Below are 55,017 nucleotides of genomic sequence, written 5' to 3'. Positions count from 1 at the left end.
CTGCATCCCGTGCTTGCGCTCGATCACATCCGGGGCGCAGGTGTAGAGGGTGCAGAAGGGCTCAAGCCAGGCAAATTTCATGTCTTCCTTGAGGTCCTTCATGTCCTGTTCCTTGCCGTTCTTCTGCTCGAAGATCTCCGGGTCTTTCACCCCGGCCAGCACCTTGTCACCCAGGCGTTTCAACGCGCCGTTGTTTTCCTGGCGCAGGTCCACACCGTTCACCAGGGCAAAACTGGCGATCATCGCCAGCGGCGGCAGGGCGTAGTTGTGGTACGACAGGGCTCGTTGCTGACGCTTCAATTCGTTCGGCAGGAAGCCTTGGGCATCCACCTGGTTGGCGCCGACCTTGTATTCCTTCACGGCCCAGTCAAACAGGTCGCGGCGGTTCACGGCGACGGAGGTCGCCATCACCGACCAGGCAGCCCAGTAGGAGTGGTTGTTGGTTTTATCCAGCGGCAGGTTGTCCCAGTCGCTCACCACCTGGTCGGCCATTTTGCTGAACCAGGCTTCGATCAACTGCGACTCCTGCTGGTGGTTGGCCAGCGGATGAGAGTCGGAGAACTTCAGGCGCACATAGGCCGACGCCATGCTGCCCAGTGCCCATTTGCGCATGGACTTGCCGGTGTGGTTGAAGTCCTTGGACATCAATGCATCGGCCTTGGCCCAGCTCGTGAGCCAGTTCAGCGTGCATTCCAGCTGCTCCGGACGACCGTCGCGCATGAATTGCATCACGCGTTTACTGGTGTCTTTTTCCAGCTTGGTGATGTCGGCGGTGCTGTCGCGAAAGGCTTTTTCGGACTGCACATTCAGGGTGGAACGAGCCTTGTCCGAACCTTCGTACTTGCTGCGAAATTGCAGCGAGCCGGTGTACGGCGCCGGCATGGCGTCGCAGTCATTCTTGAAGTCGCCGGTCTTGAATGCTTCCACCGGGGCGAAATAACCCTGGGGCGGACGCAGTGGTGCGGCGGCGTTGACTTGGCCGGCAAACATCGCCAGGCCCAGTAGCGTTGGAATCAATAACTTCTGCATAAGTAACCTCATTGCCCCGTTGAAGCAGTCTGTTGACCACCGGCGGGGAATACGTTGCGTGTGCAAATTTTCGCTTCGACTTTCTGCGCGGCCTGGCCCGCTTCAGGGCCCTGCACTTCCACGGCCAGCAGGTTTTGCGTGGCCCAGTCTTCATCGGTGCGCAGTTCAAAGGCGAAACGCCCGTCTGTATCGGATGTTTCGGGTTTCTCGATCTTGATGTCCTCGTGGCGCCCGTTCATGTACCAGAGGGTGGCTTGCAGGGTTTTCACCGATGGGTCGGCGAAGCGGATGTCGACCTGGTGACTGCTGTTGCGCAGGTCTTTGTTCGAACTGTTCACCAGCAATTCGTTCTTGCCGGGTTTCAGCGTGGTGCTGGCGCTCATCTGGGCGGTCTTGCCTTCACAGCCGTTGTCCAGCAGCGACATCATCTGGCGGTAGATGGTCTCCTGGTCCAGGCGATACAGCGGCGAGAATTCCCAGATCAGGATCTTCGGCGGGGTCTTCTGGAATTCTTCGCTGCCCAGGTACTGGATCATCGAGCCTTCCAGGCCACCACCGGGGAAGGCGACGTTAAGGATGTCGGCACCGATTTCCTGTTCCAGGAAGCCGGCGAAATTGTAGTTCTTGCCACTGTGGCTGGTACCCACGAGGGTGATCTGCGGGTTGCCGGAATCACCGAACAGGTCGCCGTCTGCCGCCTCGCCCTTGGGCTCGGTGGTGAACTGGTCCATGTACTGGATCGCGTAGCTGTGGCCTGCTGGCGGGTCAGCGCCTTGGCGCTCACGCCAAAGTGATGCCGCGCCGCCGCTTCGGCGCCGAACACGCCTTCATCCCACTCCACGCTGTTGAGGTACACCTCAAGAATTCGCTGCTTGGGCCAGAGAATCTCGATCAGCCCGGTAAACCAGGCTTCCAGGCCCTTGCGGAAATAGCTGCGGCCGGTCCATAAAAACAGGTTCTTCGATACCTGCTGGCTCAAGGTGCTGGCGCCGCGAATCGAACCGCCGCGCTCGTTATGCAGCAACGCCGCCTGGATCGCGTCGAAATCAAAACCCCAATGTTGCGGGAAGCGCTGGTCTTCGCCCGCCATCACCGCCACTTTCAGTTCGTCGGAGATCTGATCCCACGGCACCCACGTGCGCTGTACGTCAATCGGCTCGCCGTCGACCCAGGACTCGACCTTGCGCTCAACCATCAGCGCAGTGCCCGGTGGTGGCACGAAACGGAACAGCAGCACCAGCAGCACGCTGCCGATGGCAAACCACTTGAGGGCTTTGAGAAAACGCTTGAAGAGGAGACGCAGCATAGAGATGGCTTGGCCGAACCCGTTGAGCGGGCCATTATACAGACCCTGCCCCCTGAGTCTGACTGGAGTTCCTCATGTTGCGTGGCTTTCTGATGCTGGCTGCCTTTTTCGGTTTCACCGGCGTCGCCCTGGGTGCGTTTGCCGCCCACGGCCTGAAAAACCGCCTGAGCGCCGAGTACCTGGCGATTTTCCACACCGGCGTGACCTACCAGTTGGTGCACACCCTGGCGCTGTTCGGCGTGGCACTGTTGGCGGCGCACATTCCGGGCAGGCTGGTGACGTGGGCGGGGGTGTCCTTTGCCGTGGGCATCCTGCTGTTCTCCGGCAGCCTGTATGTGCTGACCATGACCGGCATCAGCAAGCTCGGCATCATCACCCCGTTTGGTGGCCTGGCGTTCCTGCTGGGCTGGTTCTTCCTCGGTTTGGCGGCGTGGCGTCTACAGGCTGCCTGACCAAGGGGCTTGGGCCAGCAACGCCAATCACGCTAGAATGCTGGCCCCTAAAAACGATGGCGGCCCGTGGCATGCGCATTCAGTTGAACGGCGAACCCTTTGAACTGCCCGACGGTGAAACCGTTGCGGCCCTGCTGACCCGTCTGGACTTGACCGGACGCCGCGTCGCAGTGGAGCTCAACCAGGATATCGTCCCGCGTAGCCAGCACGTCGAGACCGCGCTCACCGAGGGTGACCAGGTCGAAGTGGTCCACGCCATCGGCGGCGGCTAGCCGTCCGGCGCTCCAGGGCGCCAACCCGCATTCTGCAGAACCTCACCCCAACTCGAGGATTTCCCATGAGCATCGTTCGTAGCGACAAGCCTTTCGTCCTGGCCGGTCGTACCTTCCAGTCGCGTCTGCTGGTCGGCACCGGCAAGTACCGCGACATGGAAGAAACCCGCCTGGCCATCGAAGCCTCGGGCGCCGAGATCGTTACCTTCGCCGTACGCCGCACCAACCTCGGCCAGATCGAGGGCGAGCCGAACCTGCTCGAAGTGCTGTCGCCGGATCGCTACACCTTCCTGCCGAACACCGCCGGTTGCTACGACGCCATCGAAGCCGTGCGCACCTGCCGCCTGGCCCGTGAGCTGCTCGACGGCCACAACCTGGTGAAGCTGGAAGTGCTGGCCGACCAGAAAACCCTGTTCCCCAACGTGATCGAAACCCTCAAGGCCGCCGAAACCCTGGTCAAGGAAGGCTTCGACGTGATGGTCTACACCAGTGATGACCCGATCATTGCCCGCCAACTGGCCGAAATCGGCTGCATCGCGGTGATGCCGCTGGCCGGTCTGATCGGTTCCGGCCTGGGTATCTGCAATCCGTACAACCTGCAGATCATCCTTGAAGAAGCCAGGATCCCGGTGCTGGTGGATGCGGGCGTGGGCACTGCCTCCGACGCCACCATCGCCATGGAACTGGGTTGCGATGCGGTGCTGATGAACTCGGCCATCGCCCATGCGCAGCAGCCGGTCCTGATGGCTGAAGCCATGAACCACGCAATTGTCGCCGGCCGCCTGGCGTACCTCGCCGGGCGCATGCCGAAAAAACTTTACGCCAGCGCCTCCTCGCCGCTGGATGGTCTGATCAAGTAAGAGCCATTGATGACTGAATCAAACGAAACGCCGAACACCCTGGAAGAAGGCGACGAGTCCAAGCACCGCCGCATCAAGAGTTTTGTGATGCGCGCCGGTCGCATGACCGAGGGCCAGCAAAAGGGCCTGGAGCAGGGCACGCCGCTGTTCGTCCTGCCGCTGGCAGACGCGCCGGTGGATTACGACCAGGTGTTTGGCCGCTCGGCACCACGCTCCCTGGAGATTGGCTTCGGCATGGGCCATTCCCTGCTGGAAATGGCCGCGGCTTCGCCGGAGCAGGATTTTATCGGGGTTGAAGTACACCGTCCGGGTGTTGGCGCGCTGCTGAACGGCGTGCTGACTCAGGGCCTGACCAACCTGCGGGTCTACGACTGCGATGCGATCGAAGTGCTCAACCGCTGCATCGCCGACAACAGCCTCGACCGCCTGATGCTGTTCTTCCCGGACCCCTGGCACAAGAGCCGCCACCACAAGCGCCGTATCGTCCAGGCTTCCTTCGCGGAACTGGTGCGCAGCAAGCTGAAAGTGGGCGGCATCCTGCACATGGCCACCGACTGGGAACCGTATGCCGAGTACATGCTGGAAGTGATGAACGTCGCCCCTGGCTACCGCAACCTGGCGGAAGACGGCAAATGCGTCCCGCGCCCGGCCGAGCGGCCGATCACCAAGTTCGAACGTCGCGGCGAGCGACTCGGGCATGGGGTTTGGGATTTGAAGTTCGAGAAAGTGGACTGATAAGTCCCAGGCTTGAAATGCAGTAAAAAATGTGGGAGCGGGCTTGCTCGCGAATGCGGTAGATCAGTCGACATTTACGCTGACTGACACACCGCATTCGCGAGCAAGCCCGCTCCCACATTTGTTTTGTGCCGCGCTTAAGGTCAGCGGCGATCCGCCACCACCCCAATCAACACCAGCACCACCAACAACACCGGCGCCAGGCTGTAGTTGTTGAACTGGCTCAACCCGCGAACAATCCACGGCGTGGCATAGATCAGTGCTGCACCGCTGCCGATCATGCACACCAGCGCCATCAGCGGCACGCGCAGCGCACCCGCGATGCTGCCCAGCCGTGCTTCGACCCAGCCCTTGATGTCGGCGCCAAACAGCACCAGCAGGCAGCCTACCAACGCCAGGGAGATTTCCGACAGGTTGCTACGGCTCCAGCGGGATACGGTGGCGAGCAGGTCGAGTACCAGATCCATTTGATTTCCTTAAGAGCAATCAGCTCAAAAACTTCTGCAGCAGGTCATTGAGAAAGAGTTGCCCGCGGTCGGTGGCCGCCAGGCGTGACGGTTCGACCTGCATCAGGCCACTTTGTTCTGCCTCGCGGCGAGCTTCATCGAGGCTGGCCAGTTCGAGGCCGGTACGCTCGGCGTAAAGCCTGGCTTCGACGCCGTCGGTGAGGCGCAGGGCGTTCATCAGGAACTCGAACGGTAACTCTTCGTTGGTCAGTTCTTTCGCGCCGGCCTGGTAGTTTTTCGCCGGGTTGAGGTAGTCCTTCGGCGCCCGGGTTTTCCAGGTGCGCACGATGCGCCCATCCGGATGGCTGAGCTTGCCGTGGGCGCCGGCACCGATGCCGATAAAGTCGCCAAAGCTCCAGTAATTCAGGTTATGCCGCGCCGGCCGGCCCGGTTGGGCGTAGGCCGAGACTTCGTACTGGGCGTAACCGTGTTCGGCGAGCAACGCCTGGCCGGCTTCCTGGATGTCCCACAGGGTGTCGTCTTCCGGCAGCACGGGCGGCTGGTTCCAGAACACGGTGTTGGGTTCCAGGGTCAGTTGATACCAGGACAGATGCGTGGGCTTTAGGGCAATGGCCTGGCGCAGGTCGCCCAGGGCGTCCTCCAGGGACTGATCGGGCAAACCGTGCATCAAGTCCAGGTTGAAGTTGTCGAACCCGGCCTGGCGCGCCATGCCGGCGGCACGCACGGCTTCGTCACCGTTGTGGATGCGGCCCAGGGCTTCGAGTTTTTCCTGCTGGAAACTCTGGATGCCAATCGACAGCCGATTGATCCCCAGCTTGCGGTACGCCACGAACTTCTCTTGCTCGAAGGTACCGGGGTTGGCTTCCAGGGTGATCTCGATATCGCCGGCAAACGGGATGCGCGCTTCCACGCCCTTGAGCAACCGGCCTAGCGCAGCAGCGCTGAACAGGCTTGGGGTGCCGCCGCCGAAAAAGATCGAACTCAGCTCACGGCCATACACCGCGTGCAGGTCCTGATCGAGGTCGGCCAGCAACGCGTCGACGTACTCTTCCTCCGGCAGCACCTTGCTGGCGGTGTGGGAGTTGAAGTCGCAATAGGGGCATTTGCGCACACACCACGGGATGTGGATATACAGCGCCAGGGGCGGCAGGTGAGGCAGGGCCGCCCGAGGTGTTTGCGCGCCACCGAGAATCAGTGGCTGCGCGGAGGTGTTCTGAGTCATTTCAGGCCCAGACGCTGGCGCAGCAAATCCATTGCGCGGGCGCGGTGGCTGATCTGGTTCTTGTCGGCCGGGCTCAGTTCGGCACTGGAGACGTTGCGCTCCGGCACCCAGAACAGCGGGTCGTAGCCAAAGCCGTGCTCGCCGCTGGCCGCGTGCAGGATGCGCCCGTGCCACAGGCCTTCACAGAGGATCGGTAATGGATCATCGGCGTGACGCACCAGGGCAAGCACGCAGACGAACTGCGCGCCGCGCATCGCGTCGGGCACGTCCTTGAGGGCGTCCAGCAGCTTGGCGTTGTTGGCCGCGTCGCCTTTACCGTCGGCGTAACGTGCCGAGTAGATGCCAGGCGCGCCGCCCAGGAAGTCCACGGCCAGGCCCGAATCGTCAGCCAGTGCCGGCAGGCCGGAAATACGCGCGGCGTTGCGGGCCTTGAGGATGGCGTTCTCGACAAACGACAGGCCGGTCTCTTCCGGCTCTACCTGGCTGAACTCGCCAATCGAGCGCAGTTGCACCGAGTCGCCGAGCATGGCCTGGAGTTCTTTGAGCTTGCCGGCGTTATGGCTGGCCAGTACGAGTTGAGTAAGGTTCATCATTGCGCCGGAAACAGTTCCTGGTTGAAACTGAAACCGTGGGCTTTGCCACCGGTTTCAACGTTGATGGTGAAAATCTTGGTTTCCTGCTGCGGCACCGGGTACTGGGCGACGTAAAGCGTAGAACCTTTCTGGGTGATTTTCTTGAACGTCAGCATCTCGCTCTTGCCGCCCAGATCCTTGATTGTGCCGGTAACGGTGGCGTCTATCGATTCGACGCCCTTGTTTACGAACACATTGATCATGCCCAGCTCTTTGCTGCGTACGATCCCGGCTTCCTGAGCCATTTCCGGCGTCAGGAAGCTGGTGGTCAGGGTGTTGTAGTGCACCGTGATATCGCCGAATTCTTTCTGACGATTACCATCGATAACATCCGCCGCCATAGCGCTGACGCTCAGGCACGCGGTGAGTAGAAAAACAGCCAGGCGACTCATGATCGTCCTCCTTGAAAATGGTTAGACGGCAATCTGGTGGTCCGTCAGGCCCGGGCTGCTGACCCGGTAGATCCCGATCTCACCCAGCAGGTTGGGCCATAGCTTACTCGCCCAGCCGTGACGATGCTGTTGATCGACGGCAAGGCGGTTGATGACTTTGGCTTCGCGCTCGCCGCACAGCGCTTCGAAGTCTTCAAAGGTGCAGAAGTGGATGTTGGGCGTGTTGTACCAGGTGTACGGCAGGAAGTCCGACACCGGCATGCGGCCCTTGGTGGCCAGGTACCAGCGGCAGCGCCAGTGGCCGAAATTGGGGAAAGTAATGATGCACTGGCGGCCGACGCGCAACATTTCGTCGAGGATCCGGTCCGGGTAGTGCACGGCTTGCAGGGCCTGGGTCATGACCACGATGTCGAAGCTGTTGCTGGCAAAGTTGCCGAGGCCCTTGTCCAGGTCCTGCTCGATCACGTTGATGCCCTTGGCCACGCACTGGGCGATGTTGTCCGGGTCGTTTTCCAGGCCATAGCCGGTGACTTGCTTGTTGTCGCGCAGCCAGCTCAGCAGTTCGCCATCGCCGCAACCGAGGTCGAGCACGCGGCTGCCGGCGGGGATCCAGTCTTGGATGATTTCCAGGTCGGCTCTCATGGCGTTCTCACAGTGCTATTCGATTCATGTAGTTGCTGAAGGCCTGCAGGTAGCGCGGGATCGGGATCAGAAAGGCGTCGTGGCCTTGCGGTGCGTCGATCTCCAGGTAGCAGACGTCTTTCTTGGCGGCCATCAGCGCATCCACCAATTCCCGCGAGCGGGCCGGGGAGAAGCGCCAGTCGGTGGTGAACGACATCACGCAGAACTTGGCGGTGGCCGCCTCGAAGGTGCGCGCCAGGTCATCGTCGAAATTCGCCGCCGGGTCGAAGTAGTCCAGGGCCTTGGTCATTAGCAGGTAGGTGTTGGCGTCGAAACGCCCGGAAAACTCCTCGCCCTGATAACGCAGGTAGCTCTCGACCTGGAATTCGACGCTGTGGAAGTCGTAGTTGAGCTTTTCGCTCTTGAGGCCACGGCCGAATTTCTCGCCCATGGAGTCATCCGACAGGTAGGTGATGTGCCCGACCATGCGCGCGAGCATCAGCCCGCGCTTGGGGATCACGCCCGCTTCCTGGAACGAACCGCCGTGGAACTCGGGGTCGGTGAGGATCGCCTGGCGCGCCACTTCGTTGAAGGCGATGTTCTGCGCCGACAGCTTGGGGGCCGAGGCGATGGCCAGGCAATGGCGCACGCGGTCCGGGTAGGTGATGGTCCATTGCAGGGCCTGCATGCCGCCCAGGCTGCCGCCGATCACGGCGGCCCATTGGGCGATGCCCAGAACGTCGGCCAGGCGCGCCTGGCTGTGCACCCAGTCTTCCACGGTCAGCACCGGGAAATCGGCGCCAAACGGCTTGCCGGTTTCCGGGTTGAGGCTGCTGGGGCCGGTGGAGCCGTTGCAGCCGCCGAGGTTGTTCAGGCTGACCACGAAGAACTTGTTGGTGTCGATGGGCTTGCCGGGGCCGATGCAGCTGTCCCACCAGCCGGGCTTGCGCTCGTCCATGCTGTGGAAACCCGCAGCGTGGTGGTGGCCGGACAGGGCGTGGCAGATCAGCACGGCGTTGCTGGCCGTAGCGTTCAGTTGGCCGTAGGTTTCATAGATCAGGTCGTAGGCGGGCAGCGAACGGCCGCAGGCCAGGGCCAGCGGTTCGCTGAAGTGCGCCACTTGGGGCACGACCAGTCCAACAGAATCGGGGGGGAAGGCAGTTGGCATCGACCCTGCTCTCGTTTAAATGAGGCGTAAGTCTAAAGACCGCTGCACCCAGCGGCAAGCAAAGGCCTGCGGCTGGTGTTTTTAAGGCTTTTTGTGGCGAGGAAGCTTGCTCCCGCTGGAGCGCGAAGCGGTCCCGGTCCGGTTGCCGCGATTTTGCATATGCAACGCGGTCGGCCGTTTTGGGGCTGCTGCGCAGCCCAGCGGGAGCAAGCTCCCTCGCCACATTGTCGTCAGATCAGACCGAACAGTTCTTTGGGCATGAATGCATAGAACGCCAAACGTGGAATCACCCAGCTTTGCAGCAACTGGATCGCGATAAACGCGAAGATCGGCGAGATGTCCAGGCCACCCAGGTTAGGTACCAGGCGACGGAACGGTGCCAGCACCGGCTCAGTGATCTGTGCCACCAGTTCGGCACCCGGGCTGCGGCTGCCCGGAGCGACCCAGGACAGGATCACGCTGATGATCATCGACCAGAAAATGATCTTCAGGAACAGCGAGAAGATCCCGATCAAGGCCCACGGCAGCAACAGCAGCGTGGTGGCCTGATAGCCATTGAGCAGCAGGATGACCGCGAACAGCAGGATCTGCAGCAGCAGCGCCAATACCAGCGACGACATGTCCAGGCCGAACAGGCTCGGGATCACCCGGCGCAGAGGCTTGAGCAGCGGCTGCGTGGCCTTTACCACGAACTGGCACAGCGGGTTGTAGAAGTTCGCCCGCACCAGTTGCAGGATAAAACGCATCAGCACGATCAGCAGGTACAGGCTGCCCAGGGTCTGGATGATGAAAATGGCAGCGTCATTGATTCCGAGCATGTTTGATTCCTATGTAGGGGACGACTATTTGCCCAGCTGCTCGGCCATTTCGGCCGAACGATGTGCTGCGGCACCCAGTGCTTTTTCCACCAGGGCTTCAAAGCCCCCGGCCTGGAACGATTCGATTGCCGCCTGGGTCGTGCCGCCCGGCGAGGTCACGCGACGGCGCAACTCGGCCGCGTCGACATCGCTGGTCACGGCCATCTGCGCGGCGCCCAGTGCGGTCTGCTCGGCCAGTTGCTCGGCGACTTCCTGCGGCAGGCCGAGTTTCACGCCAGCGGCGGTCATGGCCTCGATCAGCAGGAAGAAATACGCCGGGCCACTGCCGGAGACGGCGGTGACGGCGTCCAGTTGCTGCTCTTGTTCCAGCCACACGGCGAGACCTACGGCGGACAGCAGCTCTTGTGCCTGGTCGCGCTGTTGGGCAGTGACTTCGGATGTGGCGTACAAGCCGCTCACGCCCTTGCGCAGCAGCGCCGGGGTGTTGGGCATGCAACGCACAATCGGCTGGGCGCCGAGCCAGTGGGTCATGCTGGCGCAAGTGATGCCGGCGGCGATGGACACCACCAGTTGATGGGGCTTGAGGCTTGGGCGCAGGCTTTCGCACACGGCTTTCATGGCTTGTGGCTTGACCGCCAGCACTACCACGTCCACGCCTTCAATCGCTTCTGCGTTGTCGGCGAAGGTGTCGATGCCGTGCTCGGCGCTGACGCGGGAGCGGGTGTCGGCGCCCGGGTCGCTGGCGCGAATCTGTTGTGCTTCCAGGCCCTTGGCCCGCAGGCCGCCGATCAGGCTGGCCGCCATGTTGCCGGCGCCGATAAAGGCAATACGCGTGTTGCTCATGACAGGTCCTTACTCAGATGGAAGTCAGCCATTTCACGGCTGGCCATAGTCGCGGGCACCAAACAGGGCGGTACCGATCCGCACCCAGGTGGCCCCTTGGGCGATGGCCGACTCAAGGTCATGGCTCATGCCCATGGAAAGTGTGTCGAGCCCCAGGTCGAGGCTCGCTTGCAGGTCGCGCACGGTGGCGAAGGCTGCGTCTTGCTCTGCACGGTCGTCGGTCGGCTCGGGAATCGCCATCAGGCCGCGCAGCTTCAGGCGCGGCAGGGCGCTGATGGCTTCGGCCAGGGCGGGCAGGTCGGCGGGTGTACAGCCGGACTTGCTGGCTTCGCCACTGACGTTGACCTGGATGCAGATATTCAGCGGCGGCAGGTCAGCCGGGCGTTGTTCGGACAGGCGTTGTGCGATTTTCAGGCGGTCCACGGAATGCACCCAGGCGAAATTCTCGGCGATCGCACGAGTCTTGTTCGATTGAATGGGGCCGATGAAGTGCCAACTCAAGGGCAGGTCGGTTAATTCGGCCTGTTTGCCCAGGGCTTCCTGCAGATAGTTCTCGCCAAAGTCACGCATCCCGGCGGCATAGGCTTCGCGCACGGCCTGTGCGGGTTTGGTCTTGCTCACGGCCAGCAGGTGCACGCTGCCTGCGTCGCGCTGCGCGGCCTCGGCGGCTGCCCGGATCCGCTCGGAAACCAGGCCGATGTTGTCTGCTATGGTCGACATTCAAGTTGCGCCCGTGGATATGGAGTCCGCGGCATTCTACTGGAAATGGAAAGCCCTATGGATATCACTGAACTGCTGGCCGCCGGCGTACGCCTGCGGGCCTCCGACCTGCATCTGTCGGCGGGGTTGGCGCCGATGCTGCGAGTGGATGGCGAGGTCTGGCCACTCGATTGGCCTGTACTTGCGCCGGTGCAAGTGGCGGCGTTGCTCAGCCCTTTGCTGAACAATCACCAGCAAAAGGATTTCGAAACATCTCTTGAAACGGATTTTGCCTTCGAGTTGCCCGAGGTGGCGCGGTTTCGGGTGAATGTGTTCCAGCAGCACCGGGGCATGGGCGCGGTGTTTCGTACCATCCCCTCAACGGTGCAGAGCCTGGAACACCTGGGGTTGGGCGAGGTGTTCCGGCGCATCGCAGACTTGCCCCGGGGGCTGGTGCTGGTCACCGGGCCGACCGGTTCCGGCAAGTCCACCACCCTGGCAGCGATGATCGACTACCTCAACACCCATCGTCGCCAGCACATCCTCACCCTTGAAGACCCGATCGAGTTTATCCACCAACCGAAAAATGCCCTGATCAACCAGCGACAGGTGCATCGCGATACCCACAGTTTCTCGGCGGCCCTGCGTTCGGCATTGCGGGAGGACCCGGATGTGATCCTGGTTGGCGAATTGCGAGACCTGGAAACCATTCGGCTCGCGCTGACGGCGGCGGAAACCGGGCACCTGGTGTTTGGCACGTTGCACACCACGTCGGCGGCTAAAACCGTGGACCGGGTGGTGGATGTGTTTCCGGCGGGGGAAAAGACCATGGTCCGCTCGATGCTCTCGGAGTCATTGCAGGCGGTGGTGTCCCAGGTGCTGGTGAAGAAGGTCGGCGGCGGGCGGGTGGCGGCTCACGAAATCATGCTCGGCACACCGGCGATTCGTAATTTGATCCGCGAGGACAAGGTGGCGCAGATGTATTCGGCGATCCAGACGGGTGGGGCGCTGGGGATGACGACGCTGGACATGAGTTTGAAGGCGTTGGTCAGCCAGGGGCTGATCAGCCGGGAACATGCCCGGGAGAAGGCGAGGGTGCCTGGGGATATTTAAGGTCGCGTGGGCGATGAAAAACTAATGTGGGAGCGGGCTTGCTCGCGAATGCGGTGTATCAGTCAAGCATGTATCGACTGACACTCCGCATTCGCGAGCAAGCCCGCTCCCACACAAGCCTGCTCTCACATCAGCCTGATATCAGCGCTGCACAATCCGCAGGTTGTTCTGCTCTTTAGGCAGGACACGCTTGGCAATCACGTAGTTCTTGTCCCAGAACGGCTTCTTCAGCGTATCGATGCTCACGGACTTGCCACGACGCGGTGCGTGGATGAAACGGTCGTTGCCCAGGTAGATGGCAACGTGGTTCACCTGGCGGCTCTTCAGTTTGAAGAACAGCAGGTCACCCGGTTTCAAATCCTTGCGCTCAACTTTCAGCCCGTGGCCGGCGGCCATGGCGTTGGAAGTGCGCGGCAAATCCACGGCTTTTACGTCGTTAAACGCATATTTCACCAAGCCGCTGCAGTCGAACCCTTTACTTGGGCTGCTGCCGCCCCAACGATAAGGAGTACCGAGCACGTTGACGGCACGGCTGAGGACGTTGCTGCTTTGCTTGGTGTTGACGGCCATCAGCCCTGGCGCCGCATTACCGTGGGCCTTGCTCAGTTGAGTCGGGCGCTTCACGGTCAGCTTTACCGATTTGGCGGAGCTGGTGGTGGCGTGAACTTTAGGGGTGAAACCGTTAACGTTGGGAAGTCGTTGCTCACGATTGGTGGCGTGGGCGGCCAGTGGCATTAATAGGCAAATGGTTAGCCATGTCTTGAAAAATGGTCGCATTAGGCGTGGCTCTTTTTGGTTTGCGCGCAACTTTATAACAGCTTTTTGTGTCGTGCTAAGGCCGTTTGTCGACTGAACCCTGGGGTCAAATTCAGGAAAACCGTGACGAATTGCCGCGATTGTCCTACACAAGTCAGGCGGTATAAGGCTTTGAGGGAAGCGAAGATACCATTTGCCGCATGTCGGGCGCCCGTAAAAAAGTCACAAAGAAACCAGAAATATTTATCTATCGAGGCTAAAGAGGTACTCCATGAACACCTATCGACAGGATGTTTCGCAACAAGACACCCACAGCAAGGTGATCGGCTACCTGCTTTGGATTTTCGGTTTTACCGGTGCTCACCGCTTTTATTACGGCAAGCCGGTGACCGGGACGATCTGGTTTTTCACCTTCGGTTTGTTCGGGATTGGCTGGTTGATCGACTTGTTCCTGATTCCGGCAATGGACCGCGAAGCGGACCTGCGATTTACCGCCGGGCCGATCGAGTACAACGTGGCCTGGATTCTGTTGGCGTTCCTGGGTGTGTTCGGTTTGCACCGCATGTATCAGGGCAAATGGATCAGCGGGATCATTTACCTGCTGACCGGGGGCTTGTTCCTGATCGGGGTGCTGTATGACTTCTGGACGCTGAATACGCAGATTTCGATCCGCAATGCCGAGCGCAACGGCGGCCGTTAAGATTTGTGAAGATCCAAATGTGGGAGCGGGCTTGCTCGCGAATGCGATGTGTCAGTCGACATCTCTATTGACTGACCCACCGCTTTCGCGAGCAAGCCCGCTCCCACATTTACCGTGCCCACTCCGGATTGGATTTAAGCCTGGTAGCTGATCCGCCCATCCACCAAGGTGTAACGCACAGTCGCCGGCAGGCTATGGCCGATGAATGGGCAGTTTTCACCCTTGGACAGCCAGTGTTCCCCGGCAATCGTGGAGCTGGCCGGATCAAACAGCACCAGGTCCGCCGCCGAGCCCACCGCCAGCTTGCCCGCCGGCAGGCGCAGCGCCTCGGCAGGGCCCGCACTGAGACGCGCCAGCAGGGTCGGCAGGTCCAGCAAACCATCTTCCACCAACGTCATTGCCAGCGGCAGCAACAGCTCGACGCTGCTGATGCCTGGCTCCGTCGCGCCGAACGGCGCCAGCTTGGCATCCCGCTCGTGGGGCTGGTGATGGCTGGAGATCGCCGAAACCACCCCGGACTTCACCGCCGCCCGCAAACCGTCACGGTCAGCGCGGGTACGCAGTGGCGGCTGCACGTGATACAGGCTGGAGAAGTCGATCAGCGCCTCATCCGTCAGAATCAGCTGATACAGCGCCACATCCGCCGTCACCGGCAATCCGCGGGCTTGTGCCTGAGCGATCAGGGCCACGCCGCGAGCGCTGGTCAGCTGGCTGAAGTGCGCGCGTACGCCGCTTTGTTCCACCAGCAGCAGGTCGCGGGCCAGGGCCACGGTCTCGGCGGTTTCCGGGATGCCCGGCAGGCCGAGGAAGCTCGCGGTGGCGCCTTCGTGGGCCAGGCCGCCTTCGGCCAGGTCACGGTCCTGGGAGTGGAAAATCACGGTCAGGTCGAAAGTCGCCGCATATTCCAGCGCACGGCACAGGGTGCGGGTGCTGCGAAAGCTCTCCAGGCCGTTGCCGAAGGCCACGCAGCCTGCGTCGCGCAGGGCGATCAGCTCGGCCAGTTGTTCGCCGTCCAGGCCTTTGCTCAGGGCGCCGATGGGGAACACTTTGCAGTTGCCGGCTTCGCGGGCGCGGTCGAGGATCAGTTCGGTCACCGCCGAGGTGTCCAGCACCGGTTTGGTGTGGGGCGGGCAGCACAGGCTGGTCACGCCACCGGCAGCGGCGGCGCGGGTTTCGCTGGTGATGTTGCCCTTGCGGCTGTAGCCCGGCTCACGCAGGGCGACGTTCAGGTCAACCAGGCCAGGCGCGGCGATCAGGCCTTTGGCGTCGATAGTTTCGCTGGCGCTGAAGCCTGCGGGTGCGGCGCCGATGGCAATGATCTTGCCGGCTTCCAGGTGCAGATCGGTGACTTGATCCAGGCCGCTGGCCGGATCGATGACTCGGGCGCCGAGAATGCTGAGCTTCACTGGGCGTTCTCCTGCTCGAATTGACGTTGCGCGGTTTGCCCGCTCATGGCCATGGACAACACCGCCATGCGGATGGCGATGCCGTACGTGACCTGGTTGAGAATCACCGACTGCGCGCCATCGGCCACCGCCGACTCAATCTCCACGCCACGGTTGATTGGCCCCGGGTGCATCACGATGGCGTCCGGCTTGGCGCCGGCCAGGCGTGCGGTGGTCAGGCCGAACAGGCGATAGAACTCGCCTTCGCTCGGCAGCAGGCCGCCCGCCATACGCTCGCGCTGCAAGCGCAGCATGATCACCACGTCCACATCCTTCAGGCCTTCGGCCATGTCGGTGTAGACCTTCACGCCGTACTGCTCGATACCGATCGGCAGCAGGGTCTTGGGGGCGATCACGCGGATGTCCGGGCAACCCAGGGTTTTCAGGGCCAGCATGTTCGAGCGTGCAACCCGCGAGTGCAGGATGTCGCCGACAATGGCCACCGAGAGGTTTTCAAAGCTGCCCTTGTGCCGCCGGATGGTCAGCATGTCGAGCATGCCCTGGGTCGGGTGGGCGTGACGGCCGTCGCCGCCGTTGATGATCGCCACATTCGGGCACACGTGCTCGGCGATGAAGTGCGCAGCACCGGAATCGCCGTGGCGCACCACGAACATGTCGGCGGCCATGGCTTCCAGGTTGCGCAGGGTGTCGAGCAGGGTTTCGCCCTTGCTCGCCGACGAGGTGGACACGTTCAGCGTGATCACGTCAGCCGACAGGCGTTGGGCCGCCAGTTCAAAGGTGGTGCGGGTGCGGGTCGAGTTCTCGAAGAACACGTTGCAGATGGTCTTGCCGCGCAGCAACGGGACTTTCTTCACCGCCCGGCCGCCGACTTCGAGAAACGAGTCGGCCGTGTCGAGGATTTCGGTGAGCAGTTCGCGGGGCAAGCCGTCGAGGGACAGGAAGTGTTGCAGCTGGCCCTGAGCATTGAGCTGCAGCGGGCGCTTGGCATCTAGAGGCGTCATCGCGGGGACTCTTTACAAGGCGGTTTAAAGGGCAAGGTCTTGCAGTTCGAGTTCGAGCGGCGTGGGACCGGACAATTTTACCCGCTGGTGGGCTTCCAGGGACAGGGTGGCGCCGACCACGTCCGGGCTGATCGGCAATTCGCCGGCATCCAGGTCCAGCAAACAGACCAGGGTCACGCTGGCCGGGCGGCCGTAGTCGAACAGTTCGTTCATCGCGGCGCGGATGGTGCGACCACTCATCAGCACGTCATCGATCAGCACCAGGTGCTGGCCTTCGATCTCGAAGGGCAGGGCCGAGGGGCGCACTTGCGGGTGCAGGCCGTTCTGGCTGAAGTCGTCACGGTAGAAAGACACGTCCAGGGTGCCCAGGGGCGAGTCGCTGCCCAGTTCTTCCAGCAGCGCCTGGGCCACCCACACGCCACCGGTGCGGATGCCGATAAAGCGCGGCTCGCTGATGGCACGGTGTTCCAGGTGCGCCTTGAGGCGGATCGCCATCTGGCTGATCAGGTCGGCGGGATTGGGCAGGCTCATGGGTGCTCCTTCTAGGCCTCGCGCAGGCAAGGTCCGGGCTCAAACGTAAGAAGACGCGGCAAGCCGCGTCAGTCAGGATTCAAATAAAGCGGCGTTTTCATCCAGCCAGCCCTGCAACAGCAGGGCCGCGGCGATGGCATCCACCGGGTTGTCGCGGTAACTGCCTTTCTGCCCGCCACGGTCACGGCGCTCGCCCTTGGCTTCGAACGTGGTCAGGCGTTCGTCGTGGGTATAGAAGGGCAGGTTGTAGCGGCCGTTCAGGCGGCGGGCGAACTTTTCGGCCCGCAGGCACATCTCGCTCGGGGTGCCGTCCATGTTCAGCGGCAGGCCGACCACCACGGCGTCGGGCTTCCACTCCTTGATCAGGGCTTCGACCTGGTTCCAGTCCGGCACGCCGTTCTGGGCCTTCAGGGTGCACAGCTCGCGGGCCTGGCCGGTAATCACCTGGCCGACGGCGACGCCGATCTGTTTGGTGCCGTAGTCGAAACCGAGGATCAGACGCAAGGCCATCAGGCGTGCCCCGCCTGGCTGGTCAGCAGGCTGAGGTTGATCCGCAGCTTGGCGGCGGCCGCTTCCAGGCGCAGTTCGCTGGGGGTGTTGAACAGGATGTCGGCGTCGAACGGGCAGGTCAGCCAGGCATTGCTCGCCAGCTCCGCCTCCAGTTGCCCGGCTTCCCAGCCGGCGTAGCCGAGGGTGATCACACTTTGATCAGGCCCTACGCCGTCGGCAATCGCGAACAGGACGTCCTGGGACGTGGACAGGGACAACCCTTCAAGGTCCACGGTCGCCTGGAATTTCGGCCCGGTGGGGTGCAGCACAAAACCCCGGTCCGTCTGCACCGGCCCGCCGATGTAGATCGGTACGTGCTGGCAGCTGGCGGGTGGGTCGATGTCCGGGCGCAGTTGCTCGAGGATATCGGCCAGGTTCAGGTCTTGCGGGCGGTTGACCACCAACCCCATCGCACCATTGGCGGTGTGCTCGACGATGTAGGTCAAGGTCTGCGCAAAGTTCGGGTCGGCCATATGGGGCATGGCGATCAGGAATTGGTGCTTGAGGTAGGTCGGGCTGACATTTTTCATGTCCGCTAGTGTGGCGTTGGAGGGGCGAACTGACAAGCTGAGGATGCGCAGGAAATCACCGCCAGCATCAATTGCTCGACAGCCGATCACCCTTGGCAAAGCGCCAGGTGCGAATGATTTCCAGGCGGTCGATGTCGTTCAGGTCCCCGGTAAACGGCGCAAAAGGCGCCGCCAGGCGCACGATGCGTTGCGCTGCCTGGTCCAGCAGCGGTTGGCCGGAGGACTCCAGCACCTGCACCTCGTACAAGGTGCCGTCGCGGTTGATCGACACCAGCAGTCGCAAATTGCCGTAGATCTGCTGGCGACGGGCTTCGTCCGGGTAGTTCAGGTTGCCGATGCGCTCGACCTTCTTGCGCCACTCATCCTTATACCAGGCGCCTTTGTCGCGCATGGTGGAGGCGGCGTTGAGGCGGTAGATCCGCGGGCGCTTGGCGTACAGCTGTTGTTCGTGGGCCAGTTCGGCTTCCAGGCTGGAGATCTCACTGGAGAGTTGCGAGCTGTCAAAAGTCGGGGCCGGCGGGGCAGGCGTGGGTTCGGTCTTGGCCTTTTCGCGCTGGGTCGGGGCTTTTTGCGGCTTGGGCGCCACGGTGGTGACCGCCGCCTTGGGGGCGGCCTGTTTCACCTCCGGCTTGGGCGCCGGCGGTGGCGTGACCTTATTGACCTTGTTGTCCTGGAATGGCGCGACTTCAGTGGTCTTGGGCACGGCCTTCTTGTCGAGGGTGCCGCTGCCTTGCTGATTGTCCTGGGCGAGAAAGTCGGCTTTTTCGGGCTTCTTTTCGCTTTTGAACGTGGCGAGGGTGATTTCCAGGGTCTTGGTGATCTGCTTGGGTTCGGCAAAGGTGAAACCCAGGCCGAGGATCAACGCCAGGTGAATCAACGCCGCCAGAAACAGGGTAAATCCGAGCCGATCAGCCGGGCGCACGCCGCTGTGGGAGAGTTCGGGGGGCAGATCGGACGGGAGCGTCATGACAAGAAAACCAACATCGCACGTTTCACAGGTGGCGCATGATAACGCAATGTTGGTTTGTGTCCGGCTGTTCTATGTCACTTGGCTTGTAGCTTGGCGGCAATCGCAGCCATCAGCATTTCGCCGATGTTCGTGCCAAATGCGTTGTCGATCTCGCGAATACAGGTCGGGCTGGTGACGTTGATTTCGGTGAGGTTCTCGCCGATTACGTCCAGGCCTACGAACAGCAGGCCTTTTTCGCGCAGGGTCGGGCCGACTTGGGCTGCAATCCAGCGATCCTTGTCCGTCAGCGGGCGGGCTTCACCCCGGCCACCGGCGGCCAGGTTGCCGCGGGTCTCGCCGGCGGCCGGAATGCGCGCCAGGCAGTAAGGCACCGGCTCGCCGTCGATCATCAGGATGCGCTTGTCGCCGTCCTTGATCGCCGGAATGTAGGCCTGGCCCATGATCTGCTGGGTGCCCAGCGCAGTCAGGGTCTCCAGGATCACCGACAGGTTCGGGTCGCCGGCGCGGTGGCGGAAGATTGAGGTGCCGCCCATGCCGTCCAGCGGCTTGAGGATCACATCGCCGTGCTTGGCGGCGAATTCACGCAGCACATCGGCGCGGCGGCTGACCACGGTCGGCGGCGTGCACTGCGGGAACAGCGTGGCGAACAGCTTTTCATTGCAGTCGCGCAGGCTCTGGGGCTTGTTGACGATCAGCACGCCCGCGCGCTCGGCCTGCTCCAGCAGGTAGGTGGAGTAGACGAACTCCATGTCGAACGGCGGATCCTTGCGCATCAGGATCACGTCGAGGTCGCTCAGGGGGCTGTCGATTTCGTCTTGCAGCTCGAACCACTTCTCGGGGTTGGCAAACACCTGCAGGGGACGCATCCGCGCCCGCGCTTCACCGTCGCCCTGATAAAGGTCCGGCTGCTCCATATAGAACAGGCTCCAGCCGCGGGCCTGGGCGGCCAGCAGCATGGCCAGCGAGCTGTCCTTTTTATAGGAAATGCTGGCGATAGGGTCCATGACAATGCCGACGCGAACGCTCATGGGGGATTTCCTCTAGCAAATAAGGGCGCATAAAAGTGGCGTCAGAGTGGCGCTGCGGCTGTTGTGGGTCAAGGAAAAACCACCACGCGGGTCGGCCGATAGATTGCGTTCTGAGACTGTGCTAAAAAGGCTGCCATGGCACATCAGCCCTTGAATTCCGAGGCTTTTGGCGCTCGTCCTGTGCAACATCAGGCAGTACACACCGAAAACCTATTCGCTGTGGCGATGGTAGAGCAGATATGGAACAGCATTCCAACGCCTTGAAAGTGATGGTGATCGACGATTCGAAAACGATTCGCCGCACGGCCGAAACACTGTTGAAGAACGTAGGGTGCGACGTCATCACGGCCATCGACGGTTTCGATGCCCTGGCCAAGATTGTTGACCATCATCCACACATTATCTTTGTCGACATCATGATGCCGCGCCTGGATGGCTATCAGACCTGCGCGCTGGTGAAGAACAACCCGGCGTTCAAGTCGATCCCGGTAATCATGCTGTCCTCCAAGGATGGTCTGTTCGACAAGGCCAAGGGGCGCATCGTCGGCTCTGATCAGTTTTTGACCAAGCCTTTCAGCAAGGAAGAACTGCTGAGCGCGATCAAGGCCTATGTACCGGGCTTCGCCGCAGTAGAACAAGCACACTGACGGGGGCCCCACGAGGGCTTGCGTCTACTAGATAAGTGGGGAAAACCATGGCACGTGTTCTGATCGTCGACGATTCGCCGACTGAAATGTACAAACTGACCGAAATGCTCGAAAAGCACGGTCACACCGTCCTCAAGGCCCAGAACGGCGGCGATGGCGTTGCGCTGGCCCGTCAGGAAAAGCCGGATGCGGTGCTGATGGATATCGTGATGCCGGGCCTCAATGGCTTCCAGGCCACCCGTCAGTTGACCAAAGATGCCGAGACCAGCCACATCCCGGTGATCATCATCACCACCAAGGATCAGGAAACCGACAAGATCTGGGGCGAGCGCCAGGGCGCCAAGGATTACCTGACCAAGCCCGTGGACGAAGAAACCCTGATCGCCACCCTGAACAAGGTGCTGGCCGGCTGACGGCACGTTCCCATGACCGAGTCGCAAACCGCCTTCGAGCTGCTGCTGGACATCGACCGCCGCTGCCGCTTGCTGGCTGCCGACCTGCCGTCCCAGGAAACCCGGCTGCTCAGCTGGAGTGGGATCGGGTTTCGCCTGGGCGAACACTGGTACGTGGCGCCCATGGGCGAGGTGGCGGAAGTGCTGCACGAACCGCGCTGTACCTTGATGCCCGGGGTCAAGCCGTGGATCAAGGGCGTGGCCAACCTGCGCGGGCGCTTGCTGCCGGTGATGGACCTGGGCGGTTTCCTTGGCCTTGAGCTGTCAGTGGCGCGCAAACAACGGCGGGTGCTGGTGGTGGAGTATCAGGACGTGTTTGTCGGCCTGTTGGTGGACGAGGTGGTGGGCATGCAGCATTTCGCACAAGACGCGTTGTCGACGAGCACCGCAGGCGGCGCGCCGTTTATCCAGGGCCAGTTCGACGGCGACCAGCTGTGGCAGGTCTTCAGCCCCTTCGCCCTGGCCCAGGCTCCAGGTTTCATGGATGTCGCCGCATGAGTACCGTCACCCCGGTCAAACCCCAGGAAGCCTCCCGCAGCCGCTCGCAGATCATCGTGCTGTTTATCGCGCTGATCGTGTTCATCATGCTGCTGTTCGCCAACTTCGCGTACCTCAACACCCAGTCCACCTACGACAAACAGTACATCGGCCACGCCGGTGAGCTGCGGGTGCTGTCCCAGCGCATCGCCAAGAACGCCACCGAGGCTGCCGCCGGCAAGGCGGCGGCGTTCAAGCTGCTGGGGGATGCGCGCAACGATTTTGCCCAGCGCTGGGGTTACCTGAAAAAAGGCGACCCGGCCACCGGCCTGCCCGCTGCACCCACCGCCGTGCGTGCAGAAATGCGCGCCGTGCAGACCGACTGGGAAGCGCTGCTGAAAAACGCCGATGCGATTCTGGCCAGCGAGCAAACGGTGCTGTCGTTGCATCAAGTGGCCGCGACCCTGGCGGAAACCGTTCCGCAGTTGCAGATGGAGTCGGAAAAGGTTGTCGATATTCTGCTGCAACGCGGCGCACCGGCCAGCCAGGTAGCGTTGGCCCAGCGCCAGTCATTGCTGGCCGAACGCATCCTGGGGGCGGTGAACACCGTGCTGGCGGGGGACGAGACTGCCGTGCAGGCCGCCGATGCCTTCGGCCGCGATGCCAACCGTTTCGGCGTGGTGCTCAGCGGCATGCTCAACGGCAATCCCGGGCTGCGCATCACCCAGGTTGAAGACCACGACGCCCGCGCCCGGTTGGCGGAGATTTCCGAGCTGTTCGAATTCGTCTCGGGCTCCGTGGACGAAATCCTCGAAACCTCGCCGCAGCTGTTCCAGGTGCGCGCCTCGGCGAGCAATATCTTCAACCTGTCGCAAACCCTGCTGGACGAAGCCTCGCACCTGGCCACCGGCTTTGAAAACCTGGCGGACGGGCGCACTTTCGACACCATCGGCGGCTACGTGCTGGGCTTGCTGGCGCTGGCCTCGATCATCCTGATCGGCCTGGTGATGGTCCGCGAGACCAACCGCCAGTTGCGGGAAACCGCCGAGAAGAACGAGCGCAACCAGAACGCGATCATGCGCCTGCTGGATGAGATTGAAGACTTGGCCGACGGCGACCTGACCGTCACCGCCTCGGTCACCGAAGACTTCACCGGCACCATTGCCGACTCCATCAACTATTCCGTGGACCAACTGCGCGACCTGGTGGCCACCATCAACCTCACTGCCGGCCAGGTGGCTGGTGCGGTGCAGGACACCCAGGCCACCGCCATGCACCTGGCCCAAGCGTCGGAGCATCAGGCACAGCAGATTGCCGAAGCCTCTACGGCGATCAACCAGATGGCCCAGTCCATCGACCAGGTGTCGGCCAACGCCGCCGAATCTTCGGCAGTGGCCGAGCGTTCGGTAGAGATTGCCAACAAGGGCAACGAGGTGGTGCACAACACCATCCACGGCATGGACAACATCCGCGAACAGATTCAGGACACCGCCAAGCGCATCAAGCGGCTGGGGGAATCGTCCCAGGAAATTGGCGACATCGTCAGCCTGATCGATGACATCGCCGAGCAGACCAACATCCTCGCGCTCAACGCCGCGATCCAGGCGAGCATGGCCGGTGATGCCGGGCGTGGTTTTGCGGTGGTGGCCGATGAGGTACAGCGCCTGGCTGAGCGTTCTTCGGCGGCGACGCGGCAGATCGAAACCCTGGTGCGAGCGATCCAGACGGACACCAACGAAGCCGTGATTTCCATGGAGCAGACCACCACCGAAGTGGTGCGCGGTGCGCGGCTGGCCCAGGACGCCGGGGTAGCGCTGGAAGAGATCGAAGGCGTGTCGAAAACCCTGGCGGCGCTGATCCAGAGTATCTCCAACGCGGCGCAGCAGCAGACGTCGTCGGCAGGGCAGATTTCCCTGACGATGAACGTGATCCAGCAGATCACCACTCAGACTTCGTCAGGCTCTACGGCCACTGCCGAGAGCATCGGCAACCTGGCAAAAATGGCCAGTCAGTTGCGGCGGTCGGTGTCGGGGTTCACCTTGCCGGCGGCGAAGCGGGTGGATGAGTGAAATGCGCCCTCGAAAACACCGAAAAGCAAATGTGGGAGCGGGCTTGCTCGCGAATGCGGTGTGTCAGTCGCCGACGCTTTGTCTGACCCACCGCATTCGCGAGCAAGCCCGCTCCCACAGTTGATCTCCTTTGTTTTGAGATCGGTGTACGCATGACCCAGCACTACCAGCAACTCATGAATTCAGACGGGAGCGGTTATGGTTGATCGGCACGACTACGTGGCCCTCGAATGGGTCAAGGGCGAAATTGCCGAAACCCTGAAACAGGCCCGTTCGGCGCTGGACGCCTATGTTGAAGAAAGCAGCAGCGAGGCCATCGGCCAGTGCCTGGAATGCATCCATCAGGTGCATGGCAGCCTGTTGATGGTCGAGTTCTACGGCGCGGCCCTGTTCGCTGAAGAAATGGAACAACTGGCCCTCGCCCTGCAAGGCGCGCGCGTCAGCCAGCGCGACGAAGGCATTCGCCTGCTGCAACAGGGCCTTGGCCAACTGCCGCTGTACCTCGACCGCGTACACAGCGCCCGGCGCGACCTGCCCCTGGTAGTGCTGCCGCTGCTCAACGACCTGCGCAGCGTGCGCGGCGAAAGCCTGCTCTCGGAAACCAGCCTGTTCAGCCCGCAACTGCTGGTGATCCCGCCGCTGCCCGAAGACGCCCTGGCCCAGCGCACGCCAGAGGATTTCCCCGAGCTGCTGCGCCAGTGGCGGCAGATGCTGCAACAGGCGCTGGTCGGTTTGCTGCGCGAAGACCACGGCCCCAGCAACCTGGAAGACATGGCGCGGGTCTTCGCCCGCCTCGAAGCCCTGTGCCATGGTGCGCCGCTGTTACCGTTGTGGCAGGTCACCTCGGCGCTGGTGGAAGGCATGCTCATTGGCGTGGTTGCCAACAGCCCGGCGTTGCGCAGTTTGCTCAAGGCCTGCGACAAGCAACTCAAGCGCCTGCTGATCCAGGGTATCAACGGCATCAACACCCCGGCCCCGGATGAGCTGCTCAAGAGCCTGTTGTTCTACGTCGCCAAAGTCACCCGACCGACTCCACGGATGCAAAGTTTGAAAGAACGATATGGCCTCGATGAAGCTTTGCCCGACAGCGCCGTGGTGGACGCCGAACGCGCCCGCCTGGCCGGCCCGGACCGCGACGCGATGGGCTCGGTGCTCGGCGCGTTGTGCGAGGAGCTGGTGCGGGTCAAGGAACGCCTGGACCTGTTCGTACGCAGCGACCGTCAGCACGCCTCGGACCTTGAGGCGTTGCTGGCGCCGCTGCGGCAGATCGCCGATACCCTGGCGGTATTGGGCTTCGGCCAGCCGCGCAAAGTGATCATCGACCAACTGGCGGTGGTACTCGGCCTGGCCCAGGGGCAGCGCGAACCCAACGATGCGGTATTGATGGACGTTGCCGGTGCGTTGCTCTACGTCGAGGCCACGCTGGCCGGGATGGTCGGCACTGTCGAGCCGGAACGCCGCGAAGAAAGCCGCCTGCCTACCACCGACCTGACGCAGATCCACCACCTCGTCATCCGCGAATCCTGCCAGTGCCTGACCCAGGCCAAAGAGCTGGTGATCGACTGCATCGAGGCTCACTGGGACCGCCAGCGCCTGGAGTCGCTGCCCGAGTTGCTGACCCAGGTGCGCGGCGCGCTGGCGATGATTCCGCTGCCCCGTGCGGCGAGCCTGATGCGTGGCTGCAATGACTACGTCAACGAGCAACTGATGGTCGGCGACGCCGCACCTTCCGAGGCGCAGCTTGAGCATTTTGCCGATGTGCTCACCAGCCTCGAGTACTACCTGGAACGCATGCTCCAGGACCACGACGCCCCGGGCGAACGGGTGCTGGAAGTCGCCGCTGAAGGCCTGGCCGCGCTGGGCTATTTGCCGGCCGAAAAACCCTGGCGCCAGGCACTGCTTGAGCAGGGTGACACGCCCACGGAGCAAACCCCGTTCCTCGCCGATGCGTTGGCCAGCCCCACCTCGCGCCTCAACCCGCCGGCACTCCAGCGTCCCGGCAGCCTGCTGCCGCCGCCCGCCGGTGAAGAAGCCATCGATGATGAACTGCGGGAAGTCTTCCTCGAAGAAATCGCCGAAGTCCTCGATGTGCTGCATCGCTATGTGCCCGCCGGCACCGCCAGCCTGGAAGACAAGGCCACCCTGAGCGAAATGCGCCGCGCCTTCCACACCTTGAAAGGCAGTGGCCGCATGGTTCGCGCCCTGGTGTTGGCAGAGCTGGCCTGGGCCGTGGAAAACCTGCTCAACCGCGTGCTGGAGCGCAGCGTTGCGCCGGGCCCGGATGTGCAAGCAGTGCTGGATGACGTGTTGGAATTGCTGCCGGAGCTGATCACCGATTTTGCCGACAATGCCCAGCGCCAGCGCGATGACGTAGACGAACTGGCGGCGCGGGCGCACGCCTTGGCCAGCCGTGTCGAACCGTCGGCCACAGACCCGGCCGCCCTGGACCCGCAGTTGCTGGAAATCTTCCGCAACGAAGCCCAGAGCCACCTCGACAGCCTCAACCACTTCCTGCAACAGGCCACCGAGCACCTGCCGCTGCAAGTCAGTGATGAACTGCAACGCGCACTGCACACCCTAAAAGGCAGCGCCTATATGGCCGGTGTGTTGCCCATCGCCGAACTGGCGCGCCCGCTGGATCACCTGACCCGCGAATACAAGGCCCACCGCCTGCCGCTGGACCTGGATGAAATCGAATTGCTGCTGGAGGCCGAGGCGTTGTTCCAGCGCGGCGTGCGCCAGTTGGACAGTGACCCTCACGCGGCCATCAATGGTGCAGCAGGGCTGATCGAGCGCGCGCAAAACCTGCTGAACAGCCAGCTTGAAGCCTTGCTGAATGCGCCCAACACCGGCCTGCGGATCAAGCGCGACCCGCAGTTGATCGCCAACTTCCTGGCCCAGGGCATGGACATCCTGCTGGACGCCGAAAGCCTGCTGCGCCGCTGGCAACAGCACCCCGGCGAACGCCAGGAACTGAGCGCGCTGCTGGACGAACTGACCACCCTCGGCGAAGGCGCGCACCTCGCCGACCTGCACTCGATGGACGAATTGTGCGAAGCCTTGCTCGACCTCTACGGCGCAGTGGAAGAAAGCAGCCTGGCGGTCAGCGAGCGCTTCTTCCACGAGGCCGAACAGGCCCACGAAGCCCTGATCAACATGCTCGACCAACTGGCCGCCGGCCAGGAAATCAGCGCGGCGCCGGCCCGGGTACGCGCCCTGCGCGAGCTGCTGGATGAAGGACTCGACCCGTCCGCCACCGGCTTGATCAAGACCGATGGCAGCCGCGCGCTGAGCATCTCCGAGCTGGGCGCCGCTACGGCGAAGCTCGACCAGAGCTTCGCGGTGGATGACGAAATCGTCGAGATCTTCCTTGAGGAAGCGGTGGACATCCTTGACAGCGCCGGCCAGTCCTTGAAGCGTTGGCTGCTGGACCCGGATAACGCAGCGCCGCTGTCATCGTTGCAGCGGGATTTGCACACCCTCAAGGGTGGCGCGCGCATGGCTGAAATCGGCGCGGTGGGCGACCTGGCCCTTGAGCTGGAAAACCTTTACGAAGGTTTGGTGGACCGGCGCTACAGCTATTCCAGCGAGCTGGCCAATGTGTTGATGGCCAGTCATGAGCGGCTGGCGCTGTTGCTTGAGCAACTGCAACACCAGCAACCGTTGAGCGACTCCTCCGACCTGATCAGCCACTTGCGTGAGTTGCGCCAAGGCACCGGACAAGCGGCGCCCGCAGCGGCCGCCGAAGTCGAGACGCCGGGCAGTGATCCCGAGCTGCTGGATATCTTTCTCGAAGAGGCCGCCGACATCCTCGACAGCTCCGGCGCCGCGCTGTTGCGCTGGCAGGCCGAGCCGAAAAATCGCCAGGAAGTCGAGACACTGCTGCGCGACCTGCACACCCTCAAGGGTGGCGCTCGCATGGTCGAGATCGGCCCGATTGGCGACCTGGCCCATGAGTTGGAGTTTCTCTATGAGGGCTTGTCGGCAGGTTTGCTGGCGCCCTCGGCGGAGCTGTTCGCCTTGCTGCAAGGCTGCCACGACCGCCTGGCGCAGATGATCGATGCGGTGGCGGCGGGAATGCCGGTGGGCTCGGTGGACCTGCTGATCGAGCGCATCAAGAGCCTGGTGCGTCCGGCTGAAGTGACGGACGCACCGCTGGCGTTGACGGCAACCAAAACCGAGGCGGTGCCGGCCAGCGACCCGGCCGCCGACATGGTGAAGATCTCTGCCGACTTGCTGGATGACCTGGTCAACCTGGCGGGTGAAACTTCGATCTTCCGTGGGCGTATCGAGCAGCAGGTCAACGATGCGAGCATCGCCCTCAACGAGGTGGAAACCACCATCGAGCGTATGCGCGATCAACTGCGCCGCCTCGACACCGAGACCCAGGGCCGCATCCTCAGCCGCCAGCAGGCCGAGGCCGAACGCCTGGGCTACGAAGAATTCGACCCGCTGGAAATGGACCGCCATTCCCAGTTGCAACAACTGTCCCGGGCCCTGTTCGAATCGGCTTCCGACCTGCTCGACCTCAAGGAAACCCTCGACCGCCGCAACCAGGACGCCCACAACCTGCTGCAGCAACAGGCGCGCATCAACACCGAGTTGCAGGAAGGCCTGATGCGCACGCGCATGGTGCCCTTCGAACGCATGCTGCCACGGCTTAAACGCATCGTGCGGCAGGTGGCGGGCGAGCTGGGCAAGGACGTGGAATTTATCGTCGGCAATGCCGAAGGCGAGATGGACCGCAACGTGCTGGAGCGCATGGTCGCGCCGCTGGAACACATGCTGCGCAACGCCGTCGACCACGGCCTGGAATCCCGCGATGCACGATTGCTGGCCGGTAAACCCGAGAAAGGCCGCATCACCCTGGACCTGACCCACGAAGGCGGCGACATCGTTTTCGACATGCGCGACGACGGCGCCGGCGTGCCGCTTGAAGCCGTGCGGCGCAAGGCGATCAAGCGTGGCTTGCTCGACCCCAACCTGGAAATCAGCGACCGCGACGTGTTGCAGTTCATCCTGCAACCGGGGTTTTCCACTGCCGAAAAAATCACCCAGATTTCCGGGCGTGGCGTGGGCATGGACGTGGTGCATGAAGAAGTGCGCCAGCTGGGCGGCTCGATGGTCATCGACTCGACGCCGGGAGAGGGCGTGCACTTTCGCATTCGCCTGCCGTTCACCGTGTCGGTCAACCGGGCGATGATGGTGCAGTGTGCCGACGATCAATACGCGATCCCGCTGAACACCATCGAAGGCCTGGTGCGGGTCATGCCCCATGAGCTGGAAGGGCACTATCAGCAGGACCCGCCGCGCTACGAATACGCCGGCCAACGCTACGAACTGTTCTACCTCGGCGACCTGCTGCACACCGTCGGCCGGCCGAACCTGCTGGGCCAGTACCAGCCGCTGCCGGTGCTGCTGGTGCAATGCAACGAACGGCGCGTGGCGGTGCAAGTGGACGCCATGGCCGGCACCCGGGAGATCGTGGTCAAGGGCCTGGGGCCGCAGTTTGCCGGGGTGAAGGGCGTGTCTGGCGCAACCATCCTTGGCGATGGCCGCGTGGTGCTGATCATCGACCTGATGGCGCATATCCGCGCCCGGCCACCGGCGTTGCCGGCCCAGGCGGCGGACGCTCCGTTGATCCTCAACGACCCGCTGAAAAAGCGCCCGCTGCTGGTGCTGGTGGTGGACGACTCGGTCACCGTGCGCAAAGTCACCAGCCGCCTGCTGGAGCGCAACGGCATGAACGTGCTCACCGCCAAGGACGGCATTGACGCCATGGCCGTGCTGGAAGAGCACACCCCGGACCTGATGCTGCTCGACATCGAAATGCCGCGCATGGACGGCTTCGAAGTGGCCATCCAGGTGCGCGACGACCCGCGGCTGATGCGCATGCCCATCATCATGATCACCTCCCGCACCGGGCAAAAACACCGTGATCGTGCGATGGCGATTGGCGTCAACGACTACCTCGGCAAGCCTTATCAAGAGTCGGTGCTGCTGGAAAGCATCGCTTACTGGAGCAAGTCCCGTGCTTGATCACCGCGCAACTCAACTCACCGGCTTGCTGCTGCCATTGGCCGACCGTCACCTGTTGTTGCCCAACGTCGCCGTGGCCGAGCTGATCGACTTCCAGCGCGGCGAACCGGCCAGTGATGCGCCGCCGTGGTATTTGCGGCAGGTTACCTGGCGGGATCGGCAGTTGCCGTTGATCAGCTTTGAGGCCGCGTGTGGCGAGTCGGGCGTGGTGGGAGAGCGGGCACGGATTGTGGTGTTGAACACCCTCGGAGGACGGCCGACGTTGAAGTTTATTGCGTTGGTGATCCAGGGGATTCCGCGTTCGTACAAGCTCGATAGCCAGTTGAGTTATGTGGACGTGCCGTTGTGCCCGCTGGAGTTGGCGGCGGTGCAGGTGGGGGAGCATGTGGCCAGGGTGCCGGACTTGATGGGATTGGAGGCGTTGTTGGTCGAGGCGGGGTTGGCCTGAGCTACACATGTTGATGATCGTTCCCACGCTCCGCGTGGGAATGCAGCCTCGGACGCTCTGCGTCCAGCTGGCGATGCAAGGCTTAAGTCTCGCGCTGTGGTGACGCGGAGCGTCACGGGATGCATTCCCACGCAGAGCGTGGGAACGATCGCATCGGCGTGCGCTTTACAGTCGGATTTTTCCTGCAACCTCTCGCGCTGTGCATGAACTTGTTGTGCCCTGCGATCGCGCCTAGTCTTCGTCCGTCATCGCAAAAAACGGTGACACGGACGTGCAAGTCCGACGAAACTGTTTAGGCGTACAAACGCCCAGCCATCCAACGGGCGTTTTTTGTGCTCGCTGCTTTATGGCGGCTGCGCGCAGGAGGTCTTCGGACCTGCTGGGTGTCCTAAACAGGCCCGGTCTTGCACACCTGCGCACGGTCGCCACCCTTATTCGCGTGCAAGCGAACGGTGGCGCTCCTTACTCATCTGTTTAGGAGTTTCATCATGTTCAAACCTACCCCCAATCCGCCCCACAACACCGAAATCGAACACCGCAAACTCCAGGCCGCCGCCGAGCGTGCCATGGATCATTACTTTCCGACTTCCGCTTCATCGTCACTCTTTACCGTCACCCCCTCTCAATCCACCGAAGCCCTGCTGGCCAACGCTTCTGAAACCTTTGCCTCACTCAACGCCCTGACTTCCAACCTGGCCTTTGAATTGGAAGGTTCCCAGCGCGGCGTGGTGCTGGCCATTCAGCAGATGAGTGAGCTGGGGCAGTTACTGGTTGATCAGGCGTTGGAGCAGGTGAGCCCAGCGGCGATGTGACGAAGTGGGATCGGTCCCAAAAAGGGACTGATCGTTCCCATTTTGGGACTTCTGCGCACGTTCTCCCGAACAGCGCTGAGCAAATGTGGGAGCGGGCTTGCTCGCGAATGCGGTGTGTCAGTACCCGATTTATCAACTGACCCACCGCATTCGCGAGCAAGCCCGCTCCCACATTTGAACTGTGTTGAGCCCGAGCCTCAGCGTTTGCTAATGAACCATTACTCCAATCGTAACGGTTCACCGCCCAGCTTGATTGATACCCCCCCAATACCCTCCTAAGGTACAGCCCACGACAGCAAATCCCGTGGAGCGACCATGACAACAACAACTTCCCCCGACTCGCGCTGGACGCGGCGGCGCGATGAGAAGCAGCGCCGCCTCGCATTGGTGCGATCCTTCGCCGATGGCGCCGTGCTCCCCAGCGAGCGCATTGTCGAAGCCCTGGAAGCCCTGATCCTCCCCGGCGACCGCGTGGTGCTGGAGGGCAACAACCAGAAGCAGGCCGATTTCCTCTCGCGCTCCCTGGCCAAGGCCGACCCAGCCAAGCTCCACGACCTGCACATGATCATGCCCAGCGTCGGCCGCTCCGAGCACCTGGACCTGTTTGAAAAGGGCATCGCCCGCAAGCTGGATTTCTCCTTCGCCGGCACCCAGTCCCTGCGCATCAGCCAATTGCTGGAAGACGGCCTGCTGGAAATTGGCGCGATTCATACCTACATCGAACTCTACGCGCGGCTGGTGGTGGACCTGATCCCCAACGTGATCCTGTCGGCCGGCTTCATGGCCGACCGCGCCGGCAATATCTACACCGGCCCGAGCACCGAAGACACACCCGCGCTGATCGAGCCGGCCGCCTTCAGCGATGGCATCGTCATCGTCCAGGTCAACCAACTGGTGGATGACGTCACCGACCTGCCGCGCGTCGACATCCCCGCGAGCTGGGTCGATTTCGTGGTGGTCGCTGACAAGCCCTTCTACATCGAACCGCTGTTCACCCGCGACCCACGCCACATCAAGCCGGTGCATGTGTTGATGGCGATGATGGCGATCCGTGGCATCTACGAAAAACACAACGTTCAGTCCCTGAACCACGGTATCGGTTTCAACACCGCCGCCATTGAATTGATCCTGCCAACCTACGGTGAATCCCTGGGCCTGAAGGGCAAGATCTGCCGCAACTGGACGCTCAATCCACACCCGACTTTGATCCCGGCTATCGAAAGCGGCTGGGTGGAAAGCGTGCATTGCTTCGGCACCGAACTGGGCATGGAAAACTACATCGCCGCTCGCCCGGATGTGTTCTTCACCGGCCGCGACGGCTCGCTGCGTTCCAACCGGATGTTCTGCCAACTGGCCGGCCAATACGCGGTGGACCTGTTTATCGGCGCCACCTTACAGGTCGATGGGGACGGGCATTCCTCCACCGTCACCCGTGGCCGCCTCGCCGGTTTTGGTGGTGCGCCGAACATGGGCCATGACCCACGGGGTCGCCGCCACGGCACACCCGCCTGGCTCGACATGCGCCACGACGACGCTCCCGAGGCCTTGCTCGAACGCGGCAAAAAGCTCGTGGTGCAGATGGTCGAGACCTTCCAGGAAGGCGGCAAACCCACCTTTGTCGAAACCCTCGACGCGGTGGAAGTCGCCCGCAAAAGCGGCATGCCCCTGGCGCCGATCATGATCTACGGCGACGACGTCACGCACCTGCTCACCGAAGAAGGCATCGCCTACCTGTACAAGGCCCGTTCCATGGAAGAGCGCCAGGCGATGATCGCCGCCGTGGCCGGGGTGACCGCCATCGGCTTGCGCCACAACCCCAAGGACACCGCACGCATGCGTCGCGAGGGCTTGATTGCGCTGCCCGAAGACCTCGGCATCCGCCGCACCGATGCCACCCGCGAGCTGCTGGCCGCCAAGAGCGTGGCCGATCTGGTGGAGTGGTCCGGTGGCTTGTACAACCCGCCCGCCAAGTTCAGGAGCTGGTAAATGCACGCACTCAAACTGCACGACCTGACGCTGGCCGAACGCCTGGCCGACATGGCCGTCGACGCGTTGATCGATGAGGCAGACCTGTCGCCGAAACCCGCCCTGGTAGACCGTCGCGGCAACGGCGCCCATACCGATTTGCACCTCGGCTTGATGCACGCCTCGGCGCTGTCGCTGTGGCCGGCGTTCAAGGAAATGGCCGAGGCCGCTGTCGAATTTGGCGAAGTCGGTTTGCCCCTGCGTGAAGCCCTCGGGCGCATCGGTCGCGAAGGTGAGCAGGCGATGCTCGTCACCACCAGCGGCGTTAATACCCATCGCGGCGCGATCTGGGCCCTCGGCCTGTTAGTCGCCGCCGCCGCACTGCAACCCGAATCCTGCACTGCCAGCGCGGTGACGTTGCGCGCCGCCCGCCTGGCCTTGCTCAACGACCGTTACGCACCGCAACCGCTGAGCCACGGCGCCCAGGTCGCACAACGCTACGGCGCACGCGGTGCCCGCGAAGAGGCGCAACTGGGCTTCCCGTCGGTGCTGCAACGCGGCCTGCCCCAACTGAAGAAAAGCCGCCTGCAGCAACACGGCGAACAGAACGCGCGCCTCGACGCCTTGCTGGCGATCATGACCGACCTGGCCGACACCTGCGTGCTCTACCGCGCCGGTCCTGAAGGCTTGCAGGCCATGCAGCAGGGCGCCCAAGCCGTACTGGACGCCGGCGGCAGCGCAAGCCTCGCCGGCCGCCGCCAACTGCATGAGCTGGACCAGCAACTGCTGGCGCTGAATGCCTCCCCCGGTGGCGCCGCCGACCTGTTGGCCGCCTGCCTGTTTATCGACCGCCTCGACGGAGCGCTGTGATGGAAACCTTATCCTTTGAATTCCCCGCCGGGCAGCCCGCAAAGGGCCGCGCGCTGGTAGGTTGCGTCGGCTCCGGCGACCTCGAAGTGCTGCTGGAACCGGGCACCGCCGGCACCCTGACGATTCAGGTGCAAACCTCGGTCAATGGTGCGCAGCTACGTTGGCAGCACCTGTTTGAACGGATCTTCCAGGAGCAGACGCCCCCTGCATTGAACATCGATATCCACGACTTTGGCGCCACACCCGGCGTGGTGCGCTTGCGCCTGGAGCAAGGCTTCGAGGAGATCGGTCATGACTGACTTGCTCAACAAACACAGCTTCGTCGAACTCGGCGCCCGGCAACGGGCCAAGGCCTTGCTCGACGCGGGCAGCTATCGCGAACTGATCGACCCGTTCCAGCGCGTCATGTCGCCGTGGCTGAGCCGCCAGGGCGTGGTGCCGCAGGCAGATGACGGCGTGGTGATCGCCAAGGGCAGCATCGCCGGCTTGCCGGTGGTCATCGCGGCCATCGAAGGCAATTTCCAGGGCGGCAGTCTCGGTGAAGTCGGCGGCGCAAAGATGGCCGGAGCACTGGAGTTGGCTGCTGAAGACAACCGCAACGGCATCCCGACGCGCGCCATCCTGCTGCTGGAAACCGGCGGCGTGCGCTTGCAGGAAGCCAACCTGGGCTTGGCTGCCATCGCCGATATCCATGCGGCGATTGTCGACCTGCGCCAGTACCAGCCGGTGATCGGCGTGGTGGCGGGCAGCGTCGGTTGTTTTGGCGGCATGTCCATCGCGGCAGGCTTGTGCAGTTATCTGCTGGTGACCCGTGAGGCGCGCCTTGGCCTGAACGGCCCGCAGGTGATCGAGCAGGAAGCCGGCCTTGAAGAATACGACTCCCGTGACCGGCCCTTCATCTGGAGCCTGACCGGCGGTGAGCAGCGTTTCAACAGTGGCTTGGCCGACCGGTATGTGGCCGACGACGTGGTGCAGATTCAGCAGCAGATCACTGAGCTGCTGCAACAAGGCTTGCCGGAAAACCAGCGCAGCCGTCAGGTTGATCACTATCTGGAACGCCTGGCCGCACTCAACGCCGAACCGCAAATCGACCCGGCGACGGTTCGCGATCTGTATCAGGGAGAACACTCATGAGAGGTTTGCAGTGGTTCAACGCATTGAGCGGCGACGCAGCGCCAGTGAGCGGTTTGCCGAACTCGCTGAAAGTTGCCGACGGTGTGCTCGGTGATCAGCCAGTGCGCTTTATCGCGGTGGTCACCGACCCGCAAAACCGCTTCCCTCGCGCTCGCAACGGTGAAGTCGGTTTGCTGGAAGGCTGGGGCTTGGCCAAGGCGGTTGATGAGGCGATCAACACCGGCGACAAGCGTCCGCTGATTGCCATCGTGGATGTGCCGAGCCAGGCCTACGGTCGTCGCGAAGAGGCGTTGGGCATTCACCAGGCATTGGCCGCCGCTGCCGACAGCTACGCCCGTGCCCGCCTGGCCGGTCACCCGGTGATCGCGCTGCTGGTGGGCAAGGCGATGTCCGGCGCCTTCCTCGCCCATGGTTACCAGGCCAACCGCCTGATTGCCCTGCGCGACCCCGGCGTGATGGTGCATGCCATGGGCAAGGCTTCGGCGGCGCGGGTAACCCTGCGCAGTGTTGAAGAGCTGGAAACCCTGGCCGCCAGCGTGCCGCCGATGGCCTATGACATCGACAGCTATGCCAGCCTCGGCTTGCTCTGGGAGACCTTGTCGGTCAGCCAGATCGAGCAGCCCACCAGCGAAGATGTGGCGCGGGTCAGCGAGTGCCTGGTGCAGGCGATCAAGGATGTGCAGGCCGGCGGTCGGGACCTGAGCGGTCGCCTGGGCGCCACCAATCGCGCTGCCTCCAGCCACGTGCGCCAACTGCTGCGGGAGCAATGGTGAACGCTCACGACTTGCTCTGGGGCATGACCCCGGCGCATGCGCCCGCTGATGCGCCGGCCTGGGTGCTGGAAGCATTGGCCGCTGGGCATCCGGTGGTGGTGCGGCGTGCCGTCGCGTCGCCGGGCCAGGTAGCGGTGGGGGTACGCGGGCGCTTGCGCGAGCAGCGCTTCGCCGCCGTGATGCCGATGGCGGCGGTGCAGCGGCGCGTGGTGCCGGAAGACCTGCGCGGTGTGATCTCGCCAAGGGATTTGCCGGCGTTGCAGGCCCTCGCTCAGTTGCGACCGGTGCTGGCGGGAGAGAGTTGGGGCGTCACCGGCAGTGCGGGTTTCGAGTTGGCCAGCGGCGTCGAAGCGCTGCATGCCAAGAGCGATCTGGATTTGATTCTGCGCACGCCCGAGCGCCTTGATCGCAGCGATGCAGAGGACCTGCTGGCGATACTGGATACGGCGGTGTGCGCCGTGGACCTGCAACTGCAAACGCCGTTTGGCGCGGTCGCGTTGCGTGAATGGGCCGGTGGTTCGCGTCGCGTGCTGCTGAAGAACGCCAGCGGCGCGCAGTTGGTGCTCGATCCTTGGCAGGCCGTGGCATGAGTAGCCTCCTGGCATTCCCGGGGCAGGGCGCCCAGCGTCCCGGCATGCTCCAGCAACTGCCGCGTGCGGTGCTGGACGAAGCCAGTGCTGCCCTCAATGAGGATGTGCTTACCCTGGATTCTGCCGAAGCGCTGGCCTCGACCCGTGCCGTGCAGCTCTGCCTGTTGATTGCCGGTGTCGCCAGTGCGCGTTTGCTGGAACACACCCCCGATTACGTCGCCGGCCTGTCCATTGGTGCCTATCCGGCCGCCGTGATCGCCGGCTCGCTGGACTTTGCCGACGCGTTGAAACTCGTCAGCCTGCGCGGCGAATTGATGCAACACGCGTATCCCCACGGCTACGGCATGACCGCCCTTATCGGCCCGGACCTGTCCACCGTCGAAGCCTTGCTTGCTCAGGTCCACAGCCCGCAAACCCCGGTTTACCTGGCCAATATCAATGCCGACAACCAGACGGTCATCGCCGGCAGCGATGAGGCCATGAAGGCGGTCGCCAATCTGGTGCGCGGCAACGGCGTCGCCAAACGCCTGGCCGTCAGCGTGCCGTCTCATTGCGTACTGCTGGAAAAACCCGCCGAGGCCCTGGCCGAAGCATTCGCCCAAGTGACACTGAAACCGCCGAGCATCACCTACCTGAGCAGCACCCGCGCCCGGCCGATCCACAACACCGAACACCTGCGCGACGACCTCGCCTTCAACATGTGCCGCATCGTCGACTGGCGCGGCACCGTGCAAAGCGCCTTCGAGCGCGGTGTGCGCCTGCATATCGAACTGCCTCCCGGTGCCGTGCTTACAGGCCTTGCGCGCCGGGTGTTCGAGCAAGGCACCGTCATCGCCTTCGAAGGCGCCCGCCTGGACACCTTGCAGGCCTTGCTGCGAGAGGAGGGAAACCATCACCGATAGAGCTCCACCAAGGCTGATGCTGGTCGGTCAAGAGATAGAGCGGGTCACCAATGACCTGTGGCGAGGGAGCGTGCTCCCGTTGGAGTGCGCAGCGCTCCGAGGATTTCAGGGCCGCTACGCAGCCCAGCGGGAGCAAGCTCCCTCGCCACAGGTACGGTATTCATCTTTATCGGATCGGCATTGCCGCCCAAGGCTTTCGAAGCACAAAAACAACAATTTCGATGAAGCACTTTGAGGACAACCATCATGATTATTTACGGTGTGGCGTTGCTGGCGATCTGCATGTTGGCCGGCGTGATTCTGGGCGACATGCTCGGCGTGTTGCTGGGAGTCAAATCCAACGTGGGCGGGGTGGGGATCGCGATGATCCTGCTGATCTGCGCACGGTTGTGGATGCACAAACACGGCGGCATGACCAAGGAATGCGAGATGGGTGTCGGCTTCTGGGGTGCCATGTACATCCCGGTAGTGGTGGCGATGGCGGCGCAACAGAACGTGGTGACCGCGCTGCACGGCGGCCCGGTGGCGGTGCTGGCGGCGATTGGTTCGGTGGTGGTGTGCGGTTGCACGATTGCCTTGATCAGCCGCACGCACAAGGGCGAACCGCTGCCCGATGAAGAGCCGCTGATTGCGGCTGCACCTGTCGCGGGAGGTCGCTGATATGTGGGAACTCATCGAGAAAGGCCTGGCAAATAACGGCTTGGTCACCGCCTTTGCATTTGTTGGCGTGGTGATGTGGATTTCGGTGGTGCTGTCCAAGCGCCTGACCTTCGGACGCATCCACGGCTCAGCCATCGCGATTGTGATCGGGCTGGTGCTGGCCTGGGTGGGCGGTACTTTGACCGGCGGGCAGAAAGGCCTGGCGGATGTGGCGCTGTTTTCCGGGATCGGCTTGATGGGCGGCGCCATGCTGCGGGACTTTGCCATCGTGGCCACGGCGTTTGAAGTACAGGCCACCGAGGCGCGCAAGGCCGGCTTGATTGGTGCGATTGCCTTGCTGTTGGGGACGGTGCTGCCGTTTATTGTGGGCGCGAGTATCGCCTGGGCGTTTGGTTATCGCGATGCGATCAGCATGACCACCATCGGTGCGGGCGCGGTGACTTACATCGTCGGGCCGGTGACCGGGGCGGCGTTGGGGGCAAGCTCGGATGTGGTGGCGCTGTCCATTGCGACTGGGTTGATCAAGGCGATCCTGGTGATGGTGGGCACGCCCATGGCGGCACGCTGGATGGGCCTGGATAACCCGCGCTCGGCGATGGTGTTTGGCGGCCTGGCTGGTACGGTGAGCGGCGTGACGGCAGGCCTGGCGGCGACGGACCGGCGGTTGGTGCCGTATGGCGCACTGACCGCCACCTTTCACACCGGGCTTGGGTGTTTGCTGGGGCCGTCGGTGCTGTACTTCATCGTGCGCGGGATCGTCGGCTGACCCGAGATGTGTCGACCGCTTTTGTGGCGAGGGAGCTTGCTCCCGCTGGAGCGCGAAGCGGTCCCAATGCATTCTTCCTGAAACAACGCGGGCGCTGATTTTACGACTGCTGCGCAGCCGAGCGGGAGCAAGCTCCCTCGCCACAGGGGATCATTGTCAGGTTTGGCGGTTCGCATACATCCGGCACTCCGCCAACAGCGCGAGCAGGTTCGGGTCGCGCTCCTTGGCTTTCAGAAACACCACGCCAATGTGCTGCTGCAAACGGTAGCGCGGTTGCAGGGGAATCAGCTTCACCCGGTTCTCATATACCGCCGCAATCCGCCCCGGCAGCAGCGCATAACCCACCCCCGAGCTGACCATGCTCAGCAGGGTGAAGATGTCGTTGACCTGCATCGCCACCTTCGGCTCGAACCCTGCCTGCTTGAATACGCGGTTGCCATCCTGATGGGTGGCGAAGCCTTGGGTGAGGGTGATGAAGGTGGCGTCGCGCACGTCCGCCAGGTCGATTTCCTGTTCGCGGTCGAAGGGTGAATCGGCCGGGGTGGCGAGGAAGATGTCGTCGGAAAACAGCGCGATCTGCTCGCAGTCCGGATCGTTGGCGTGCTCGTCGAGGGAGATCAGGATCGCGTCGACTTCCATGTTCTTCAGCTTGTACAGCAGGTCGAAATTCGACCCGAGGATCAGGTCGATATTCAGCTCGCTACGGCGAATCTTCAGCCCCATGATCAACTGCGGCACGGTCTTCACCGTCAGCGAATACAGCGAGCCCAGCTTGAAGCGCTCGGCGGAGAAACCGGCGGCTTCGCGGGTGACCCGCACGCTGTCGACCACATCCTGCACCAGCTTCTGCGCGCGCTCTTCCAGCACATAGGCGCTTTCCAGCGGCGTGAGGTTGCGCCCTTCGTGCTTGAACAGCGGGCAGCGCAGGGCGTTTTCCAGGGAGTGGATCGCCCGGTGCACGCTGACGTTGCTGGTCTGCAATTCAGCCGCCGCCCGCGCCAGGTTGCCGGTGCGCATGAACGCCAGGAAGATTTCCAGCTTCTTGAGGGTGAACTCTTCGTCGATCAGCATGGGCGTGACTCTTGTTCGAATGCCGTCGATTGTGCCCCTAAAACCAGTTCACTCCCAGCCATGCGCTGCACAGGCCCAACACCACGCCGAGGATGATCAGCCAGATTGCGTTGAGCCTTGTGTAATACACCACGGCAGCGCTGGCCAGGGTCAGTACCAGGCTGGTGGCGTTGTTTTCCAGGCTGTTCATCAGGATGTAGCTGGCGGCCAGGATCAGCCCGATGGAGATCGGCAGCAGGCTGCCTTTGACCCGCTGCACCCACGGGGTCTTGGTGTGTTTTTCCAGCCAGCCGGCGCCGAAGTAGGTGAGCACCGAGCAGGGCACCAGCTTGGCGGTCAGGGCCACCAGGGCGCCGGGCAACCCGGCGGCTTGCTGGCCGATAAATACCAGGAACATGCCATTGGGCCCGGGCAATGCCTGGGACAGGGCGAAGAAGGCGACGAACTGGGCGTCGGTGATCCAGTTCATGTCGGTGACGGTGTAGCGGTGGATATCGCTCAGGGCCACGGTGTTGCCGCCAATCGCCATCAGCGACCACAGCGCGCATTGGATCATCAGGTGAAACAGCACGCTCTGCATCAGCCAGCCACCTTCTGCTTGCCCATGAAGCTCAAGGCCAACGAGCTGGGAATGCAGATCAGCAGGACCATCCACAACGGCAGCACCAGCACCGCCATCAATACGAAGGTCAGGACGAACGCGCTGTAGTTGGCCAGGGTCCGCGGCATGGCCTTGAGCAGGCGCAAGGTGGTGCCGAGCATCAGCCCGGTGGCGATCGGCATCACCGCGCCGAAGATCTGCTGCACCACGTCATGGCTCCACCATTTGGCATAGGCGAAGCCGGCCAGCACGGTGATCAGCGAGGGGAACAGATACAAGCCGACCACGGTCACAACCGCACCCGGCAAACCGTGCAGGCGCCGACCGTAGATGATGCCGACGTTGGCGATATTCGGCCCGGGGAAGAATTGGCCGGTGGTCAGCAACTCGTTGAAGCCTTGTTCGCTGACCCACTGCCGGCGGTCGACCATCATCTGCCGCGCCCAGGGCATCACGCCGCCAAAGCCGAACAGGCCGACCATGGCGAAGTTGTAAAACAATTGCCACAGACTCGGGTGGGGCTGGGCAGGTTCGAGGTCGGGCATGGGCGTTACCGATGAGGGGCTTTTATGTAGGAGCTGGCTTGCCTGCGATAGCGGTGGGTCAGACATGCATCTGCTGCTGATACACCGCTATCGCCGGCAAGCCAGCTCCCACAGGATGAAGCGAATCATCCATCGGCATGTGTATTTGGGCAAATGAAGAAAGGTTGTTACCTGATATTGGGTGGGTGACGTCAGAATGGTCGAGGTGATAACCGTTATTCGAGGTGAGTGACACATGTATCACGGGGAACGATTCAACGCCTGGAGCCACTTGCTCGGGGCGGTTGCGGCTTTTGTGGGTGCGGTATGGATGTTGGTGGTGGCCGGTATGGACGGCAGCCCCTGGAAGATTGTCAGCGTAGCGATCTACGGTTTCACATTGCTGGTGTTGTACAGCGCGTCCACCGTTTACCACAGCGTGCGCGGGCGCAAGAAAGCGATCATGCAGAAGGTCGATCACTTTTCGATCTACCTGCTGATTGCCGGCAGTTACACGCCGTTTTGCCTGGTGACGTTGCGCGGGCCGTGGGGCTGGACGCTGTTCGGGATTGTGTGGGGGCTGGCGGTGATCGGCATCCTGCAGGAGATCAAGCCACGCTCCGAGGCGCGGATCCTGTCGATCGTGATCTACGCCGTGATGGGCTGGATCGTGCTGGTGGCGGTCAAGCCGCTGATTGCTGCGCTGGGGCCTACCGGGTTTGCCTGGCTGGCGTCGGGCGGGGTGCTGTACACCGTGGGCATTATTTTCTTTGCCCTGGAGGACCGCTTGCGGCACTCCCACGGGATCTGGCATTTGTTCGTGATCGGCGGCAGCCTGCTGCATTTCGTGGCGATCATGGGGTACGTGTTATAGCCGGTCCAATTGCTCCTGGGCCCGGCTGCCGAAGATCTCCAACAGGCTCGCCAGCATATGCGGCGGCGGTTCGTCGGCGCGGGTCAGGGTGTACAAGGTGATTGGCAGCGGCGGTGCCAGCGGGCGAATGCAGGTGGTGGCCGGCGACGCGCCGAGGGCGGTGAACGGATCAATCACCGCCAGCCCGGCGCCGGATTCGACCATGGCCCTGGCCAGGGAATAGGTCTGCACCGCGATGCTGACCCGTGGCGGCGGGTCGACCGCTTCCAGGTAGCTGTCCAGCTTCGCCGACAACGGGTCGGCGCTGGACAGGCCAATCAACGGCGCGCCCGCCAGGGCCATCAGCGGCAACGGTTTGCCCAGCTCGTTTTCCTTCCAGTAACCCTGCGGCGCCAGCGCCACCAGCACGCCGTGGGCCAACGGCTGGGCGTTCAGCCCTGGGTGATCGGGCGGTTGCAGGGTCAGCGCCACGTCGACCTCACGCATCAACAGGTTTTGCACCAGCTCGCGGCTGTGGGCGCTGGACAGCTCGCAGGCGATGTCCGGGTAGCGTTGGGTCCATTCGCGGATGGCCGGCGGCAGCAACGACAAGGCCAGCGCGGGTGTGGCGCCGATACGCAGGCTCTGGCCCGGCTCGCGGCGCAGGTTCTGCGCCAGGCGCCGCACGCCTTGCAGGCTTTCGGTCACCTTGTCGACTTCGCGCTCCAGCGCCAGCGCTTCCGGGGTTGGCTGCAGCTTGCCGCGTATACGCAGGAACAGCGGGAACCCCAACTGCAACTCGGCGTGCTGCAGCACCTTGCTCACCGCCGGCTGCGAGACATGCAGCAACTGGGCGGCGGCGCTGATGGAACCGGTCTGGCGGATGGCCTGGAAGATTTCGATATGACGCAAGCGCATGGGCAGTCCATAACCTTTGTTTATGGGTGACCCATCTTTATTCATTGTCCCGCCGCTGTCACCTGCCTCTAACCTTCAAGCCTGACATCGCACGGTTAAGGGACGCACATGGCTCAGCAGGTTTGCATCATCGGTGGCGGGGTTATCGGCCTGGCGAGTGCCTACGCGCTGGTGCGTGCCGGCATGCAGGTGACGGTGGTCGAAGCCCGGGACACCCTGGGCAGCGAGACCAGCTTCGCCAACGGCGGGCAGTTGTCCTACCGCTATGTCGCACCGCTGGCCGACAAGGGTGTGCCGTTGCAAGCCATCGGCTGGATGCTGCGCGGTGACTCGCCGCTGAAGCTGCGCCCGCGCATGGACCCGGCGCAGTGGCGCTGGATGGCCTCGTTCCTGGGCGCCTGCCGTGGCTCGGTGAACCAGCGCAATGCGGCCCACCTGCTGCGCCTGGCGTCCTTGAGCCAGGGCACCCTGCAACGCTGGCGTGAAGAAGACCAACTGGGCGGTTTCCACTGGCGGCGCAACGGCAAGCTGGTGACCTTTCGCAGCCTCGACAGCTATGAACGCGCCTTGAATAAAGTGACCGACCCGCTGCAACAGCAAGTGCTCTCGGCGGCGGACTGCGCACGGCTGGAACCGACCCTGGACAGCGCCAGTTTTGCCGGCGGCATCTATACGCCCAATGAAGAGGTCGGCGACTGCCATGGGTTCTGCCAGCAACTGGCGGCGCGCCTTGAAGCGTCGGGGCGTTGCACGTTCCTGTTGGGGCGCAAGGTGACGGCGATTCGTCACAGCGCAGGCGCCGTGCAGGCTATCGAAATGGGCAGTGAAGTCTTGCCGGTGCAGCACCTGGTGCTGGCCGCCGGGCACCGCAGCCCCGAGCTGGCCTTGCCGGGTATGTCACTGCCGCTGTATCCCCTCAAGGGTTACAGCCTGAGCGTGCCGATTGGCGCGCAGCATCAGGCGCCGAACATCAGCATCACCGATTACGACCGCAAGATCGTCTACGCGCGCATCGGTGAGCAACTGCGGGTGGCGGCGATGGTGGATATTGTCGGCTTCGACACCCGCCTGGAACCCAAGCGCCTGGCGCTGATTAAACGTCAGGCACTTGAGACGTTCCCGCTGGCCGGTGACTACCAGCACGCGGTCGAATGGGCCGGTATGCGCCCGGCCACGCCGACCGGCGTGCCGTTGATTGGTGCCAGCGCCTACAGCAACCTGTGGCTTAACCTCGGCCACGGCGCCCTCGGGTTTACCCTGGCTTGCGGCAGCGGCCAGGTACTGGCCGAGTTGATTGGCCGGCACACCACTTCCATTGATATGCAGGGCTTCGCGCCCCGAGCCGCTTGAGGATATTTCGATGACCATCACCCGAATCAACAGCAACAGCCGCTTGTCTGGCGCCGTGGTGTTTCAGGACCTGGTGTTTTTGTCCGGCCAGGTGCCGGGCGAAGGCCGCGATGTGAAGACCCAGACCGAACAGGTGCTGGCCAGGATTGATGCGCTGCTGGCCGAGGCCGGCAGCGACAAGGATCATCTGCTGAATGCGACCATCTACCTGAACAATATCCAGGAGGGTTTTGCGCCGATGAATGAAGTCTGGTCCGCCTGGCTATCGCCGGGGCAGGCACCGACGCGTACCACGTTGCAGGCGCAGTTGGCACGACCGGACGTGCTGGTCGAAATCAGCGTCATTGCCGTGCGCCGTCCATAACTAAAACAAAAACGGAGAATAACAATGCAAAAACTGTGGCGAGGGGGCTCGTCCCCCGTCGGGCTGCGCAGCAGCCCCATACTCTTCCTGGCCCTGATATTGAGTGCACAGACCCAGGCAACCGAAGCCCCCTTGGACGGCACGCTGAGCAAGATCGCCAATGCCAGGAGCATCACCCTCGGCTACCGCGATGCCTCGGTGCCGTTTTCCTATGTGGGGGATCACAGCGGCAAGCCCATGGGCTATTCGGTGGAGCTGGCGAACAAGATCGTCGAGCGTATCCAGCAGAAAACCGGTGTGCCGAAGCTCAACGTGAAGTACAACCTGGTGACTTCCCAGACCCGCATAGCCCTGGTGCAAAACGGCACCGTGGACCTGGAATGCGGTTCCACCGGCGTGACCGCCGAGCGGCAGAAGCAGGTGGCGTTTTCCTACGGGTTTATCTACGTGAAGGGCCAGTTGCTGACCGCCAACGACAGCGGCATCAAAAGCTTCGCCGACCTGCAAGGCAAGAACGTGGTAACCACCGCCGGTACTACCAACGAGCGGTTCCTCAAGAGCTACAACGTCGATCACAAACTGAACATGTCGGTGATCAGCGCCAAGGACCACGGCGAAGCCTTCCAGATGCTGCAATCCGGCCGGGCGGCGGCGTTCTACATGGATGACGCGTTGCTCTACGGCGAGCGCGCCAAGGCCAGGGACCCGCACAAGTGGGTGGTGGTCGGGGAAGAACAGTCGCGGGAAATCTACAGCTGCATGGTGCGCAAGGACGACCCGCAGTTTCTCGCGGTGGTCAACGAGACCCTGGCCGGGCTGTACAGCTCGGGGGAGATCAACGGGATTTACCAGCGCTGGTTTGAGCAGCCGATCCCGCCCAAGGGCTTGAACCTGGAATTCCCGATGACCAGTGAGTTGAAGGCGATTATTGCGACGCCTGTGAGTGACCCAGTGGAGTAGCGGAGTGCAAACCCGATCCAAATGTGGGAGCGGGCTTGCTCGCGAAAGCGGAGTGCCAGTCAATACATGTGTGACTGATCCACCGCATTCGCGAGCAAGCCCGCTCCCACATTTGATTGGGTTTGCAAAACGGGTTTAGAAGTCGCCCCAGAGTTGTTGAGCCACCGCCAGCGCCACGACTGGCGCAGTTTCGGTACGCAGCACCCGTGGGCCCAACCGTGCGGCATGAAACCCCGCACCTTGTGCCGTTTCGACTTCGCCATCAGTCAATCCACCCTCCGGCCCGATCAGGAAGGCCAGGCTCCCAGGCTTGGCGTGGCTCACCAGGGGCTCGGCCACCGGGTGCAGCACCAGCTTCAAATCCGCTTCGGCCTGTTTCAACCAATCCGCCAGCAACAGCGGTGGGTGAATCACCGGCACTCGCGAGCGACCGCACTGCTCGCACGCGCTGATCGCCACCTGGCGCCAGTGCTGCAGGCGTTTGTCGGCGCGTTCGTCCTTGAGGCGCACTTCGCAGCGGTCGCTGAAGATCGGGGTGATTTCATTCACCCCAAGCTCGGTGGCTTTCTGGATCGCCCAGTCCATCCGCTCGCCACGGGACAGGCCCTGGCCGAGGTGAATCTGCAACCGCGACTCGACCTGCCCGGCGAAGGTTTCGGTGACTTGCACCACCACGCGTTTTTTGCCGACTTCCAGCAAGCTGGCGCGAAACTCCTGTCCGGAACCGTCGAACAACTGCACGGGGTCGCCTTCGCTCATGCGCAATACGCGGCTGATGTAGTGCGCCTGGGCTTCCGGCAACTCGTGGTCGCCAAGGCTCAGGGGGGCGTCGACAAAAAAGCGGGACAGTCTCATTTCTGTTCTCTGGAAATAGTGTGCAGGGCGGACGCGGAGCGTCCATGGCTGCATTCCCACGCGGAGCGTGGGAACGATCAACTCAATCAGCCCGGATCACGAAACCCCGGGTGGAAATCCTTGGGCACCGCCACGCTGACCTTGCTGTTGGTGGCGATATCAATCCCTTCGCTGGCCACTTCAGCCAGGAAGTCGATCTGCTCCGGGGTGATCACATACGGCGGCAGGAAGTACACCACGCTGCCCAACGGACGCAGCAGAGCGCCTCGCTCCAGCGCATGCTCGAACACCTTCAGGCCACGGCGTTCCTGCCACGGGTAGGCGGTCTTGGTGGCCTTGTCCTGCACCATCTCGATGGCCAGCACCATGCCGGTCTGGCGCACTTCCGAGACGTGCGGATGGTCCACCAGGTGCGCGGTGGCGGTGGCCATGCGCTGGGCCAGGGCCTTGTTGTTTTCGATGACGTTGTCTTCTTCGAAGATATCCAGGGTCGCCAGGGCCGCCGCACAGGCCAGCGGGTTGCCGGTGTAGCTGTGGGAGTGCAGGAAGGCGCGCAGGGTCGGGTAGTCGTCGTAGAAGGCGTCGTACACATCGTCGGTTGTGACTACGGCGGCGAGCGGCAGGTAGCCGCCGGTCAGGGCCTTGGACAGGCACAGGAAGTCCGGGCGGATGCCGGCCTGTTCACAGGCGAACATCGTACCGGTGCGGCCAAAGCCCACGGCGATTTCGTCGTGGATCAGGTGCACGCCATAACGGTCGCAGGCTTCGCGCAGCAGCTTGAGGTACACCGGGTGGTACATGCGCATGCCGCCGGCGCCCTGGATCAGCGGCTCGACGATCACGGCGGCCACGGTGTCGTGGTTTTCGGCCAGGGTCTGCTCCATGGCCAGGAACATGTTCCGGGAATGTTCTTCCCAGCTCATGCCGTCGGGGCGCAGGTAGCAGTCGGGGCTCGGCACCTTGATGGTGTCCAGCAGCAGGGCTTTATAGGTCTCGGTGAACAGCGGCACATCGCCCACCGACATCGCGGCGATGGTTTCGCCGTGGTAGCTGTTGGTCAGGGTGACAAAGCGCTTTTTGTTCGGCAGGCCGCGGTTGAGCCAATAGTGAAAGCTCATCTTCAGCGCGACTTCGATGCACGACGAGCCGTTGTCGGCGTAGAAGCAGCGGGTCAGGCCTTCGGGGGTCATCTTCACCAGGCGCTCGGACAGCTCGATCACCGGCTGGTGGCTGAAACCGGCGAGGATCACGTGTTCCAGCTGGTCGACCTGGTCCTTGATGCGCTGGTTGATACGCGGGTTGGCGTGGCCAAACACGTTGACCCACCAGGAACTGACGGCGTCGAGGTAGCGTTTGCCTTCGAAGTCTTCCAGCCAGATGCCTTCACCGCGCTTGATTGGGATCAGCGGCAGTTGCTGGTGGTCTTTCATCTGGGTGCAGGGATGCCACAGCACCGCAAGGTCGCGTTGCATCCACTGGTTATTCAAACCCATGTTTATTCTCCTCGAAGCGGCTCGCGACGTGCGCGGGCGAAACAATCGCGCAAGCCTATGCAATGCCGGCCTGTGTCACAACCCATTGCGAGTCTGAAGCGTAAATTGGTGGTAAACGCAGGACAGTCCGTCACGTTTCTTCTGGATAGTCCTTAATCTCTTGTTAACTTACTCTGCATACGCTCTTGATCGTATTTCTCGATATTTCAAAGCGAAATTTTCCGCTTTAATTCGATAGGTAAATCGATAGTCTTGCCACAGCTCTTACGGGATTTGGGACATGCAACTACGTAATTCACCGGCCCGCTATGGCTGGGTCAGCATCGTTTTGCACTGGGGCGTGGCCCTGGTGGTGTTCGGTCTGTTCGCATTGGGCCTGTGGATGGTCGGTCTCGACTACTACAGTGCCTGGCGCAAAGACGCCCCGGACCTGCACAAGAGCATCGGCATTACGCTGTTCGCCATCATGCTCGTGCGGATCGTCTGGCGCCTGGTCAGCCCGCCGCCGCCACCGCTTGCCAGCTATAGCCGCATGACGCGTCTGGGGGCTGCGTTTGGCCACGCGTTCCTGTATCTCGGGCTGTTTGCCGTGATGATTGCCGGTTACCTGATTTCCACCGCAGACGGTGTCGGGATCCCGGTGTTTGGCTTGTTTGAGATTCCTGCGCTGGTTTCCGGGCTACCGGACCAGGCAGACACTGCAGGCGTGGTGCATTTGTACCTGGCCTGGGTATTGGTGGTGTTCGCCGGCCTGCATGGCGTGGCCGCGCTGAAACACCATTTCATTGATCGTGATGTGACCCTGGTTCGTATGCTGGGGCGCAAAGCCTGATGTTCAACCTCGACTCACAAGGAATAGAAAGCATGTTGAAAAAGACTCTCGCCGCTCTGGCCATCGGTTCTGCCCTGCTGACTGCCGGTCAGGCGATGGCAGCTGACTACGTTGTCGACAAGGAAGGCCAGCACGCCTTCGTTGACTTCAAGATCAGCCACTTGGGCTACAGCTTCATCACCGGTACCTTCAAGGACCTGGACGGCAAGTTCAGCTTCGATGCTGCCAAGCCTGAAGACAGCAAGATTGAGTTCAACGTCCGCACCGCCAGCGTGTTCACCAACCACGCCGAACGTGACAAGCACATCGCCAGCAAAGACTTCCTGGACGTTGGCAAGTTTGCCGATGCCAAGTTCGTCTCCACCAGCGTCAAGACCACTGGCAAGAATGCCGCTGGCCAAGTCACTGCTGACGTGACCGGCGACCTGACCTTTCACGGCGTGACCAAGCCGATCGTCGTCAAGGCGACCTTCCTGGGTGAAGGCAAGGATCCATGGGGCGGCTACCGTGCCGGCTTTGAAGGTACTACCTCCTTCAATCGCCAGGACTTCGGCAAGCAGATGGACCTGGGTCCAGCGTCCAACAACGTTGAGCTGTACGTGACGTTTGAAGGTGTGAAAGCGAAGTAATTTTCGCCGGCCACACAAAAATGCCCCGGATCTCGCGATCCGGGGCATTTTTTATGGCGCTTTGAAAACTCAGCGGTTGCGGGTCAGCAACGCCGGTTTTTCACCACGTGGACGGCCCGGCAGTTGATCCAACTGCTCAGGTGTCAGCGTGCGATCGCTTTTCGACTCTTTGTGGATGATCTTCGGTGCCGGGCCGCCGCGCGGGTTTTGCACCGCTGGCTCCGACAGGCGAGGTTGATCATCACGGGCCGGGCGACGGTTGCGCGACTCTTCGCGACGGGCCTGGCCGTCACGCGGTGCACCGTTGCGCGGGCCGCTGCGCTTGGCAGGCGGGGTGCCGGTGGTGGCGCCGTTGCTGCTGCGCGGACCGTTCTGGCGACCTTGTGGCTGCCCGCCGGTACGCGGAGTACCGGCGCCTGCGCCCTGGGCCGGAGCGCCCGGACGGCGACCACGGCCCTGGGCCGGCTTGGCCTGGGGCACGTAGTCAACGCGGTTACCGAAGTTGTCCACGTCGTCGTCCAGGAACTCGTCCGGAGCACGGTCGGCAGCAGCACGTGGCGGCTGGCTCGGCTGGCGCTGTTCGCGGGCCGGGGTGCCTTCACGGGGCTTTTGCTCACGGGCCGGGCGTTCGCCACGGCCATTGGTCGCAGCCTTGTCCTTGCCGCCCTTGTCCTTGCCCTTGTCTTTACGACCGCCACCGCCGCCGCCGCCGTTCGGGCCATCGCCCTTCGGACCGCGTGGGTTGTTGCGCGGGTTGCGCACGTCCGGACGCTCGCGCACTTCAGGCTTCTCGGCCTCAACGGCGCTGGAGTCGAAGCCCATCAGGTCGCCGTCGGCGATTTTCTGCTTGGTCATGCGCTCGATGCTTTTCAGCAGCTTTTCTTCGTCCGGTGCGACCAGGGAAATGGCCTCGCCCGAACGACCGGCCCGGCCAGTACGGCCGATACGGTGCACGTAGTCTTCATCGACGTTTGGCAGCTCGAAGTTGACCACGTGGGGCAGTTGGTCGATGTCCAGGCCGCGAGCGGCGATGTCGGTGGCGACCAGGATGCGCACTTCACCGGCCTTGAAGTCGGCCAGGGCTTTGGTGCGGGCATTCTGGCTCTTGTTGCCGTGGATCGCGACGGCGGTGAGGCCGTGCTTGTCCAGGTACTCGGCCAGGCGGTTGGCGCCGTGCTTGGTGCGGGTGAACACCAGCACCTGTTCCCACGCGCCGGCGGTGATCAGGTGGGCCAGCAGCGAACGCTTGTGAGCGGCCGGCAGGCGGAATACGCGCTGCTCGATACGCTCGACGGTGGTGTTCGGCGGCGTGACTTCAATGCGCTCGGGGTTGTGCAACAACTTGCCCGCCAACGCGGTGATGTCGTTGGAGAACGTGGCCGAGAACAGCAGGTTCTGGCGTTTGGCCGGCAGGCGCGCGAGGACCTTTTTCACGTCATGGACAAAGCCCATGTCGAGCATGCGGTCGGCTTCGTCCAGCACGAGGATTTCCACGTGGGACAAATCGACGCTGCCTTGGCCGCACAGGTCGAGCAAGCGACCCGGGCATGCAACCAGTACGTCGACACCGCGGGACATGGCCTGAACCTGTGGGTTCATGCCGACGCCGCCGAAGATGCAGGCGCTGACGAACTTCAAGTCGCGGGCATACAGCTTGAAGCTGTCATGCACTTGGGCGGCGAGTTCGCGGGTAGGGGTCAGGACCAGTACGCGCGGTTGGCGCGGGCCATGACGCTGGGATTTGTCCGGGTGACCGTTGGGGAACAACCGCTCCAGGATCGGAAGGGCGAAGCCGCCGGTTTTACCAGTACCTGTCTGAGCCGCAACCATCAGGTCGCGGCCTTGCAACACGGCGGGAATGGCCCGCTGTTGCACCGGAGTAGGCTCGGTATAGCCCGCTGCCTCGATGGCGCGGACTAAAGCCTCGGAGAGACCGAGGGAAGCAAAGGACATGAGTAATCCTGTTTTAGTTAGGGCTTGGCCCAGAGGGATAGTCTTGCCTGGCGTGAATGGCGTTTAGATGAACGCAATCCCGTCCGGTCCTGCTGGGGCTGGCGGGCACTCAGACGGCTCGCGCGGGCTTGAAAGCTGCGCTGTAGCGGGGTCGGGTGCCTTTTGCAAGACCGAAGCGTCCGGGCGTAAGCCTGGCGGAAAGGCCGGAGTATAACAGAGCAATCACTCTGCGCTGCTTTCCTGCTGCTCAACGGTGCGTACGGGCAGGGCTGATGCGCTGGTTTGCGGGCTGCTGCCTGCATATTTGGCGCTCAAGGCCGCGTAGGCAGGCTCTTGCTTGAAGCGTTTGAGTTCGGCGGCGAAGCGTTGCACCAGCAAATCCATGCCCGCCCCGCGGCGCACGGCCAGGAACTGTGGCTGGCTGCTGACTACCTGGGGTGCCTGGGTGACCTGGTCCTCAAGTCCAAGGGCCTTGAGTACATGCTGGCCAACCCGACGGTCCGTGATCACCAGGTCGATCCGGCCAAGGGCCAGTTTGCCGAAGTTGGCCTCATGGCTGGCGGCCGGCTCCTGCTTGAAGAGGGTGGACTCGCTGAATTCGGCGCCATAGAGGTAGCCTGGCGAGGTGCCGATGGTCAGGCCGCGCAGGTCGTCGAAGGTCTGGAACGGGTGTGGGCGCTGATTGGCGTAGAACAGCACGAACTCCACCTCGGACAGCGGCTCGCTGGGGTACAGCAGCACCGCGTCGCGTTCATGGCTATGGAAAATATCCAGTGCGCCGTCGGCCTGGCCCTGGTCGAGCATCGCCAGGCAGCGCTTCCAAGGCAGGAATTGCCAATCCACATCGATGCCCAGGCGCTGGAACACGATCACCGTGGTCTCGTAGTCGAGCCCGCGCATGGTGCCGTTGTCGTCGTAGACGTAAGGCGCCCAGGGCTCGGTGACAATGCGCAGTTTCTCGCCATGGGCACCGAGGCTCAGGCAAGCGAAAAGAACAGCAGTCAATAACCGGAAAGTGACAGGCATACCCTGAGATTACGACTGTATCGGGCTAAAGAGAAGCTCTGGCACAGTGATCTGCGGGCGCCCGCCAGGGTTACTTGCCCGGAGATTTGATCAGGTGTTCGTAGATCGCCTCGCGCCGCTCGCCGAGAATCAGCCGCACCACGGGATTGCCAAACCAGTGCTCCAGCAGATGGGCATCCACCGGTCGGCCCTGGCGCTCTTCCTGGTTTTGTCGGGCCTTGTCCCACCAAACCGGGCCACACGCCTGGTCGAACTCGTTTTCATGTTCATAGCAGCCGTAGAGGATTTCCCGGATGAACTGCTGTTGGTGCTTGGGCAGTGCCAGGGTGATCAGCTTGTACATCAAGCGTTGCAGACGAGGCGGGCGGGGCAGGTGGGCGGAAACCTGGCGCGTGTCATCCAGGGCCGTGGCGCTGGTGGGGTTTGCCCCATGCTTGGCGATCCACGCCTTGACCTTGGCCCGGAACAGCTGCTTGCGGCTCCAGTAATGGTGGATCAGGTCCGGGCATTCGCGCACGTTGAGGGTGCGATAGGCGGCAATGGACAGGCAGAACTCTTCCAGGGTGTAGGCGCCCTGGGCATGGGGAAACAGTTCGTCCATCAACTCGATCGAGCGGTCGAGGATGTGCGCGTCCCGCTGCGTCAGGCCCATGACCCCCGAATTGAGGGTCATCATGTCATCGTCGGCCACGCCCATGTCCAGCAGGCGCTGGTACAGGGCGCTGTACAGAATGCTTTCGTGGTTGTCGCCGTATTTGGTGTAGAAGGCGTTGCACAGCAGGGTGCCCGGCTGCACGCGTTCAAACAGCGCCAGGGGCGAATGGTGGAAAAACGTATCGGTGTCGATCAGCAGCGCCACTTCGGATTCTTGCAACACTTGCCGCAGCACTACGTGCTTGGTGCGAAAGTGGTAGCCGTGAGGCTCGCTCCAGCGTTTGCGCGTGGCTTCGTCCAGCGGGCGTACCCGTACCGGCAGCAGGCGGTAGGGCTCGGGGTTGTCGGTGAAGACCTGGATGTCGATGCCTGTGTCCGGCTCGTCCCGCAGGAACGACAGGGCGCTGGCGATGCTGAATACCGCTTCCTGATGGTAAGTCTCTGCGCCGAACACCAGGTAGACCAGTTGCGGGCGGGACGTCGGGGCGGATGTATTCATGGACTGCAGAATTCCGTGGGCGTTTAGAACGGCAAAGGCCCTCATTATGAGGGCCTTTGCATTTCGGAACAGACCTTAGCGTGGCAGCTTCAGGTTGTTCCAGACAGCGAGGCTTGGCTCAGCCTGGTTCAGGGTATAGAAGTGCAACCCTGGCGCGCCACCTTGCAACAATTGTTCACACATTTCGCTGATGACCTGTTCGCCGAACGCCTGGATGCTCTTGACGTCGTCGCCGTAGGCTTCCAGTTGTTTACGAATCCAGCGTGGGATTTCCGCGCCGCAGGCGTCAGAGAAGCGCGCCAGTTTGCTGTAGTTGGTGATCGGCATGATGCCCGGCACGATCGGGATGTTCACGCCCATCGCTTGTACACGCTCAACGAAGTAGAAGTAGCTCTCTGCGTTGAAGAAGTACTGGGTGATCGCGCTGTTGGCGCCGGCGTTGGCCTTGCGCACGAAATTCTGCAGATCGTCTTCGAAATTGCGCGCCTGGGGGTGCATCTCCGGATAAGCGGCCACTTCGATGTGGAAGTGATCGCCGGTTTCTTCGCGAATGAAGCTCACCAGGTCATTGGCGTAGCGCAGCTCGCCGCTGGCCATGCCCATGCCGGAGGGCAGGTCACCGCGCAGGGCGACGATGCGCTTGATGCCGGCTTGCTTGTACTGGGTCAGCAGGCTGCGCAGGTCGGCCTTGCTGTCGCCCACGCAGGACAAATGCGGAGCTGCAGGTACTTTGACTTGGCTTTCCAGCTGCAGCACGGTGTTGATCGTGCGATCGCGGGTGGAGCCACCGGCACCGTAGGTGCAGGAGAAGAAATCGGGGTGGTAGCTGGCCAACTGCTTGGCAGTTGCCATCAGTTTTTCATGCCCAGCATCGGTCTTGGTCGGGAAGAACTCGAAGCTGTAGCGACGGTCTTGGGACATGGTCATACCTATGGAAACTCATAAAGCCAGAAGGTGCACACCGTCAATGTGGGAGCGGGCTTGCTCGCGAAGGCGGTATGTCAGTAGTAGATAAGTCGACTGACACACCGCCTTCGCGAGCAAGCCCGCTCCCACAAAAGCCTGCCCCCACATGGGGAGCAGGCAGCAGGCAAATCAGTAGCGGTAAGCGTGCGGCTTGAACGGGCCTTCGACCGTCACGCCGATGTAGTCGGCCTGGGTCTTGGTCAGTTGAGTCACTACGCCGCCGAAGCCGCGGACCATTTCCAGGGCCACTTCTTCGTCGAGTTTCTTCGGCAGTACTTCCACGGTCAGGCGCTCGGCTTTCTGGGCGGGCGACAGGTCGGCGTATTTCTGGCCGAACAGGAAGATCTGCGCCAGTACCTGGTTGGCGAACGAGCCATCCATGATGCGGCTTGGGTGGCCAGTGGCGTTGCCCAGGTTGACCAGACGGCCTTCGGCCAGCAGGATCAGGTAGTCATCGTTCTGCGGGTCGAAATCGCCAGCACCGGTACGGTGAACCTTGTGTACCTGTGGCTTCACTTCTTCCCATGCCCAGTTCTTGCGCATGAAAGCGGTGTCGATTTCGTTGTCGAAGTGACCGATGTTGCACACCACGGCGCGCTTTTTCAGGGCCTTGAGCATGTTCGAGTCGCACACGTTCACGTTGCCGGTGGTGGTCACGATCAGGTCGATCTTGCCCAGCAGGGCCTTGTCGATGCTGGCTTCGGTGCCGTCGTTCTGGCCGTTGATGAACGGCGAAACCACTTCGAAACCGTCCATGCAGGCTTG

General features: G+C 62.6%; 57 protein-coding genes and 2 pseudogenes (2 of these 59 running past the window's edge). 28 read left to right on the top strand and 31 right to left on the bottom strand.

Features of this window, described 5'->3' with window-relative positions:
• The 3 genes and pseudogenes from A462_RS19925 to mtgA all read right to left on the bottom strand — a co-directional run.
• Nucleotides 1-1,029, bottom strand: the 5' portion of a protein-coding gene (locus A462_RS19925) for a mannuronate-specific alginate lyase (RefSeq protein ID WP_008434173.1). The gene continues 81 nt to the left of window position 1, outside the view; only the first 1,029 of its 1,110 coding nucleotides appear in the window; its start codon is at nt 1,027-1,029; the stop codon falls past the left edge of the window.
• Between the two features lie 8 nt (nt 1,030-1,037).
• Nucleotides 1,038-1,784, bottom strand: a pseudogene (locus A462_RS0132425) (alginate biosynthesis protein AlgX); the annotation flags it as partial.
• A pseudogene (mtgA, locus tag A462_RS33310) lies at nt 1,778-2,335 on the bottom strand (monofunctional biosynthetic peptidoglycan transglycosylase); the annotation flags it as partial. The pseudogenes A462_RS0132425 and mtgA, both read right to left, overlap by 7 nt.
• Nucleotides 2,336-2,409: 74 nt before the next feature.
• On the opposite strand from mtgA, the gene A462_RS19930 reads away from it, so the two are divergent.
• From A462_RS19930 to trmB, 4 genes are all read left to right on the top strand, one after another.
• Nucleotides 2,410-2,787 carry a DUF423 domain-containing protein gene (locus A462_RS19930; RefSeq protein ID WP_003213781.1) on the top strand — a complete coding sequence of 126 codons (378 nt, stop codon included), beginning with the start codon at nt 2,410-2,412 and terminating at the stop codon, nt 2,785-2,787.
• 71 nt (nt 2,788-2,858) lie between these two features.
• Nucleotides 2,859-3,059: a sulfur carrier protein ThiS gene (thiS, locus tag A462_RS19935; RefSeq protein WP_008434168.1), complete on the top strand. Its 201-nt coding sequence runs from the start codon at nt 2,859-2,861 to the stop codon at nt 3,057-3,059.
• A gap of 65 nt (nt 3,060-3,124) precedes the next feature.
• Nucleotides 3,125-3,919: a thiazole synthase gene (locus A462_RS19940; protein ID WP_008434166.1), complete on the top strand. Its 795-nt coding sequence runs from the start codon at nt 3,125-3,127 to the stop codon at nt 3,917-3,919.
• Nucleotides 3,920-3,928: 9 nt separating this feature from the next.
• Nucleotides 3,929-4,654 (top strand): tRNA (guanosine(46)-N7)-methyltransferase TrmB, encoded by a 726-nt coding sequence (gene trmB, locus A462_RS19945; protein WP_003213778.1) that lies wholly within the window; start codon nt 3,929-3,931, stop codon nt 4,652-4,654.
• Nucleotides 4,655-4,797: 143 nt separating this feature from the next.
• Here trmB and A462_RS19950 read toward each other — a convergent pair whose 3' ends face one another.
• The 9 genes from A462_RS19950 to A462_RS19990 form a co-directional block, all read right to left on the bottom strand.
• Entirely contained in the window at nt 4,798-5,121 is a 324-nt protein-coding gene (locus tag A462_RS19950) for a DUF3392 domain-containing protein (RefSeq protein ID WP_003213776.1), read from the bottom strand.
• Between the two features lie 19 nt (nt 5,122-5,140).
• Nucleotides 5,141-6,343: a radical SAM family heme chaperone HemW gene (hemW, locus tag A462_RS19955; protein WP_008434163.1), complete on the bottom strand. Its 1,203-nt coding sequence runs from the start codon at nt 6,341-6,343 to the stop codon at nt 5,141-5,143.
• Entirely contained in the window at nt 6,340-6,936 is a 597-nt protein-coding gene (gene rdgB / locus A462_RS19960) for an RdgB/HAM1 family non-canonical purine NTP pyrophosphatase (protein WP_008434161.1), read from the bottom strand. The genes hemW and rdgB overlap by 4 nt, the downstream gene beginning before the upstream one ends.
• A complete protein-coding gene (locus A462_RS19965) occupies nt 6,933-7,367 on the bottom strand; it encodes a DUF4426 domain-containing protein (RefSeq protein WP_003213770.1) in 435 nt (144 codons plus the stop codon). Before A462_RS19965 ends, rdgB begins: the two co-directional genes overlap by 4 nt.
• 21 nt (nt 7,368-7,388) lie before the next feature.
• The gene (gene metW, locus A462_RS19970; RefSeq protein WP_003213768.1) at nt 7,389-8,009 is read right to left on the bottom strand and encodes a methionine biosynthesis protein MetW; all 621 of its coding nucleotides are present in this window, start codon (nt 8,007-8,009) and stop codon (nt 7,389-7,391) included.
• Between the two features lie 7 nt (nt 8,010-8,016).
• Nucleotides 8,017-9,156, bottom strand: coding sequence for a homoserine O-succinyltransferase MetX (metX, locus tag A462_RS19975; protein WP_008434158.1), 1,140 nt, complete (start codon nt 9,154-9,156; stop codon nt 8,017-8,019).
• A 230-nt stretch (nt 9,157-9,386) separates the two neighbouring features.
• Nucleotides 9,387-9,974, bottom strand: coding sequence for a YggT family protein (locus A462_RS19980; protein ID WP_003213764.1), 588 nt, complete (start codon nt 9,972-9,974; stop codon nt 9,387-9,389).
• Nucleotides 9,975-9,998: 24 nt separating this feature from the next.
• A complete protein-coding gene (gene proC / locus A462_RS19985) occupies nt 9,999-10,817 on the bottom strand; it encodes a pyrroline-5-carboxylate reductase (protein WP_008434156.1) in 819 nt (272 codons plus the stop codon).
• Nucleotides 10,818-10,850: 33 nt separating this feature from the next.
• Nucleotides 10,851-11,537: a YggS family pyridoxal phosphate-dependent enzyme gene (locus tag A462_RS19990; RefSeq protein ID WP_008434154.1), complete on the bottom strand. Its 687-nt coding sequence runs from the start codon at nt 11,535-11,537 to the stop codon at nt 10,851-10,853.
• A gap of 57 nt (nt 11,538-11,594) precedes the next feature.
• Here A462_RS19990 and A462_RS19995 point away from each other — a divergent pair, with 57 nt between their 5' ends.
• On the top strand, nt 11,595-12,629 hold the full coding sequence (locus tag A462_RS19995; protein ID WP_008434153.1) for a type IV pilus twitching motility protein PilT: 1,035 nt from the start codon (nt 11,595-11,597) through the stop codon (nt 12,627-12,629).
• Nucleotides 12,630-12,770: 141 nt separating this feature from the next.
• Here A462_RS19995 and A462_RS20000 read toward each other — a convergent pair whose 3' ends face one another.
• Nucleotides 12,771-13,406 carry a C40 family peptidase gene (locus A462_RS20000; RefSeq protein WP_023659314.1) on the bottom strand — a complete coding sequence of 212 codons (636 nt, stop codon included), beginning with the start codon at nt 13,404-13,406 and terminating at the stop codon, nt 12,771-12,773.
• Nucleotides 13,407-13,656: 250 nt separating this feature from the next.
• Here A462_RS20000 and A462_RS20005 point away from each other — a divergent pair, with 250 nt between their 5' ends.
• Entirely contained in the window at nt 13,657-14,085 is a 429-nt protein-coding gene (locus tag A462_RS20005) for an NINE protein (protein WP_003213752.1), read from the top strand.
• Between the two features lie 134 nt (nt 14,086-14,219).
• Here the strand turns inward: A462_RS20005 and A462_RS20010 are convergent, their stop codons facing one another.
• The 7 genes from A462_RS20010 to gshB form a co-directional block, all read right to left on the bottom strand.
• Nucleotides 14,220-15,491, bottom strand: coding sequence for a dihydroorotase (locus A462_RS20010; protein ID WP_003213750.1), 1,272 nt, complete (start codon nt 15,489-15,491; stop codon nt 14,220-14,222).
• Entirely contained in the window at nt 15,488-16,492 is a 1,005-nt protein-coding gene (locus tag A462_RS20015; protein WP_003213748.1) for an aspartate carbamoyltransferase catalytic subunit, read from the bottom strand. The genes A462_RS20010 and A462_RS20015 overlap by 4 nt, the downstream gene beginning before the upstream one ends.
• A gap of 24 nt (nt 16,493-16,516) precedes the next feature.
• Nucleotides 16,517-17,023 (bottom strand): bifunctional pyr operon transcriptional regulator/uracil phosphoribosyltransferase PyrR, encoded by a 507-nt coding sequence (gene pyrR, locus A462_RS20020; RefSeq protein ID WP_003213746.1) that lies wholly within the window; start codon nt 17,021-17,023, stop codon nt 16,517-16,519.
• Nucleotides 17,024-17,095: 72 nt separating this feature from the next.
• Nucleotides 17,096-17,533 carry a Holliday junction resolvase RuvX gene (gene ruvX / locus A462_RS20025; RefSeq protein ID WP_008434150.1) on the bottom strand — a complete coding sequence of 146 codons (438 nt, stop codon included), beginning with the start codon at nt 17,531-17,533 and terminating at the stop codon, nt 17,096-17,098.
• Nucleotides 17,533-18,102 carry a YqgE/AlgH family protein gene (locus tag A462_RS20030; protein ID WP_003213742.1) on the bottom strand — a complete coding sequence of 190 codons (570 nt, stop codon included), beginning with the start codon at nt 18,100-18,102 and terminating at the stop codon, nt 17,533-17,535. The genes ruvX and A462_RS20030 overlap by 1 nt, the downstream gene beginning before the upstream one ends.
• Before the next feature lie 67 nt (nt 18,103-18,169).
• Complete coding sequence (locus tag A462_RS20035) at nt 18,170-19,069, bottom strand: energy transducer TonB (RefSeq protein ID WP_003213740.1); 900 nt, start codon at nt 19,067-19,069, stop codon at nt 18,170-18,172.
• A gap of 77 nt (nt 19,070-19,146) precedes the next feature.
• Complete coding sequence (gene gshB, locus A462_RS20040; RefSeq protein ID WP_003213738.1) at nt 19,147-20,100, bottom strand: glutathione synthase; 954 nt, start codon at nt 20,098-20,100, stop codon at nt 19,147-19,149.
• A 239-nt stretch (nt 20,101-20,339) separates the two neighbouring features.
• Here gshB and pilG point away from each other — a divergent pair, with 239 nt between their 5' ends.
• The 16 genes from pilG to madM all read left to right on the top strand — a co-directional run bounded on the left by pilG (nt 20,340) and on the right by madM (nt 38,704).
• Nucleotides 20,340-20,747, top strand: a complete 408-nt coding sequence (pilG, locus tag A462_RS20045) for a twitching motility response regulator PilG (RefSeq protein WP_003213736.1) — start codon at nt 20,340-20,342, stop codon at nt 20,745-20,747.
• Between the two features lie 47 nt (nt 20,748-20,794).
• Complete coding sequence (pilH, locus tag A462_RS20050; RefSeq protein WP_003213734.1) at nt 20,795-21,160, top strand: twitching motility response regulator PilH; 366 nt, start codon at nt 20,795-20,797, stop codon at nt 21,158-21,160.
• Nucleotides 21,161-21,172: 12 nt separating this feature from the next.
• A complete protein-coding gene (locus A462_RS20055; RefSeq protein WP_003213731.1) occupies nt 21,173-21,697 on the top strand; it encodes a chemotaxis protein CheW in 525 nt (174 codons plus the stop codon).
• On the top strand, nt 21,694-23,745 hold the full coding sequence (locus A462_RS20060; protein ID WP_008434142.1) for a methyl-accepting chemotaxis protein: 2,052 nt from the start codon (nt 21,694-21,696) through the stop codon (nt 23,743-23,745). The genes A462_RS20055 and A462_RS20060 overlap by 4 nt, the downstream gene beginning before the upstream one ends.
• A 198-nt stretch (nt 23,746-23,943) precedes the next feature.
• Nucleotides 23,944-29,784 (top strand): Hpt domain-containing protein, encoded by a 5,841-nt coding sequence (locus tag A462_RS20065; RefSeq protein WP_008434140.1) that lies wholly within the window; start codon nt 23,944-23,946, stop codon nt 29,782-29,784.
• Nucleotides 29,777-30,232 (top strand): chemotaxis protein CheW, encoded by a 456-nt coding sequence (locus A462_RS20070; protein WP_003213725.1) that lies wholly within the window; start codon nt 29,777-29,779, stop codon nt 30,230-30,232. The genes A462_RS20065 and A462_RS20070 overlap by 8 nt, the downstream gene beginning before the upstream one ends.
• A 488-nt stretch (nt 30,233-30,720) precedes the next feature.
• A complete protein-coding gene (locus A462_RS20075; protein WP_008434138.1) occupies nt 30,721-31,044 on the top strand; it encodes a DUF6124 family protein in 324 nt (107 codons plus the stop codon).
• A 315-nt stretch (nt 31,045-31,359) separates the two neighbouring features.
• Nucleotides 31,360-33,030 (top strand): malonate decarboxylase subunit alpha, encoded by a 1,671-nt coding sequence (gene mdcA, locus A462_RS20080; RefSeq protein ID WP_032899253.1) that lies wholly within the window; start codon nt 31,360-31,362, stop codon nt 33,028-33,030.
• Nucleotides 33,031-33,879, top strand: a complete 849-nt coding sequence (locus A462_RS20085) for a triphosphoribosyl-dephospho-CoA synthase (protein WP_008434131.1) — start codon at nt 33,031-33,033, stop codon at nt 33,877-33,879.
• On the top strand, nt 33,879-34,178 hold the full coding sequence (locus A462_RS20090) for a malonate decarboxylase subunit delta (RefSeq protein ID WP_003216806.1): 300 nt from the start codon (nt 33,879-33,881) through the stop codon (nt 34,176-34,178). Before A462_RS20085 ends, A462_RS20090 begins: the two co-directional genes overlap by 1 nt.
• Entirely contained in the window at nt 34,171-35,013 is an 843-nt protein-coding gene (locus tag A462_RS20095) for a biotin-independent malonate decarboxylase subunit beta (protein WP_008434127.1), read from the top strand. Before A462_RS20090 ends, A462_RS20095 begins: the two co-directional genes overlap by 8 nt.
• Nucleotides 35,010-35,786, top strand: coding sequence for a biotin-independent malonate decarboxylase subunit gamma (gene mdcE, locus A462_RS20100; RefSeq protein WP_008434125.1), 777 nt, complete (start codon nt 35,010-35,012; stop codon nt 35,784-35,786). The genes A462_RS20095 and mdcE overlap by 4 nt, the downstream gene beginning before the upstream one ends.
• Nucleotides 35,780-36,376 carry a malonate decarboxylase holo-ACP synthase gene (locus A462_RS20105; protein ID WP_008434124.1) on the top strand — a complete coding sequence of 199 codons (597 nt, stop codon included), beginning with the start codon at nt 35,780-35,782 and terminating at the stop codon, nt 36,374-36,376. Before mdcE ends, A462_RS20105 begins: the two co-directional genes overlap by 7 nt.
• Nucleotides 36,373-37,278: a malonate decarboxylase subunit epsilon gene (mdcH, locus tag A462_RS20110; RefSeq protein ID WP_003216814.1), complete on the top strand. Its 906-nt coding sequence runs from the start codon at nt 36,373-36,375 to the stop codon at nt 37,276-37,278. The genes A462_RS20105 and mdcH overlap by 4 nt, the downstream gene beginning before the upstream one ends.
• A gap of 246 nt (nt 37,279-37,524) precedes the next feature.
• Nucleotides 37,525-37,938, top strand: coding sequence for a malonate transporter subunit MadL (madL, locus tag A462_RS20115; protein WP_003216818.1), 414 nt, complete (start codon nt 37,525-37,527; stop codon nt 37,936-37,938).
• A gap of 1 nt (nt 37,939) precedes the next feature.
• Nucleotides 37,940-38,704, top strand: coding sequence for a malonate transporter subunit MadM (gene madM / locus A462_RS20120; RefSeq protein WP_003216820.1), 765 nt, complete (start codon nt 37,940-37,942; stop codon nt 38,702-38,704).
• 156 nt (nt 38,705-38,860) lie between these two features.
• On the opposite strand, the gene A462_RS20125 is transcribed toward madM, so the two are convergent.
• Genes A462_RS20125 through A462_RS20135 form a run of 3 tightly spaced genes read right to left on the bottom strand, consistent with a single transcriptional unit; the run spans nt 38,861 to nt 40,921 of the window.
• Entirely contained in the window at nt 38,861-39,775 is a 915-nt protein-coding gene (locus A462_RS20125; RefSeq protein WP_003216822.1) for a LysR family transcriptional regulator, read from the bottom strand.
• 37 nt (nt 39,776-39,812) lie between these two features.
• Nucleotides 39,813-40,355, bottom strand: coding sequence for a chromate transporter (locus A462_RS20130; RefSeq protein ID WP_008434119.1), 543 nt, complete (start codon nt 40,353-40,355; stop codon nt 39,813-39,815).
• Nucleotides 40,355-40,921: a chromate transporter gene (locus A462_RS20135; protein ID WP_003216826.1), complete on the bottom strand. Its 567-nt coding sequence runs from the start codon at nt 40,919-40,921 to the stop codon at nt 40,355-40,357. The genes A462_RS20130 and A462_RS20135 overlap by 1 nt, the downstream gene beginning before the upstream one ends.
• A gap of 235 nt (nt 40,922-41,156) precedes the next feature.
• Between A462_RS20135 and trhA the strand changes: the two genes are divergently transcribed.
• The gene (gene trhA, locus A462_RS20140) at nt 41,157-41,774 is read left to right on the top strand and encodes a PAQR family membrane homeostasis protein TrhA (protein ID WP_008434116.1); all 618 of its coding nucleotides are present in this window, start codon (nt 41,157-41,159) and stop codon (nt 41,772-41,774) included.
• Here trhA and A462_RS20145 read toward each other — a convergent pair.
• Complete coding sequence (locus tag A462_RS20145) at nt 41,769-42,671, bottom strand: LysR family transcriptional regulator (RefSeq protein WP_008434114.1); 903 nt, start codon at nt 42,669-42,671, stop codon at nt 41,769-41,771. The two genes, trhA and A462_RS20145, sit on opposite strands and share 6 nt — an antisense overlap.
• A gap of 108 nt (nt 42,672-42,779) precedes the next feature.
• Between A462_RS20145 and A462_RS20150 the strand changes: the two genes are divergently transcribed.
• From A462_RS20150 to A462_RS20160, 3 genes are read left to right on the top strand one after another with little or no spacing between them, the layout of a single operon-like run.
• Nucleotides 42,780-44,021: a D-amino acid dehydrogenase gene (locus A462_RS20150; protein WP_008434112.1), complete on the top strand. Its 1,242-nt coding sequence runs from the start codon at nt 42,780-42,782 to the stop codon at nt 44,019-44,021.
• Nucleotides 44,022-44,031: 10 nt separating this feature from the next.
• Nucleotides 44,032-44,385: a RidA family protein gene (locus A462_RS20155; RefSeq protein WP_008434109.1), complete on the top strand. Its 354-nt coding sequence runs from the start codon at nt 44,032-44,034 to the stop codon at nt 44,383-44,385.
• Nucleotides 44,386-44,409: 24 nt separating this feature from the next.
• Nucleotides 44,410-45,345 (top strand): transporter substrate-binding domain-containing protein, encoded by a 936-nt coding sequence (locus A462_RS20160; protein ID WP_008434107.1) that lies wholly within the window; start codon nt 44,410-44,412, stop codon nt 45,343-45,345.
• Between the two features lie 135 nt (nt 45,346-45,480).
• Here the strand turns inward: A462_RS20160 and A462_RS20165 are convergent, their stop codons facing one another.
• Nucleotides 45,481-46,200, bottom strand: a complete 720-nt coding sequence (locus A462_RS20165; protein WP_003216838.1) for a 16S rRNA (uracil(1498)-N(3))-methyltransferase — start codon at nt 46,198-46,200, stop codon at nt 45,481-45,483.
• A gap of 86 nt (nt 46,201-46,286) precedes the next feature.
• Complete coding sequence (locus A462_RS20170) at nt 46,287-47,693, bottom strand: adenosylmethionine--8-amino-7-oxononanoate transaminase (protein ID WP_003216840.1); 1,407 nt, start codon at nt 47,691-47,693, stop codon at nt 46,287-46,289.
• A 280-nt stretch (nt 47,694-47,973) separates the two neighbouring features.
• Between A462_RS20170 and A462_RS20175 the strand changes: the two genes are divergently transcribed.
• Together A462_RS20175 and A462_RS20180 are read left to right on the top strand one after the other, a co-directional pair.
• Nucleotides 47,974-48,525, top strand: coding sequence for a cytochrome b (locus A462_RS20175; RefSeq protein WP_003216842.1), 552 nt, complete (start codon nt 47,974-47,976; stop codon nt 48,523-48,525).
• 32 nt (nt 48,526-48,557) lie between these two features.
• Nucleotides 48,558-49,154, top strand: coding sequence for a YceI family protein (locus tag A462_RS20180; protein ID WP_003216844.1), 597 nt, complete (start codon nt 48,558-48,560; stop codon nt 49,152-49,154).
• A 69-nt stretch (nt 49,155-49,223) separates the two neighbouring features.
• On the opposite strand, the gene A462_RS20185 is transcribed toward A462_RS20180, so the two are convergent.
• The 5 genes from A462_RS20185 to ahcY form a co-directional block, all read right to left on the bottom strand.
• A complete protein-coding gene (locus A462_RS20185) occupies nt 49,224-51,107 on the bottom strand; it encodes a DEAD/DEAH box helicase (protein ID WP_003216846.1) in 1,884 nt (627 codons plus the stop codon).
• Nucleotides 51,108-51,329: 222 nt separating this feature from the next.
• On the bottom strand, nt 51,330-52,133 hold the full coding sequence (locus A462_RS20190) for a substrate-binding periplasmic protein (RefSeq protein WP_023659310.1): 804 nt from the start codon (nt 52,131-52,133) through the stop codon (nt 51,330-51,332).
• 70 nt (nt 52,134-52,203) lie between these two features.
• The gene (locus tag A462_RS20195) at nt 52,204-53,286 is read right to left on the bottom strand and encodes a hypothetical protein (protein ID WP_008434102.1); all 1,083 of its coding nucleotides are present in this window, start codon (nt 53,284-53,286) and stop codon (nt 52,204-52,206) included.
• A gap of 75 nt (nt 53,287-53,361) precedes the next feature.
• Nucleotides 53,362-54,207, bottom strand: coding sequence for a methylenetetrahydrofolate reductase [NAD(P)H] (gene metF, locus A462_RS20200; RefSeq protein WP_008434100.1), 846 nt, complete (start codon nt 54,205-54,207; stop codon nt 53,362-53,364).
• Between the two features lie 174 nt (nt 54,208-54,381).
• Nucleotides 54,382-55,017: the final stretch of an adenosylhomocysteinase gene (ahcY, locus tag A462_RS20205; RefSeq protein WP_003216850.1), read on the bottom strand. 774 nt of this gene lie beyond the right edge of the window; only the last 636 of its 1,410 coding nucleotides appear in the window; its start codon lies off the right edge, out of view — the gene reads right to left on this strand; its stop codon occupies nt 54,382-54,384.

The organism is Pseudomonas sp. Ag1, from assembly GCF_000278565.1.
In the GTDB taxonomy this organism is placed as follows: domain Bacteria; phylum Pseudomonadota; class Gammaproteobacteria; order Pseudomonadales; family Pseudomonadaceae; genus Aquipseudomonas.
The sequence above is the reverse complement of the archived record's forward strand: the minus strand, read 5'-3'. Positions and strand labels throughout refer to the sequence as shown.

What these genes read in the sequence shown, in the direction of transcription:
- A462_RS19990 (WP_008434154.1), bottom strand. Translation starts at nt 11,537, where the DNA reads ATGTCGACCATAGCAGACAACATCGGCCTGGTTTCCGAGCGGATCCGG.
- A462_RS20030 (WP_003213742.1), bottom strand. Translation starts at nt 18,102, where the DNA reads ATGAAAAATGTCAGCCCGACCTACCTCAAGCACCAATTCCTGATCGCC.
- mdcA (WP_032899253.1), top strand. Translation starts at nt 31,360, where the DNA reads ATGACAACAACAACTTCCCCCGACTCGCGCTGGACGCGGCGGCGCGAT.
- pyrR (WP_003213746.1), bottom strand. Translation starts at nt 17,023, where the DNA reads ATGAGCCTGCCCAATCCCGCCGACCTGATCAGCCAGATGGCGATCCGC.
- A462_RS20015 (WP_003213748.1), bottom strand. Translation starts at nt 16,492, where the DNA reads ATGACGCCTCTAGATGCCAAGCGCCCGCTGCAGCTCAATGCTCAGGGC.
- trhA (WP_008434116.1), top strand. Translation starts at nt 41,157, where the DNA reads ATGTATCACGGGGAACGATTCAACGCCTGGAGCCACTTGCTCGGGGCG.
- A462_RS20195 (WP_008434102.1), bottom strand. Translation starts at nt 53,286, where the DNA reads ATGAATACATCCGCCCCGACGTCCCGCCCGCAACTGGTCTACCTGGTG.
- ruvX (WP_008434150.1), bottom strand. Translation starts at nt 17,533, where the DNA reads ATGGCCTTGCGTCTGATCCTCGGTTTCGACTACGGCACCAAACAGATC.
- rdgB (WP_008434161.1), bottom strand. Translation starts at nt 6,936, where the DNA reads ATGATGAACCTTACTCAACTCGTACTGGCCAGCCATAACGCCGGCAAG.
- A462_RS20000 (WP_023659314.1), bottom strand. Translation starts at nt 13,406, where the DNA reads ATGCGACCATTTTTCAAGACATGGCTAACCATTTGCCTATTAATGCCA.
- A462_RS20090 (WP_003216806.1), top strand. Translation starts at nt 33,879, where the DNA reads ATGGAAACCTTATCCTTTGAATTCCCCGCCGGGCAGCCCGCAAAGGGC.
- A462_RS20155 (WP_008434109.1), top strand. Translation starts at nt 44,032, where the DNA reads ATGACCATCACCCGAATCAACAGCAACAGCCGCTTGTCTGGCGCCGTG.
- A462_RS20055 (WP_003213731.1), top strand. Translation starts at nt 21,173, where the DNA reads ATGACCGAGTCGCAAACCGCCTTCGAGCTGCTGCTGGACATCGACCGC.
- A462_RS20095 (WP_008434127.1), top strand. Translation starts at nt 34,171, where the DNA reads ATGACTGACTTGCTCAACAAACACAGCTTCGTCGAACTCGGCGCCCGG.
- mdcH (WP_003216814.1), top strand. Translation starts at nt 36,373, where the DNA reads ATGAGTAGCCTCCTGGCATTCCCGGGGCAGGGCGCCCAGCGTCCCGGC.
- metX (WP_008434158.1), bottom strand. Translation starts at nt 9,156, where the DNA reads ATGCCAACTGCCTTCCCCCCCGATTCTGTTGGACTGGTCGTGCCCCAA.
- A462_RS20180 (WP_003216844.1), top strand. Translation starts at nt 48,558, where the DNA reads ATGTTGAAAAAGACTCTCGCCGCTCTGGCCATCGGTTCTGCCCTGCTG.
- pilG (WP_003213736.1), top strand. Translation starts at nt 20,340, where the DNA reads ATGGAACAGCATTCCAACGCCTTGAAAGTGATGGTGATCGACGATTCG.
- A462_RS20165 (WP_003216838.1), bottom strand. Translation starts at nt 46,200, where the DNA reads ATGAGACTGTCCCGCTTTTTTGTCGACGCCCCCCTGAGCCTTGGCGAC.
- A462_RS20105 (WP_008434124.1), top strand. Translation starts at nt 35,780, where the DNA reads ATGGTGAACGCTCACGACTTGCTCTGGGGCATGACCCCGGCGCATGCG.
- A462_RS20035 (WP_003213740.1), bottom strand. Translation starts at nt 19,069, where the DNA reads ATGACGCTCCCGTCCGATCTGCCCCCCGAACTCTCCCACAGCGGCGTG.
- A462_RS20170 (WP_003216840.1), bottom strand. Translation starts at nt 47,693, where the DNA reads ATGGGTTTGAATAACCAGTGGATGCAACGCGACCTTGCGGTGCTGTGG.
- A462_RS20085 (WP_008434131.1), top strand. Translation starts at nt 33,031, where the DNA reads ATGCACGCACTCAAACTGCACGACCTGACGCTGGCCGAACGCCTGGCC.
- A462_RS19980 (WP_003213764.1), bottom strand. Translation starts at nt 9,974, where the DNA reads ATGCTCGGAATCAATGACGCTGCCATTTTCATCATCCAGACCCTGGGC.
- mdcE (WP_008434125.1), top strand. Translation starts at nt 35,010, where the DNA reads ATGAGAGGTTTGCAGTGGTTCAACGCATTGAGCGGCGACGCAGCGCCA.
- madM (WP_003216820.1), top strand. Translation starts at nt 37,940, where the DNA reads ATGTGGGAACTCATCGAGAAAGGCCTGGCAAATAACGGCTTGGTCACC.
- hemW (WP_008434163.1), bottom strand. Translation starts at nt 6,343, where the DNA reads ATGACTCAGAACACCTCCGCGCAGCCACTGATTCTCGGTGGCGCGCAA.
- A462_RS19950 (WP_003213776.1), bottom strand. Translation starts at nt 5,121, where the DNA reads ATGGATCTGGTACTCGACCTGCTCGCCACCGTATCCCGCTGGAGCCGT.
- A462_RS20075 (WP_008434138.1), top strand. Translation starts at nt 30,721, where the DNA reads ATGTTCAAACCTACCCCCAATCCGCCCCACAACACCGAAATCGAACAC.
- A462_RS20125 (WP_003216822.1), bottom strand. Translation starts at nt 39,775, where the DNA reads ATGCTGATCGACGAAGAGTTCACCCTCAAGAAGCTGGAAATCTTCCTG.
- trmB (WP_003213778.1), top strand. Translation starts at nt 3,929, where the DNA reads ATGACTGAATCAAACGAAACGCCGAACACCCTGGAAGAAGGCGACGAG.
- metF (WP_008434100.1), bottom strand. Translation starts at nt 54,207, where the DNA reads ATGTCCCAAGACCGTCGCTACAGCTTCGAGTTCTTCCCGACCAAGACC.
- gshB (WP_003213738.1), bottom strand. Translation starts at nt 20,100, where the DNA reads ATGAGCGTTCGCGTCGGCATTGTCATGGACCCTATCGCCAGCATTTCC.
- A462_RS20175 (WP_003216842.1), top strand. Translation starts at nt 47,974, where the DNA reads ATGCAACTACGTAATTCACCGGCCCGCTATGGCTGGGTCAGCATCGTT.
- A462_RS19965 (WP_003213770.1), bottom strand. Translation starts at nt 7,367, where the DNA reads ATGAGTCGCCTGGCTGTTTTTCTACTCACCGCGTGCCTGAGCGTCAGC.
- A462_RS20065 (WP_008434140.1), top strand. Translation starts at nt 23,944, where the DNA reads ATGGTTGATCGGCACGACTACGTGGCCCTCGAATGGGTCAAGGGCGAA.
- A462_RS19940 (WP_008434166.1), top strand. Translation starts at nt 3,125, where the DNA reads ATGAGCATCGTTCGTAGCGACAAGCCTTTCGTCCTGGCCGGTCGTACC.
- A462_RS20190 (WP_023659310.1), bottom strand. Translation starts at nt 52,133, where the DNA reads ATGCCTGTCACTTTCCGGTTATTGACTGCTGTTCTTTTCGCTTGCCTG.
- A462_RS19930 (WP_003213781.1), top strand. Translation starts at nt 2,410, where the DNA reads ATGTTGCGTGGCTTTCTGATGCTGGCTGCCTTTTTCGGTTTCACCGGC.
- thiS (WP_008434168.1), top strand. Translation starts at nt 2,859, where the DNA reads ATGCGCATTCAGTTGAACGGCGAACCCTTTGAACTGCCCGACGGTGAA.
- A462_RS20130 (WP_008434119.1), bottom strand. Translation starts at nt 40,355, where the DNA reads ATGCAGAGCGTGCTGTTTCACCTGATGATCCAATGCGCGCTGTGGTCG.
- A462_RS20185 (WP_003216846.1), bottom strand. Translation starts at nt 51,107, where the DNA reads ATGTCCTTTGCTTCCCTCGGTCTCTCCGAGGCTTTAGTCCGCGCCATC.
- A462_RS20160 (WP_008434107.1), top strand. Translation starts at nt 44,410, where the DNA reads ATGCAAAAACTGTGGCGAGGGGGCTCGTCCCCCGTCGGGCTGCGCAGC.
- A462_RS20005 (WP_003213752.1), top strand. Translation starts at nt 13,657, where the DNA reads ATGAACACCTATCGACAGGATGTTTCGCAACAAGACACCCACAGCAAG.
- madL (WP_003216818.1), top strand. Translation starts at nt 37,525, where the DNA reads ATGATTATTTACGGTGTGGCGTTGCTGGCGATCTGCATGTTGGCCGGC.
- pilH (WP_003213734.1), top strand. Translation starts at nt 20,795, where the DNA reads ATGGCACGTGTTCTGATCGTCGACGATTCGCCGACTGAAATGTACAAA.
- A462_RS20145 (WP_008434114.1), bottom strand. Translation starts at nt 42,671, where the DNA reads ATGCGCTTGCGTCATATCGAAATCTTCCAGGCCATCCGCCAGACCGGT.
- proC (WP_008434156.1), bottom strand. Translation starts at nt 10,817, where the DNA reads ATGAGCAACACGCGTATTGCCTTTATCGGCGCCGGCAACATGGCGGCC.
- A462_RS20135 (WP_003216826.1), bottom strand. Translation starts at nt 40,921, where the DNA reads ATGCCCGACCTCGAACCTGCCCAGCCCCACCCGAGTCTGTGGCAATTG.
- A462_RS20060 (WP_008434142.1), top strand. Translation starts at nt 21,694, where the DNA reads ATGAGTACCGTCACCCCGGTCAAACCCCAGGAAGCCTCCCGCAGCCGC.
- A462_RS19995 (WP_008434153.1), top strand. Translation starts at nt 11,595, where the DNA reads ATGGATATCACTGAACTGCTGGCCGCCGGCGTACGCCTGCGGGCCTCC.
- A462_RS20150 (WP_008434112.1), top strand. Translation starts at nt 42,780, where the DNA reads ATGGCTCAGCAGGTTTGCATCATCGGTGGCGGGGTTATCGGCCTGGCG.
- metW (WP_003213768.1), bottom strand. Translation starts at nt 8,009, where the DNA reads ATGAGAGCCGACCTGGAAATCATCCAAGACTGGATCCCCGCCGGCAGC.